Genomic DNA, 48,574 nt, shown 5'->3' with positions numbered 1-48,574 from the left:
AAGCTAGTAAGATCCCTGAAAGATGATCAGGTTGATAGGTTCGAGGTGGAAGCATGGTGACATGTGGAGCTGACGAATACTAATAGATCGAGGACTTAACCATATAATATGAAGCAATGTTATCTAGTTTTGAAGGAATATGCCTTCATAGTTTGGTGATGATGGCAGAGAGGTCACACCCGTTCCCATACCGAACACGGAAGTTAAGCTCTCTAGCGCCGATGGTAGTTGGGACCTTGTCCCTGTGAGAGTAGGACGTCGCCAAGCAACTAAAAACACAAGTCTTTTGACTTGTGTTTTTTTGTATTGTTAAAAAGAATGGGAAAGAAGTAATGGTAATACAAACACGTTGCCCAAGAGTTAATCATATTATATAAGAGATGGGTGTATATTTTTCTGGAAATTGTTAAGGATTAGAAGTATAAAATAGGTTCACTTAAATAGGGAGGGAAGGTTATGAAATTACAAAGTGAAGTTTGTATTGTTTGTGAGACAAAAAGAAAAGAAGGTATATATGTTTATAATAATTTAATATGTTATGAATGTGAAAAGGATATGGTGAATACAGAGACAGATGATCCGAAATATATACATTATTTAAAGCAACTTCGAAAATTAGAAGTATCATATTTTTAAATAGGCATATGCCTATTATTTTTTTTGTTCTGTATAATAGATGGAGAATGAATAATAAGGAAGAGATGTAGATGAATCAAAATCATATGCCTTTATATGAGGCGTTAATCGAGTTTAAAGAAAGAGGGCCGTTATCCTTTCATGTCCCAGGTCATAAGAATGGTTTAAACTTCCCTCAGAAGGCAATAAGAGAGTTTAAAGATATTCTATCTATTGATGTAACTGAGTTAGCAGGACTAGATGATTTGCATAGTCCGTTTGAATGTATAGATGAGGCACAACAATTATTGGCTGAAGTGTATGATACAAAGAAAAGTTATTTTTTAATTAATGGTTCAACAGTCGGGAACTTAGCGATGATTTTGTCTTGTTGTGGGGAACATGATATTGTTCTTGTACAAAGAAATTGTCATAAATCAATTATTAATGGTTTAAAACTAGCGGGAGCAAATCCCATTTTTTTAGATCCATGGATTGATGAAACTTATAATGTACCAGTGGGAGTTCGTAATGAAATTATTAAGAAAGCAATTGGAAAATATCCAAATGCGAAAGCACTCATTCTAACGCATCCTAATTATTATGGTATGGGGATGGATTTAAAGGCAAGCATCGCTTTTGCACATGCACATGAAATCCCTGTTTTGATAGATGAGGCACATGGGGCACATCTTTGTTTAGGAGAACCATTCCCGAAATCAGCGTTAACATATGGTGCAGATATTGTAGTTCATTCTGCACATAAGACATTACCCGCAATGACAATGGGTTCCTATTTACATATAAATAGTCACTTAGTAGACGAAGAGAAGGTTACTACTTATTTAAGTATGCTACAATCTAGTAGTCCATCGTATCCAATTATGGCTTCCTTGGATATAGCACGCTTTACAATGGCGCGTATAAAAGAAGAAGGTCATGGTGAAATTGTTGAGTTTTTACGGAGATTTAAGGAACGGTTACGTTCTATTCCCCAAATCGCCATTTTAGAATATCCGTTGCAAGACGAGTTAAAGGTTACCGTACAAACTCGTTGTCAGTTATCAGGGTACGAATTACAGTCCGTATTTGAAAAGGTCGGTATATATACAGAGATGGCTGATCCGTACAATGTCCTATTTATTTTACCCCTGCAAGCAAATGAGGGGTATATGAAGGTTATAGAGATGATCCGAGTAGCATTGCAACATTATGACGTGAAAGACAAGAGGGAATCTATTCGTTATACTTATAAAGGTAAATTCTCTCCGTTGCCGTATACGTATAAACAACTAGAAAGATATGGAACAAGGATAGTATCTATAGAAGAGGCTGTTGGAATGATAGCGGCGGAAATGGTGATTCCGTATCCACCTGGGATTCCATTGGTTATGTATGGAGAGAGAATTACTTCAGAGCATAAAGAGCAAATTATGTATTTAGAGAGAGCAGGAGCTCGTTTTCAAGGTAATACGAAATATATGAAAGTGTATGACATAGAAAGTAGGTTTTAGGATGAAGGGATTATTTGTAACAATTGAAGGCCCAGAAGGTTCAGGTAAAACAACGTTAATTAAAAGCTTATTGCCATATTTTGAACAAAAAGCACAAAAGGTAATGGCGACAAGGGAACCAGGTGGTATTGCAATTTCTGAGGACATTAGGACGATTTTACATAAACAAGAATATACGATGATGGAAGCACGTACAGAAGCGCTTCTTTATGCTGCTGCGCGCAGACAACATTTAGTAGAAAAAGTTATGCCAGCACTTAATGAGAACTATCTCGTGTTATGTGATCGTTTTATAGATAGTTCTTTAGCATATCAAGGCTATGCAAGAGGATTGGGTATGGATAAGGTATTTGAAATAAATCGTTTCGCAACAGAGGACTGTATGCCTAGTTTAACAATTTATCTAGACATTGAGCCTGAGGTTGGCTTGGCTCGGATTGAAAAAGATGCAGGACGTGAAGTAAATCGACTAGATATGGAAGATATCTCTTTCCATAAACGTGTGCGCGAAGGGTATTTACAAGTTGTAGAACGTTTCTCGGAGCGTATTGTATTGGTAAATGCTGATCAGCCGATGGAAAAACTTATAGAAGAAGTTGTTCAGATTATAGAAGATAAATTGTTATAATAGAAGGAAAGAATGAAATAAGTGAGGTATGCATTATGATGAAGACGTGGGAGCAGCTTTCTGCTATACAACCCATCGGTGTAAAAATGTTGATGAATAGCATTGCAAAAGAGCGTATATCCCACGCTTACTTGTTAGAGGGAGGGAAAGGTACGGGAAAGTTTGCGACAGCAATTCAAATGGCAAAGAGTTTCCTCTGTTCTCAGCGGAATGGAGTAGAGCCCTGTCATGTATGCACAAATTGTAAGCGAATTGATTCAGGTAACCACCCTAACTTACATATTGTAAAACCAGACGGATTATCTATTAAGAAGCAGCAAATTCATGATTTACAAGAAGAGTTTTCAAAAACAGGATTAGAGGCAAATAAAAAATTATATATTATTGAGCACGCAGATCGTATGACGGCAAATGCGGCAAATACACTTTTGAAATTTTTAGAAGAACCAAGTAGTGATACAACCGCTATTTTACTTACTGAACAAAGTCATCAAATTTTAAATACGATTTTATCTCGTTGCCAAGTTGTTACGTTTAGACCGTTACCTACAGAATCTTTAATTAGAAGATTACAGGAAGAAGGTATTACAGCATCTTTATCGACACTTGCTGCTCAACTCACAAATAGTTTTGATGAAGCTTTAGCTTTATGTAGTGATGAATGGTTTGCACAAGCACGAGCTTTAGTGATAAAATTATGTGAAGCGCTCGAAAAAGATAAAACCTCTATTTTTTTTGTACAAGAAAAATGGGGAAAACACTTTGGAGAGAAAGAACAATTACAGCAAGGGTTAGATATGTTACTCCTTATTTATAAGGATTTACTATATGTTCAACTTGGAGAAGAAGATCGTCTTGTTTTTCATGAGCAGAAAGAGATGTTTGAATCGTTTTCCTATGCTCAGAAGCGCATTGTATCAGCTCTCTTTAATATATTAGAGGCAAAAAATAGAATCAACGCTAATGTAAATGCGCAGCTTGTGTTCGAACAGTTAGTGTTGCGGTTGCAGGAGGGATGACCGTTTTGTATGATGTAGTAGGTGTTCGCTTTAAGAAGGCCGGAAAGGTATATTACTTTGATCCAAATCAGTTCGATATCTCTGAAAATGAGTTTGTTATTGTAGAAACGGTAAGAGGTATTGAATACGGAAAAGTAGTTATTACCAAAAAGCAAGTTGATGAAAACGACGTTGTATTACCGCTAAAAAAGGTTATTCGTATTGCAAATGAAAATGATCGTACCATTGTTGAAGAGAACAAACATGCTGCAAAAGAAGCATATCAAGTCTGTCAGCAAAAGGTAGTAGAGCATAATCTTGATATGAAACTTGTAGATGTAGAGTATACATTCGATCGTAATAAGATTATTTTCTATTTTACTGCGGATGGTCGGATTGATTTCCGCGAACTAGTGAAGGACTTAGCGGCAATTTTTAGAACAAGAATTGAACTAAGACAAATTGGTGTTCGTGATGAAGCGAAGATGCTAGGTGGTATTGGTCCATGTGGTCGTATGCTTTGTTGTTCTACTTTTTTAGGAGATTTTGAACCTGTATCCATTAAAATGGCAAAGGATCAAAATTTATCATTAAATCCTGCAAAAATCTCTGGTTTATGTGGTCGCTTAATGTGTTGCTTAAAATATGAGAATGATGAATATGAGGCAGCAAAGGAACAACTTCCTGATTTAGATCAACGTATACAAACCCCGCATGGTACTGGCCGTGTGATCGGATTAAATATTTTAGAAAGATTAATTCAAGTGGAACTAGTAGACAAGGAACGGATAGTAGAATATACGTTAGATGAGTTAGTGAATAAAGGGGTCGTTTCGAGTCAAACCACAGATTAATGAGGTGGGTGCTTGTGGAGAAAAAAGATATTTTTGAATCGGTTTCTAGTATGGAAGAGCAAATTGGACATTTATACAAACAGTTGGGAGAGTTAAAACAGCATCTTGCAGAGTTGTTGGAAGAAAACCAGCATATAAAAATGGAAAATAACAATTTGCGACACCGTTTTGAAGAAGTGCAGAATAAAGAAAAACAAAAAACTCAAAAGCGTAAAGAAGTGAAGCCCAAGACAGATATTGGTGAAGGCTATGACAATTTAGCGAGACTGTATCAAGAAGGTTTTCATATTTGCAATCTACATTATGGAAGTGTACGTAAAGAGGGAGATTGTTTGTTCTGTCTGTCATTCTTAAATAAAAAGTGAAATTACCTTTCCAATTATAATTGGAAAGGTAATTTTTTATACATGAAATAGGGTAGGTTAAGGGTAAGAAAAGGAGCAGTATATGAATTTATATGAAGATGAACGTTTAGATTACTTATTAGCGCAAGACATGAAGATTATACAAAGCCCATCAGTATTTAATTTTTCTTTAGATGCTGTTTTACTAGCAGATTTTGCATGGGTACCAATTCAAAAGGGAAATTTACTTGATTTGTGTACAGGTAACGCAGTTGTCCCCCTTCTATTAAGTACAAGAACAAAAGGAAAGATTACTGGTGTGGAAATTCAAGAACGCTTATATGATATGGGAGTAAGAAGTGTTCAATATAATGGGCTGGAAGAAAGAATTCACCTCATACATGGAGATTTGAAAGATATGCCAGAGAAACTCGGACGTCATCAATATGATGTTGTTACATGTAATCCACCATATTTTCAAACACCTCAAACTTCAGAGAAAAATATGAATGAACATTTAGCGATAGCTCGTCATGAAATTATGTGTACATTAGAAGATGTTGTATCTGCAAGTAGTCAGTTAGTAAAACAAGGTGGGAAAGTGGCGTTTGTACATCGTCCAGGGCGATTACTCGACATTGTCACATTAATGCGTAAATATAAAATTGAACCAAAGCGTGTGCGATTTGTTTATCCTAAGGTTGGAAAAGAAGCAAATACATTGTTAATTGAAGGAATTAAGGATGGAAATGCAGATTTAAAAATTTTACCACCTCTCGTTGTATATGAGAACAATAACGAATATACAAAGGAGATACGTTCAATTTTATATGGAGAAGAATAAGCATTTTTTTTATGTGGTAGAGTGCTCTGATGGAAGTTATTATGCTGGATATACAAACCATATAGAAAAACGAATACAGACTCATAATAGCGGCAAAGGAGCTAAGTATACACGCGTCAGGCTTCCTGTCGTTTTAAAATATGTAGAGACCCATGATGATAAACGTACAGCTATGCAAGCGGAGTATTACTTTAAGCAATTAACGAGAAAACAAAAAGAGGCATATATGCAAAAAGGAGAACGCTATGTGGCAACAAAAAAGCTTTCAACAAAATGAAAAGGGAGTTTTATATTTAGTACCAACTCCTATTGGAAATTTAGAAGATATGACATTTCGTGCAATCCGAATTTTAAAAGAAGTTGATTTAATTGCTGCTGAAGATACGAGACAAACGAAAAAACTTTGTAATTATTTTGAAATTGAAACACCTGTCACGAGTTATCATGAGCATAATAAAGAAGTAAGTGGAAAGAGAATATTAGAGAAGTTAGAGAATGGAAAGAATGTAGCACTTGTTAGTGACGCTGGTATGCCGTGTATTTCTGATCCGGGTTACGATATTGTTGTTGAGGCAGTAGCTGAGCAATATCATGTAATTCCGCTTCCTGGAGCAAATGCAGCCCTTACAGCATTAATTGCATCCGGTCTTGAAACAAAGCAGTTTTATTTCTATGGTTTCTTGCAGAGAAACAAAAAGGAACGGAAGATGGAGTTAGAAAAGCTTCGTTATGTACAAACTACAATGATGTTTTATGAAGCGCCTCATCGTTTAGATGATACTTTAATTTCGATGCAGGAAGTGTTGGGAAATAGAGAGATTGTATTGTGTCGAGAGTTAACGAAAAAATTTGAGGAATTTATTCGAGGGACAATTCAAGAAGCAATTGAGTGGACGAAGCAAAATGAAGTACGTGGTGAGTTTTGTATTTTAGTAGCTGGTTCAACAGAAGAACCTGCTCCAGAAGAACAATGGTGGGAATCTCTTTCAGTATATGATCATATTGAACACTATATAAATGAAAAAGGTATGAATTCAAAAGAAGCGATTAAAACAGTCGCTAAAGATCGAGATTTGTCGAAAAGAGATGTATATCAAATCTATCATGTCGATAAAAAATAAGCTTCTCATAATTGAGAAGCTTATTTTGCTGTTTCGATATAATCTTGAAGTTCGTTTAAGATTTGCTCAGCGCCTTCTTTGCTTAAGATGATTTTACCTTCAGCTAAAGAAAGGTTACCGTCAGATACTTCACCAGTTACTTGGCAAGTCATGTTTGGTTTATATTTCTTTAAGATGATTTTTTCGTCATCAACATAGATTTCAAGAGCGTCCTTTTCTGCAATACCTAAAGTACGGCGTAATTCGATTGGAATTACTACACGACCTAATTCATCAACTTTACGAACAATACCAGTAGATTTCATAATTTTTTTCCTCCTAAATAAATAGTTTATAAGTTTCGAGTCTATTTTTAGATTCGTCATTTTTCGATAAAATACCCTATGGACATATGATACCAATCATTTACATTTCCGTCAATTCTTAAATTCTATATTTTTTAAAAAGATTTATAGATTTCTTATTTCTTATATATAATAGATTGAGAGGAAATTCCACAATTATTTACAATATTTTCAGAAAAAAATAACAAATTCCAAGTGGAGATTGTATATTTTTTTGAAATATGAGCAATAGATGATAAAGATATCGAGCATTAAGACCCAGAATTCAAAATTAGGTTGGCTTAAAGAAGATAAGTGAGATTCGGGCTGCTCGTAAAAGCCCGATTGATGTGGGCTAATAATCAGTGGGGATGAAGAAAAACCCCACTGATTAAAGTTTCACTTTATATATGAGTTTTTGATATACTGTTTATAAATACATATGAGGTTATTCGGGAGGTCCAAAACAATGACAGAGGAAAATAAGTCCTTTTATATTACTACCCCAATTTATTATCCAAGTGGAAAATTACACATTGGACATGCTTATACGACAGTAGCAGGAGATGCAATGGCACGATATAAGCGTATGCAAGGATATAATGTGCATTATTTAACAGGAACTGATGAGCATGGACAGAAGATCCAAAAGAAAGCAGAAGAGTTAAATATTACGCCACAGGCATATGTTGATAATATTGTTGCAGGAATTAAAGAGCTTTGGGAGAAGATGGATATTTCTTATGATGATTTTATTCGTACAACTGAAGATCGTCATAAAGATGTTGTCGAAAAAATCTTTAAGCAATTAGTAGATCAAGGTGACATTTATCTTGATGAATATGAAGGTTGGTATTCTGTACAAGATGAGACGTTCTATACAGAGCACCAATTAGTAGATCCAATTATGGAAGGTGACAAAGTAGTTGGAGGAAAAAGTCCAGATAGTGGTCATGATGTAGAACTTGTTCGTGAAGAATCTTATTTCTTTAGAATGGGTAAATATGTCGACAGACTATTAAAGTTCTATGAAGATAATCCACATTTCATTCAGCCGGAGTCTCGTAAAAATGAAATGATTAATAATTTTATTAAACCAGGATTAGAAGATTTAGCAGTTTCTCGTACTTCATTTGACTGGGGAGTTCGTGTTCCTGGTAACCCAAAACACGTTATTTACGTATGGGTTGACGCATTATCTAACTATATTACGGCGTTAGGTTATGGAACAGCAAATGAAGAGAAATATAAAAAATTCTGGCCTGCAGATGTGCATTTAGTTGGGAAAGAAATCGTTCGTTTCCATACAATTTATTGGCCGATAATTTTAATGGCATTAGATTTACCTCTTCCAAAGAAAGTCTTTGCTCATGGCTGGATTTTAATGAAGGATGGAAAGATGAGTAAGTCAAAAGGAAACGTAGTAGATCCAGTTACATTAATCGATCGTTATGGATTGGATGCATTACGTTATTACTTACTTCGTGAAGTTCCATTTGGATCTGATGGCGTATTTACACCAGAAGGATTTGTGGAGCGTATTAATTTCGACTTAGCAAATGACTTAGGTAATTTATTAAATCGTACAGTAGCTATGATTGATAAGTACTTTAACGGAGAAATCCCTGCATTTAAAGCAAATGTAACAGAATTTGATGAAACGTTAGTAGCGTTTGCACAAGATACTTTGAAAAAAGTAGAAGAAGCAATGGAGAATATGGAGTTCTCTGTAGCGTTAGGATCTATTTGGCAATTGGTTAGTCGTACGAATAAATATATTGATGAAACACAACCATGGGTATTAGCAAAAGATGAGAATGATCGTGAAAAGTTAGCTTCCGTAATGGCTCATTTAGCAGAAGTACTTCGTCAAACAGGTATTATGCTTATGCCATTCTTAACAGTAGCACCAAGCAAGATGTTTGCTCAGCTTGGCCTTACTGATGAGGCTCATAAATCTTGGGAAAGTCTATCTACAATTGGCTGTATTCCAGCTGGAACAAAAGTAGAAAAAGGAAACCCAATTTTCCCTCGTTTAGAAATAGAAGTGGAAGTAGAGTACATTAAAGAACAAATGAAAAGCTCTGCCCCTAAAGTAGAAGAGAAAAAAGAAGAAGAGCCGAAGGCAGAAGAAATTACAATTGATGATTTCTTTAAAGTAGAATTACGCGTAGCTGAAGTACTATCTGCTGAACCTGTGAAAAAAGCAGACAAGTTGTTAAAAATTCAACTAGACTTAGGCACAGAAAAGCGTCAAGTTGTTTCTGGAATTGCAAAATTCTATTCGCCAGAAGACCTAAAAGGTAAAAAGGTTATTTGTGTAACAAACTTAAAACCTGTAAAATTACGCGGTGAATTATCGCAAGGTATGATTTTAGCGGGTGAAGAGAATGGTGTATTGTCATTAGCATCAATTGACCAAAATCTACCAAATGGTACAAAAATCAAGTAATTAAGACAAGAAAAGAGATGTTTCACGTGTAACATGTGTGAAGCGTCTTTTTTCTTTTTACATTCTCTATTTTTGCATTAAGATTGTAGTATTGTTATCGTTAAGTTATTAAAGAACTTATTTTTGTAGAATAAACTTGATTTCAATATAAAAGGAGTTATGTATTATGTTGTTTGATACACATTCGCATTTGAATGCAGAGCAATTTGAAGAAGATTTGCAAGAAGTTATTGCCCGAATGAAAGAAGCGGGAGTTACTTATACAGTTGTTGTTGGTTTTGATGAAGTAACGATAAAAAAGGCGATGGAATTAGCTGAAGCTTATGATTTTATTTACGCTGCGGTTGGATGGCATCCAGTTGATGCAATTGACATGACAGAAGAACATTTAGCTTGGTTAGAAGAACTTGCTTCTCATCCTAAAGTCGTTGCACTTGGAGAAATGGGTTTAGATTATCATTGGGATAAGTCTCCAAAAGAAATACAGAAAGAAGTATTTCGTAAACAAATTGCATTAGCGAAAAAAGTGAAATTGCCGATTATTATACATAATCGCGATGCAACTCAAGATATTGTTGATATTCTAGAAGAAGAGAATGCAGCTGAAGTAGGAGGCATTATGCATTGTTTTAGCGGCAGCGTAGAAGTAGCAGAGCGATGTGTTGATATGAACTTTCTAATTTCGTTAGGCGGACCAGTTACATTTAAAAACGCTAAAAAGCCGAAAGAGGTTGCTACGGAGATTCCATTAGAGAAATTGTTAATAGAGACGGATTGTCCATATCTAACGCCGCATCCATTTCGAGGGAAACGAAATGAACCGAGTTATGTAAAACTCGTAGCAGAAGAAATTGCGAATTTAAAAGGTGTTTCTTATGAGGAAGTAGCAGAAATGACAACCAAAAATGCAAAAGCTTTATTTGGTGTTGAATAAAAAAGAATGGGGAAACCTGTTCTTTTTTATTTTGAAAAAACACTAGTAGAAGTGATGAAGAAAATAAATGTGAATGATGAAGTGTTACAATAAGGACAGAGAACAAAGATTTTTCTATTCTATTTTTTAAAATATAAGAATGAGGAAAATAATAATGGAAAAGTCGTCATTTTTTTGTTTTACTAAGTAGAGACGAAACGAGTGTGGAGGCAAGCATGAAAATAAAAGAGATTATCGTTGTAGAAGGTAAAGATGATACAGTTGCGATTAAGCGTGCTGTTGATGCGGATACAATTGAAACGAACGGTTCAGCAATCGGTGATCATGTTATTGAGCAAGTTAAATTAGCGCAGCAAAAAAGGGGCGTTATTATTTTCACAGATCCAGATTATCCTGGAGAGCGTATTCGAAAAATTATTTCTGACAAGGTTCCCGGCTGTAAGCATGCCTTTTTACCGAAGGAAGAAGCGCTTGCTAAAAGGAAAAAGGGAGTTGGGATCGAACATGCTTCTAATGAGTCGATTCGCCGTGCTCTAGAGAATATACATGAAGAAATGGAAGCTTATACAAGTGAAATTAGTTGGAGTGATTTAGTCGATGCAGGCTTAGTGGGCGGAGAAATGGCAAAGAGCCGCAGAGAAAGAATGGGTAAGCTATTAAAGATTGGTTATACAAATGCAAAACAGTTACATAAACGATTACAGATGTTTCAAGTTTCAAAGGAATCATTTGGAGAAGCTTATAAGCAAGTAATACAGGAGGAAAAAAAATGAAGGATATCGCAACGCCAAATCGTACAAAAGACATTGTTGAAAAGTATGGATTTTCATTCAAAAAAAGTTTAGGACAAAACTTTTTAATTGATACAAATGTATTAAATCGTATTGTCGATCATGCAGAAATTGGTTCAGAAAGTGGTGCAATTGAAATTGGACCAGGTATCGGTGCATTAACAGAGCAATTAGCGAAGCGTGCTAAAAAAGTAGTGGCTTTTGAAATTGATCAAAGACTATTACCAATTTTAGATGAGACGTTAGCACCATATGGTAACGTTACAGTTATTAATAAAGACGTACTAAAAGCGGATGTACATGAAGTATTTAATGAGCAATTTGAAGAAGGGCAAGATGTAATGGTAGTAGCTAACTTGCCATACTATATTACAACGCCAATTTTATTTAAATTGCTTGAAGAAAAGTTACCAGTTCGTGGATTTGTTGTTATGATGCAAAAAGAAGTTGGAGATCGTTTAGCTGCTAAACCTGGAACGAAAGAGTATGGTTCTTTATCGATTGCTATTCAGTATTATACAGAAGTTGAAACAGTTATGACTGTACCGCGTACAGTGTTTGTACCACAGCCAAATGTTGATTCTGCAATTATTCGCCTTCTAAAGCGTCCGAAACCGGTTGTAGAGGTGACAGATGAAACATTCTTCTTTGAAGTAGTACGAGCAAGTTTCGCACAGCGCCGTAAAACTTTGATGAATAATTTATCAAATAATTTAAATGGTTTCCCGAAAGATAAGGAATTATTGGATCGAATTTTAACAGAAGTAGGAATTGATCCAAAGCGAAGAGGCGAAACGCTATCTATTGAAGAGTTTGCAACATTAAGTAATGCATTGGTTCTTCATAAATTATCATAAGAATATGAAAGGGACAGTTCAACTTGAACTGTCCCTTTTGTCACCTTTCTCCCTCTAAATTCATATTTTAAAAACAGGTAAGATGGCCTAATGAGTTTGGAGGTAGGAGAATGGCTTTACATGTTGGAGAATTAGTGGAACGATATTCTCATAAGAGGGATATTCTTTTTCGTATTATAGAAATAAAAGGCGAGATAGCTATATTGTTTGGAGAGGAAATTAGACTGGTGGCGGATGCGCCACTTGAAGATTTAATTAGTATAGATCAACGAGAACATAAAAAAAGGGTGAAGCGTGAGAAAGAAACAATGGAGCGCACGTATCGTTTGTTTCAACAAGATTATGTGTTAATGAAACAAAGGCATGAACATACTTCAACTGGTGGATACACAAGTGAGGTGAATTATTTTCAAATGCCGGGACGTGTATTGCATATAGATGGAGACCCTTTATATTTGCGCAAGTGCTTAGACTTATATAACAAAATTGGCGTTCCTGTACAAGGTATTCATTGTAAAGAAACGGAGATGCATGAAAAGGTAGTAGACTTAATAGATCACTTTCGCCCAGACATTCTCGTTATTACGGGGCATGATGCATATACAAAATCGAAAGGAGTGAAGGGAGATTTAGCGGCATATAGGCATTCAAGGCATTTTGTACAGGCTGTTCGAGAAGTGCGAAAAAAATATCCATCATTGGATCAACTTGTTATTTTTGCTGGGGCATGTCAATCGCACTTTGAGGCACTAATTCGTGCAGGGGCCAATTTCGCTAGTTCACCATCTAGAATTAATATTCATGCACTAGATCCTGTATATGTAGTTGGTAAAATTAGTTTTACTTCATTTATGGAGAGAGTCAATGTATGGGATGTCGTACGTAATACAATTACTGGTGAAAAGGGACTAGGTGGAATTGAAACGAGAGGGATTTTACGAACGGGATTACCTTTTCAACATTACGAAGAGTAAGCAGGGTACATATGTATCTTGCTTTTTTGTATGGAAGGATTTAAATGAATTTGGATAAAAAGAGACAAGAACGTACAGACTACGTAATGATACTTTTACAATATAGTATTTCTTCTATCTATTCAAACGCAAGATGATATTAGCTGTGAATCGAGGTTAATAATTAGGATAGATATATCGTGTTTTAAGTGTTCAATCTAAATTACAGCGAGGTGTAGCGAAGTATATGTCAAAACGTTTAGATGAAATTAAAAGCGAATTAGATCACCATCTTGGACAGCGACTTATGTTAAAAGCAAATAGTGGAAGAAGAAAAACTGTGGAGCAATCAGGTGTACTAGCAGAAACATACCGTTCTGTTTTTGTTGTACAATTGGATCAACAAGAAGATGCGTTGCAACGTGTATCTTATAGTTATGCAGATGTTTTAACAGAGACAGTAGAGTTAACATTTTATGGAGACCCTCATGATGAGGTCATTTTATAATCCGTATATCATTACATATATTTCCATAAATGAAAAGCTATATTATTTTGCATACTAACTATACCGTAGCAAAATAAGGAGGGACTCTGCATTGAGTAGACGAAGAGGTGTCATGTCAAACCAATTTAAAGAAGAGCTAGCAAAAGAGCTTGGCTTTTATGATGTTGTTCAGAAAGAAGGATGGGGCGGAATTCGTGCGAAAGATGCTGGTAACATGGTGAAACGTGCTATAGAAATTGCAGAACAGCAATTAATGAAACGAAACCAGTAGTTGTAAGATACTTTCTATGCTACGGTAGCCGAGGAGACATTCCTCGGCTTTTTGTACTCTAAAAGGTGCCATCATTTTACATAAGTAGTTTCATTCTGAATGCTTTTCGTTATAATTAGGGAAGTGTCATCGTCTTACTATAAATTTATGGTAAAATAAACGATAAAAGATTGAGTACATAGAGTGGGTGAATAGATTGAAGCTACTAGTGAAAGCACCAGCAAAGATTAATCTGTCGTTAGATGTACTGGGAAAAAGACAAGACGGATATCATGAAGTGAAAATGATTATGACAACCATTGATTTAGCAGATCGTCTAGAACTAACGGAATTAGCAGAAGACCGTATTGAAATTTTATCCCATAATCGGTATGTCCCAGACGACCAACGAAATTTAGCTTATCAGGCAGCGAAATTATTAAAAGAGAAGTTTAATGTAAAAAAAGGTGTATCTATTACTATTGAAAAAACGATTCCAGTAGCAGCTGGATTAGCAGGTGGAAGTAGTGATGCAGCAGCGACATTACGTGGTCTTAATAAATTATGGAATTTAGGGCTTACAATTGATGAGTTAGCAGAGCTTGGCGCAGAAATTGGATCAGATGTATCTTTCTGTGTATACGGCGGCACAGCAATTGCCACTGGAAGAGGAGAGAAAATTGAGCATATAAAGACTCCGCCTTCTTGTTGGGTTATTTTAGCGAAACCACATATAGGTGTATCTACTGCTGATGTGTATGGAAATTTAAAGTTAAATCGAGTTACACATCCAAATGTAGATAAAATGGTTGATGTCATAAATTCTGGAGATTATAAAGGGATTTGTGATACTGTTGGTAACGTTTTAGAAGATGTAACATTTGGAATGCATCCTGAAGTTGCACGTATTAAATCACAGATGAAGCGATTCGGAGCGGATGCTGTATTGATGAGTGGAAGTGGTCCAACTGTATTTGGACTTGTACACCATGATTCTCGAATGCATCGCATTTATAACGGATTAAAAGGATTTTGTGAACAGGTCTATGCGGTACGTTTATTAGGAGAGCGAGAAACGCTTGAATAAAGACGTATAATACGTTATGATTTGTTTAGAATATTCGTGATTTGAGGTGAGAGTATGAAAATTAGAAGAAGTACAAGATTAGTCGATATGACTTATTACTTGCTACAAAACCCTCGTCAGCTAGTATCTCTCACTTTTTTTGCTGAAAGGTATCAATCGGCTAAGTCTTCCATTAGTGAGGATTTAGTTATTATTAAGCAAACGTTTGAGCAACAAGGGGTCGGCACATTGCAAACGATACCAGGAGCAGCAGGAGGAGTGAAATATATACCGTATATAAGTGAAGAAGAGGCAGATCTAATTATTGATGAGCTTTGTGGCTTATTTGAAAACCCAGATCGTATTTTGCCTGGCGGTTACTTATACATGACAGATTTATTGAGTAATCCTCGCCATATTAATGGCGCAGGTCGTTTGTTTGCTTCTGTTTTTGCTAGGCAATCAATTGATGCGGTTATGACAGTGGCAACGAAAGGGATTCCACTTGCTTATGCAGTGGCAAATTACTTAGATGTACCAGTTGTAATTGCAAGGAAAGATAATAAGGTAACAGAAGGTCCGACTGTTAGTATTAACTATGTGTCGGGTTCTTCTAAACGAATTCAAACAATGACGTTAGCAAAACGCAGCCTTCCAGAAGGATCGAATGTTTTAATTATTGATGACTTCATGAAAGCTGGTGGAACGATTCAAGGTATGATGAGTATGTTAGAAGAGTTCAAGGCTAATGTTGTTGGTATTGGTGTATTAGTAGAATCCACAGATATTGAAGAACGACTAATTAATAATTTTGTATCATTAATTCGTCTATCGGAAGTTGATGTGAAAGAAAAAACGATTCAAGTGGAAAAAGGGAATTATTCTCTTGCACCATTTGATGAAGGGCTTGTAGAGGCTGAATAAAAGGTAGAGCAGATAGCTCTATCTTTTTTTATTTTATTTATAGATTATAAAATAGATGGACAAACTGCCTTTCGTACACTATTTTTAAAGAGTAAAATAAATAATAAAAGGGTGAAAAGTATGAAAGTTGTTCAAACAAGCAAGGCACCACAAGCGATTGGACCTTACTCACAAGGGATTATTGTAAATAATATGTTTTATAGCTCAGGACAAATTCCATTAACGAAAAATGGGGAGCTTGTAACAGGAGATGTAACAGTACAAACAGAACAAGTATTTCAAAATTTACAAGCGGTATTAGAGGAAGCGGGTGCTTCATTTGATACAGTCGTAAAAACAACAGTATTTTTAAAGGACATGGATGATTTTAATGCTGTGAATGAAGTATATAGCTCTTATTTCTCTACTCATAAACCAGCTCGATCTTGTGTGCAAGTAGCAAAATTACCGAAAGATGTTTCCGTTGAAATTGAAGTAATCGCCCTAGTTAAGTAACCTTTTGTAAGCGATAACCTCCACTAATCTCTATATTCAACTACATTAAAAATTTTTATCTTAAAAATTTTTAAAAAATTAAAGGGAAAATAGAAAATTTGTGGAATTTATACAAATATATCGCTTATTTAGAAAAGGGTGGTGAACACAAGATGGAAGTGACTGACGTAAGATTACGCCGCGTAAACACAGAAGGCCGCATGAGAGCAATTGCCTCTATTACTTTGGACCATGAATTTGTTGTTCATGATATTCGTGTAATTGATGGTAATAATGGATTATTTGTAGCAATGCCAAGTAAACGTACTCCAGATGGAGAGTTCCGTGACATTGCACATCCGATTAATTCTGGTACACGCTCTAAAATTCAAGATGCGGTTTTAACAGAGTATCATCGTTTAGGCGAGTTAGAAGAGGTTGAGTTTGAAGAAGCAGGTGCTTCGTAAAATTCGAATGAAAAGGGCTTTGACGAAAAGCCTTATAATTTTGTAGCAAACTCCTGTAAGCATTTACAGGAGTTTGTTTTTTTTTGCTTTATATTTGAAAATTTCATAATTCATTAACATAAAAAGAAGAAACTACTAATTTTTTCAAAATCATTTTAAATAGTATAGCTTATTTCTTAAAAAAGATACTAAAGAGTAAAACATCTTATAAGAATTATGGTAAAATTTAATAGTTAAAATGTGTTTCTTGAAATATATGATGATTTAGGATAATATCTTTAATGGATAAATAGGTTGCGATGGAGGGTCTATATGTCAAACAGATTTGCAGTGATTCTAGCTGCAGGTAAAGGCACACGTATGAAGTCTAAGCTATACAAAGTGCTGCATCCTGTATGTGGAAAACCTATGGTACAACACGTAGTCGATCAAGTATCTCAATTAGGATTGCAGAAACTTGTAACGGTTGTTGGGCATGGTGCTGAAATGGTACAAGAACAGCTAGGAAACGTAAGTGAGTTTGCATTACAAGCAGAACAACTTGGTACAGCACATGCTGTAGATCAAGCTGCAAGTGTACTTGCAAATGAAGAAGGAACAACTTTAGTTATTTGTGGGGATACGCCGCTAATAACTGCTGAAACGATGGAAGCATTACTTCAGCAACATAAAGAAGCGGGAGCAATGGCGACGGTGCTAACAGCGTACATAGAAGAACCTGCTGGATATGGCCGTATTGTTCGTAATGAGAATGGTCATGTTGAAAAGATTGTTGAGCATAAAGATGCAAATGAGAAAGAATTAGCTATTAAAGAAATCAATACAGGTACGTATTGTTTTGATAATAAGGCTTTATTTGCTTCACTTTCTAAAGTTTCAAATGATAACGTACAAGGTGAATATTACCTTCCAGATGTTATTGAGATTTTAAAAAATGAAGGTCATATCGTATCAGCTTATCAAACAGAGCAGTTCGATGAAACGTTAGGTGTTAACGACAGAGTCGCTCTATCGCAAGCGGAAATTATTATGAAAAACCGTATCAACCGAAAGAACATGGTAAATGGTGTTACAATTATTGATCCAAGTAACACTTATATTTCTGCTGATGCAATTATCGGTAGTGATACAGTTCTTCATCCAGGAACAATTATTGAGGGGAACACTGTAATTGGTTCTGATTGTGAAATTGGACCACATACAGTAATTCGTGATAGTGAAATTGGAGATCGTACGACAATTCGTCAATCTACTGTACATGATAGTAAACTTGGTACAGAAGTATCGGTTGGTCCATTTGCACACATCCGCCCAGATTCAGTTATTGGAGACGAAGTACGCGTTGGAAACTTCGTGGAAATCAAAAAAACTGTCTTTGGTAATAGAAGTAAAGCTTCACACTTGAGTTATATCGGGGATGCACAAGTTGGAGAAGACGTGAATCTTGGTTGTGGTTCAATTACGGTGAACTATGACGGTAAGAATAAATTCAAAACTGTGATTGGTAATGGGGTATTTATTGGATGTAATTCAAACCTTGTTGCTCCAGTAACAGTTGAAGATGGTGCTTATGTGGCAGCAGGCTCTACAATTACAGAGAATGTTCCATCAAAAGCATTATCGGTAGCACGTGCACGTCAAGTTAACAAAGAAGACTATGTTGATCAATTGCTGAATAAGAAAAAATCATAATGTGGAGGGTTAATCTAGATGTCGACTCAATATCTAAATTCTAATTTGAAAGTATTCTCTTTAAACTCTAATAAGGAACTTGCTGAGCAGATTGCAAAGCATATTGGAGTAGGACTAGGAAAATGTTCTGTTGATCGTTTTAGTGATGGAGAAGTTCAAATTAACATTGAAGAAAGTATCCGTGGTTGCGATGTATTCATTATTCAATCTACAAGCTTCCCAGTAAACGAACATATCATGGAATTACTTATTATGATCGATGCATTAAAACGTGCATCTGCGAAAACAATTAATATTGTTATTCCTTATTATGGTTATGCGCGTCAAGACCGTAAAGCGCGTTCTCGTGAACCAATTACATCGAAACTTGTAGCAAACTTGCTTGAAACAGCAGGTGCAACTCGTGTAATCACTCTAGATTTACATGCTCCACAAATTCAAGGGTTCTTTGATATCCCAATCGACCACTTAATGGGTGTACCGATTCTTTCTGATTACTTTGAAACAAAAGGTCTTAAAGATATCGTAATCGTGTCTCCTGATCATGGTGGTGTAACTCGTGCAAGAAAAATGGCAGATCGTCTAAAAGCGCCAATCGCTATTATTGATAAGCGTCGTCCTCGTCCGAACGTATCAGAGGTAATGAACATTATCGGTAATATTGAAGGCAAAACAGCGATTTTAATTGATGACATCATTGATACAGCTGGTACAATTACATTAGCAGCAAACGCTCTTGTTGAGAACGGTGCTTCTGAAGTATATGCTTGCTGTACACACCCAGTATTATCTGGCCCAGCAATTGAGCGTATTCAAAATTCAAATATTAAAGAGTTAGTTGTAACGAACTCTATCGTATTACCAGAAGAGAAGAAAATCGACAAAGTACATGAACTTTCAGTTGCTCCATTAATTGGAGAAGCAATCATTCGTGTATACGAAGAAGAATCTGTGAGTGTATTATTCAATTAATTGGATAGAATGAGACGTAACCAATTTTGGTTACGTCTTTTCGTATCGAAAAAAGAAAGTAGTGGTACAAGAATGAAATTGATAGTAGGACTTGGGAACCCAGGTAGAGAATATGAATTAACAAGGCATAATATTGGATTTATGGCCATTGATGAACTTGCGAAGCGTTGGAACATTTCTTTGAATGAACAAAAATTTAAAGGTGTATTTGGTGCAGGGTTTGTTAATGGAGAAAAGGTAATCTTATTAAAGCCGCTAACATATATGAATTTATCTGGGGAAAGTATTCGTCCACTCATGGATTATTATAAAATTGATGTTGAGGACTTCGTTGTTATGTACGACGATTTAGACATTCCTGTAGGTAAATTGCGTCTTCGCATGAAAGGTAGTGCTGGTGGACATAATGGTGTAAAGTCAACGATTTCGCACCTAGGAACACAAGAATTTCAACGTATCCGTATGGGAATCGATCGCCCGAAAAATGGAATGAAGGTAGTCGATTATGTATTAGGACGCTTTACATCTGAAGAGATTCCGGATGTTAACCATTCTATTGAAAAAGCAGCGGATGCATGTGAAGAGTGGCTAAATAAGCCTTTTCTCCAAATCATGAATACTTTCAATAGTTAAAAATGAGATTGGGAATATTTCTCTTTTGTTTTACCCATACTAGTAGTAATTGAATTTTTAGGAGGCTAGTATGGAAGGGTATTATTATTGCAGACACTGCGGAGGTAATGTAGGCTCCATTAACGCAGAAAAAGTATATAGCGACGTTTTATTTCAACTAACAGAGCAGGAAGTAGTAGAGATGATTCATTTTCATGAGAATGGAAATATATATATAAAAACAATTTGTGAATCGTGTCAAGAAACGCTCGCATCTTATCCTGAGTATTATGAGTATGAAAAATTTCTGCAATAAAATGTTGTCGCTTTGGCATGTCCAAAGCATTTTTCTGTTTTCCTTTTCCAAAATATTTGCATAAAATAGAATGACTTGCTCTTTATGTTGAGAGGAGTTTTAAAAATGATAGGCTTATTAGAGCAATTTTATAAAAATGAAGAGATACAATCGGTTATTAATGGATTAGAAGATGGGTTAAAAGAACAACTTATATCAGGGATGGCAACGTCTTCTCGTTCATTATTAATGGCGGCTTTATATAAAAAAACAAAAAAATCACAATTAATCGTTACACATAACTTATACCAAGCACAAAAAGTACATGAAGATTTAGTGGCGTTACTTGGTGAAAAAGATGTGTGGCTATATCCAGTGAATGAACTGATAGCATCGGAAATTGGGGTTGCAAGTCCAGAATTGAAGGCGCAACGTATAGAAGTGTTAAATCGCTTGGCTGCGGGAGAGAATGGAATCATTGTAGCGCCAGTGGCAGGATTGCGTAGATTTTTACCAATAAAAGAATTGTGGAAGCAAAAGCAAGTTGAAATCAATCTAGGGCAAGAGATTGATTTAGATGCGCTCTTGCATACTTTACATCATATTGGCTATGAACGTAAGTCGATGGTAGAAGCTCCAGGGGAGTTCAGTTTGCGCGGGGGAATATTAGATATTTATCCTTTAACTGAAGAACTACCATTTCGTATTGAATTTTTTGATACAGAAGTCGATTCTATTCGATTATTTGATGTGGATGAACAGCGTTCTCAAGGTAAAAAAGAAAGCGTTAGGTTTGGTCCGGCAACAGAGTTTTTATTTTCACAGGAAGAATTAAAATCAGGAATTCAGCATCTTGAAGAAGGTTTGACTAAGACGATGCAAAAACTTTCTGATGATAAACTAAAGACTACAGTGCTTGAGACGGTAAGTCATGAAATTGAGATGTTGAAAAACGGGCAAAGTATAGAACAGATGTTTAAATACTTATCTATTTTCTATAAAGAACCTGCTAGTCTGATAGATTATTTACCAGAAGATGGTGTTGTAATTTTAGATGAGATTTCCCGTATTCAAGAAACAGCATCACATCTTGAAACAGAAGAGGCGGAATGGTATATATCACTTCTTGGTGAAGGAACAATTATTCAAGATTTATCTTTCTCTCACGCATTTGAGGGGTTTCTTCATCATAAAAAAAGAAGTTTTGTATATTTAACGTTATTCTTGCGTCATATCGCACACACACATCCGCAAAATATTGTAAATGTAACATGTAAAACAATGCAAGATTTCCATGGACAGATGAATTTGTTAAAAACAGAAATTGATAGATGGAATGAAGGGCATTTTACGACTGTTGTACTTGGAACAGATGATGAACGTGTGAAGAAATTACAACATATTTTAAGTGATTATGATATTGAGGCAGATATTGTAGAAGGCACAGATATCTTATTGCCTGGAAGGCTACAAATTGCTGTAGGTGATTTACATGCAGGGTTTGAAATGCCGATGCAAAAGCTTGTTGTCATTACTGAAAAGGAGCTTTTTCATAAGAAAGTTAAAAAATCACAACGTAAACAAAAGTTATCGAATGCTGAACGTATTAAAAGTTATTCGGAATTAAAAGTTGGAGATTATGTAGTTCACGTAAATCATGGTATAGGTAAATTTTTAGGTATTGAGACATTAGAGATTAATGGTGTTCATAAAGATTATTTAAATATTAAATATCAAGGTAATGATAAGTTATACGTTCCAATTGAACAAATTGATCAAGTCCAAAAATATGTAGGGTCTGAAGGTAAGGATCCGAAAGTTTACAAATTAGGTGGAAATGATTGGAAAAAGGTTAAAACGAAAGTTGAAAAATCTGTACAAGACATTGCGGATGACCTAATTAAACTATATGCTGAGCGCGAAGCTTCAAAAGGCTATGCATATACGCCAGATACGGCAGAACAACAAGAGTTCGAATCATCTTTCCCATATCAAGAGACAGAGGATCAGTTACGTTCTATTGACGAGATTAAAAAAGATATGGAACGCGGACGCCCGATGGATAGGCTCCTTTGTGGTGATGTAGGGTATGGAAAGACGGAAGTGGCTATTCGTGCGGCATTTAAAGCAATTATGGATGAAAAACAAGTTGCAATTTTAGTACCGACAACGATTCTTGCGCAGCAACACTATGAAACAATTCGAGAGCGTTTTCAAGATTATCCAATCAATATAGGATTATTAAGTAGATTCCGTACGAGAAAACAACAAAATGAAACGATTAAGGGCTTAAAGGATGGCACAATAGATATTGTAATCGGAACACATCGTATTTTATCTAAAGATGTCACTTATAAAGATTTAGGGCTTCTTATTATTGATGAAGAACAAAGATTTGGTGTAACGCATAAAGAAAAAATTAAACAATTGAAGGCGAATGTTGACGTATTAACATTAACGGCAACTCCGATTCCGCGGACGCTTCATATGTCTATGCTTGGTGTGCGCGACTTATCTGTTATTGAGACACCGCCAGAAAATCGTTTCCCAGTCCAAACGTATGTAGTAGAGTATAATCCAGCATTAATGCGAGAGGCGATAGAGCGAGAGCTTGCAAGAGGCGGTCAAATTTACTTCCTATATAACCGTGTAGAGGATATTGAAAGAAAAGCAGATGAAATTTCGATGTTAGTTCCAGATGCTCGCGTAACGTACGCACATGGGAAAATGAACGAAAGTGAATTAGAGTCTGTTATGCTATCATTTTTAGAAGGACAGCATGATGTTCTTGTAAGTACAACAATTATTGAGACGGGTGTAGATATTCCGAACGTAAATACGTTAATTGTATTTGATGCAGATCGTATGGGGTTATCACAGTTGTACCAGCTTCGTGGGCGTGTTGGACGTTCTAATCGTGTTGCATATGCATACTTTGCCTATAAACGTGACAAAGTGCTGTCAGAAGTTGCAGAGAAGCGTCTGCAAGCAATTAAAGAGTTCACAGAACTTGGATCTGGTTTCAAAATTGCGATGAGAGATTTATCTATTCGTGGAGCAGGTAATTTGTTAGGAGCAGAACAGCATGGGTTTATTGATTCTGTCGGATTTGATCTATATTCTCAAATGTTAAAAGATGCAATTGAACAGCGAAGAGGAACAGATGGAGCTGAAAATACAGTTAATGTTGAAATTGACTTAGAGGTAGATGCATACTTACCAGATGCTTATATTTCAGATAGTAAGCAAAAAATTATGATGTATAAACAATTTAGAGGTGTTTCTGCAATTGAGGATATTGAAGAATTGCAGGAAGAAATGATCGATAGATTCGGTGATTACCCACAAGAAGTTGGTTATTTATTACAAATTGCAAATATTAAAGTGTTGGCAATGAAAGAACAAATTGAGTTAATTAAGCAAAATAAATTTGAAGTAACATTCCTGTTTTCTGAACAAGCAAGTCAAAATATTGATGGTGGAAAATTATTCATGCTCGGAAATAGTTTTGGACGTATGATCGGTCTAGGAATGGAAGGATCACAATTGAAAATTGTTATGAAAACAAATGGCTTAGAGACATCGAAGTGGTTAACAATTGCTGAAAATTTATTAAAAGGCTTACCAGATGTGAAAAAAGAAGTAATAAATGCCTAAAATAAGATAAAAAAATACAATTCGACGTGCATAGAAGAACTAATGTGTAAAATACTATGTCTAACAGTTGGTGATTTTTACATGAACAGGTAAATTCACCACTTTGATCATCAGTAGAAAGTGAGGCAGCATTAGAATGAAAGCAACTGGAATCGTACGTCGAATTGATGATTTAGGCAGGGTAGTAATCCCAAAGGAAATTCGTAGAACTTTACGTATTCGAGAAGGAGACCCACTAGAAATATTTGTTGATCGCGATGGAGAAGTAATTTTAAAGAAGTATTCTCCAATTAGTGAACTAGGTGATTTTGCAAAGGAATATGCTGAGGCTTTATATGACAGCTTAGGACATAATGTGCTTGTCTGTGACCGAGATTCTATCATCGCAGTATCAGGCGTATCGAAAAAAGAATACTTAAATAAAAGTGTTGGCGATCTAATCGAAAAAACGATGGAAGAAAGAAAGTCTGTTATTATGACGGACGAAAGTGATATTTCCATTATCGATGGTGTAACAGAAAAGGTTCATTCTTATACAGTTGGACCGATTGTTGCAAACGGAGACCCAATTGGAGCCGTCATTATTTTTTCAAAAGAAGCTATTATAAGCGAAATCGAGCATAAAGCGGTTAATACTGCTGCCAGTTTCTTAGCGAAACAAATGGAACAGTAAGGGTATATTGATTTTAGAAGTAGCAATCTTTCCTAATTATGATCTTTCTTTTTGAGAAATCAATTATTTGGAGATATATGTATATTGAATGAAGGTAGCGCTTTGCTACCTTTTTTCGTTGAATATTTTTAACGTGTAGGGACCTAGTATTACCCGTGGTGGTAAGGGATTTTGTACTTTTCTTTATGATATAATATGAGAGGTGAGAATAGAAAAAGGAGTTTTCTTGTATGGAAGCGAAGAAGTATCAAGCCTTTTGGCGTGGGGCTATTATATTAACGATTGCAAGTTTTGTTACAAAAGTATTAAGCGCTTTTTACCGTATTCCATATCAAAATATAGCAGGGGATATTGGTTTTTATATTTACCAACAAATTTACCCGTTTTATGGATTTTGTTTAATTTTAGCTACTTATGGGTTTCCTGTTATCATTTCAAAAATGGTTGCAGAACGACTAGAGTGGGGAAAACAGAGAGAAGCAGAAGAAATTATTTGTGTATCTTTTTGGTTTTTATTAGGAATTGGTTTTATAGGTTTCTTTACATTGTTTTTTGGGGCCGAAACAATCGCGATAGCTATGGGCGATATGCACTTAGATAAGTTGCTACGTGTTATTTCATTTTCGTTCTTATTGATGCCGTTTTTGTCTGTAGCAAGAGGGTATTTTCAAGGGTTCAATAATATGATGCCAACGGCTGTTTCGCAAGTAATAGAACAAACAATTCGAGTTTCTATTATTGTATTTTTATCGCTATTCCTAATTGCTCACAGATTTGATTTATATACAGTTGGTGCAGGGGCTATGTTAGGCTCAATTGCGGGTGGACTTATTGGGATTATTGTACTTATGTTGTATATGCGTCGAGATTTTCGTTCCATATTTTTTAAACGTGTAGCGAGAATTAAGGGTAAAAGGAAGATAATTAAAATCCTTTTTTGGCAGGGGTTAGCGATTTGTGTTAGTAATTTAGTGCTTATTTTTATACAGATGGCTGATTCAATGTCCTTGTACACTTTACTTATTGGTGCGGGAGAACAGACTGAAAGTGCAAAAGTATTAAAGGGTGTTTATGATAGAAGTATTCCGCTAATGCAATTAGGTACTGTTGTGACGACTTCTTTCTCGTTATCACTTATTCCAATTATTACAGCGGCGAAAGAAAGAGGAGATCTTTCCTTTATTCAAGAAAAGGTAAAGTTAGCAATGAAAATAACATTTGTTATTGGATTTGCAGCAGCTATTGGACTAACTTGTATTATTCAACCTACGAATATTATGTTGTTTGAAAATAGTGATGGATCAGATGTTTTATCTATTTTATCTTTATCTATTTTATTTAGTTCATTGTCAATTACGACGGCTTCTATTTTACAAGGGTTGGGACAAACATTTAAGCCAGCATTATTTGTTGTATTTGGAGGTTGCTTAAAGTTAGCGTTAAATTATATATTCATGCCTTATTTTGGTGTGAAAGGGGCAGCCTTAGCGACTTTATGTGCGTTAATCATAATTTCTGGACTAAATAGTTTGTTGCTTATGAGAGCTGTATCAGGGTCACTTATCAATAAGCGAAATATGTTAGGTGTAGTAATTAGTGGTATCTGTATGGGGTTTGTATTAATGATGTTCACGCGTGTGTTGCAGATGTCTGGATTAGTAATTGATACGGAACATAGAGCGAGCGCGACGCTTGAAGCGTTGTTAGGTGTAGCCATCGGCGGATTGACATATATGTTTTTTATTTTAAAATTACGTGTATTTACAAAAAAAGAATTAGGAACTGTTATGAAACAAGAGAAAAAAGAAGGTTCATTGAAGAAGAGTGGATAGAGGTGACAGGTTGTGAGTGGAATCATTACTGTTTTAGGTTTAGGTGCTGGTGAATTAGATCAGCTAACGATGGGTGTATATCGAAAAATAAAAGAAGCAGATCATCTGTTTGTTAGAACGAAGGAACATCCAGTTATAGAAGAATTGGAGAAAGAAGGCATACAATATACGGCTTTTGATGCTGTATATGAAGCACATGATACGTTTGAAATTGTATATGAAACAATTGCGAATAAATTGCTAGAACAAGCTGAAGGTACAGAAATTATCTATGCGGTTCCGGGGCATCCACTTGTAGCAGAAAGAACAGTTCAGCTATTGTTGGAAAAAGGAGACGTTTCAAATGTTGAAGTGCGAATTGAGGGTGGACAAAGTTTCCTTGATCCTATGTTTGCAAGCCTAAAAATTGATCCGATTGAAGGATTTCAATTACTTGATGCTACATCATTTGAAAGAGGGCAATTAGAATTACGTCAACATTTAATCTTTTGCCAAGTATATGATGCATTCGTTGCATCTGATGTGAAATTAACATTAATGGAGATGTTGCCAGATGATTATGAAGTGTATATCGTAACAGCTGCAGGAACTTCATTTGAACAAGTAAAGAAGGTACCGTTGTACATGTTAGATCATGAAACGGAATTGAATAATTTAACAAGTGTGTACGTGCCACCTGTTCAGGAGCGTGCGTCCTTGTATCAACAGTTTGATGTTCTTAGAGAAATTATTGCAGACCTGCGTGGTCCAAATGGTTGTCCGTGGGATAAAAAGCAAACGCATCAATCATTAAAGAAATATTTAATTGAGGAAGCTTATGAGGTGTTGGAAGCAATTGATGAAGAGGATGATGATCACTTAGTAGAAGAATTAGGTGATATATTATTACAAGTTATGCTTCATGCTCAAATCGGAGAAGATGAAGGTTGGTTCTCTATAGATGATATCATTCGAACTCTATCTGAAAAAATGGTTCGTCGTCATCCACATGTATTTGGAAATACGGATGTAAACAATGCTGATGAAGTGATTGCCAATTGGGAAGAAATTAAAAAACAAGAAAAAGGATTCGTGAAAGAATCTGTTTTAAATGGCGTTCCTAAAAGTTTGCCGCAGTTACTACGCGCCTTTGAAATTCAGAAGAAAGCTGGTAAGGTTGGATTTGATTGGGTTGATGTGCAGCCGATGATAGAGAAAGCTTTGGAAGAATGGCAAGAGTTCCAACAAGAAGTTACAAACATGGATGAGGAAAAGATGCTAGGTGAGTTTGGTGATTTACTATTTGCATTTGTTAATATAGCCCGTCATTACAAAATAGATCCAGAAGAGGCGTTACGTTCAACTAATGAGAAATTTACTGGTCGTTTTTTATACATGGAGGCAAAAGTAGCTGAAATGAATAAAGAGATGGAAGATTTATCATTAGAACAGTTAGATGTTTTATGGGAAGAAGCGAAACAAACAGAGCGTTAATAGGGGGATTTGATATGCGTCTAGATAAGTTTTTAAAAGTGTCACGTTTAATTAAAAGAAGAACATTAGCGAAAGAAGTAGCTGATCAAGGAAGAATATCTATTAATGGTCAAGTGGCAAAAGCGAGTTCTGATGTGAAAGTAGCTGATGAATTAACAATTCGTTTTGGTCAAAAAATAGTGACTGTAAAAATAAATGAATTGAAAGAAACAACTAAAAAAGAAGATGCAGCAAATATGTATAGCTTAGTTCGTGAAGAAAAAGTAAAAGCGGAAGAAGGCTTGTTCTAAAATCATGTATCCCCTCATACATTACTATTAGCTAGTAAAAACCTATGGGGGGATTTACGTGAATAATGGTTACTCACCTACGTCTTCTAATCAACAAAATGTTTCTGTAGAACATGACATTATTATGCGTGGCAGGCGTATAATTGATATTACCGGTGTGAAGCAGGTAGAGAGTTTTGATAGCGAAGAGTTTTTGCTAGAGACCGTAATGGGTTTTTTAACGATTCGTGGTCAAAATTTACAAATGAAAAATTTAGATGTAGAAAAAGGTATTGTGTCGATTAAAGGGAAAGTTAATGAGATGCTGTATATTGATGAAAATCAAGGGGAAAAAACTAAAGGTTTCTTTAGTAAGTTGTTTAAATGAGTCTAACAATTCAGTTGTATACAATGCTTTCAATGATTGGAATGGGTGCTTGGATTGGAGCGTCTTTAGATACATATCAACGTTTTTTAAAGCGCCAAGAACGTAAACGTTGGCTTGTATTTATACAAGATATATTATTTTGGATTGTCCAAGCATTATTCGTCTTTTATGTATTGCTTCTCGTAAATGAAGCTGAACTACGTATATATGTGTTTTTGGCATTGTTATGTGGTTTTGCGGCATATCAAAGCTTACTGAAAGCACTATACATGAAGCTGTTAAATTTTCTCATCTATATTTTTATGCAAACAACATATTTTTTTGTTCGAATTATACAGCTACTCATGATAAAACCTGTTATTATTATAGCGCAGCTATTTATTGCATTTATATTATTCTTATTTCGTATACTGCTTTCAATTGGACATGTGTTATGGAAAATTGTGATTTGGATATTACTTTTCATATGGAAAGTTTTTTTCTGGCCTGTTCGATTTATTGCTTCGCTCATATGGAAACTTCTCCCTAATCGTGTTAAACTTTTTATAGTGAAACATATAGGGTTCCTGCAATATATAGCAAAATTGAAGGGACATATCTTCCAAATATGGGAGCGTATAAAAAAGAAGTTAGGGGGACCTCGGAAATGAGGGAACTGAGACAAAGAACAATCGAAAAACAGAGTCCAAATCCTGTTAAAGAGCATATAATACAAACGGATGAGAACAGGAAGCGACTTTATCGCCGTTTAGCGGTTTTTCTTGTCTTTACTTTTACAATTATTGCGAGTATTAGTGTAACGTTTTATCAACAAAACAGTTCCATTAAAGCAAAAGAAGCAAAAGTTAAGGACATGAAAAAAGAACTGGATTCATTAACGAATAAAGAAAAAAGTCTAAAAGACGAAGTTCAAAAGTTAAATGATGAAGAGTACGTATTAAAGATTGCTAGAAGGGATTATTTCTTCTCTGGTAAAGGGGAGATAATTTTTCCTGTTTCGAAGTAGAGTATGTCTTATTGACACTATATTTTAGGATTATATATAATAAAGTAAAATTTGACTTTTTAACCACTAAGGAGGAGCATTTTTTTTATGTCAATCGAGGTAGGCAGCAAGTTACAGGGTAAAGTAACAGGTATTACAAATTTTGGGGCTTTTGTGGAGCTGCCAGAAGGCTTAACTGGTCTTGTTCATATTAGTGAAGTTGCTGATAACTATGTAAAAGATATTAACGATCACTTAAAAGTGGGCGACCAAGTAGAAGTAAAAGTTATTAATGTTGAAAAAGATGGAAAGATTGGTTTATCTATCAAAAAAGCGAAAGAACGTGAAAAAACAGAAGGAGATCGTCCACGTGGTGAATACCAACGCGGTGGTGATCAACAACGTTCTGGACGTCCACAACGTAATAATCGCTCTTTCAACAGAGATAATCGTGGTGGCGGTAACGACCGAGCTCCAAAAGAAACATTTGAGCAAAAGATGGCGCGCTTCTTAAAGGATAGCGAAGATCGTTTAACTTCTTTAAAGCGTAACACAGAGTCTAAACGTGGTGGCCGTGGCGCACGTCGCGGATAATAAGGCCGTTTAGTTTTTAACATATAGAGAGGTACCCAGAGTGATGGCTCAGGGTGCTTTTTTATATGTGAAAATATATTTTAAAAAAGTTTTCAAGATGTGTTGACTTTAAATAATATCTGATGTAAGATACTAATTGTCCGTTAAATACGACGACATGGCGGTGTAGCTCAGCTGGCTAGAGCGTACGGTTCATACCCGTGAGGTCGGGGGTTCGATCCCCTCCGCCGCTATATTTATTTTAACGGCCCGTTGGTCAAGTGGTTAAGACACCGCCCTTTCACGGCGGTAACACGGGTTCGAATCCCGTACGGGTCATCTAAAAAGATCATGCAAATTTGCATGATCTTTTTTTGTTAAATGGATTAAGACATACAACACTTCTACAAAATCACCCTATATTTTCTGAATATTTAATTAAAAAATCAAGGATAACTTACATACCGTGTATATCTGTAGAGTTATTTCGAATAAAAAGTCGAACGATTATAAAAGTGAAAACTGTTGTTTTGACAAAAATCCCAACAATCATCTTTTATAATGACAGTAATTAAACTATGCAGGTGGTGTTAAAAATATGCCTAAAGCAGGAAGGAATACTATGAATACAAGTGCATTGGCAATGAATGAGAGTCAGCTTGGAGGAATAAAGTGGACGAGTAAGTTGCGAATGAAATTCGAACAAGTTTTCTTTAGATGGGGATTTATTATTGTTGTTATTGGTTTTCTTTTGGGAAGAGCATATATATTAACAAATATTTTACCGTTTGCACTACCGTTTTTTGCTGCTGTTTATGTTATGAAGCGGGATAAGATGCCGCTAGCATTTTTAGCTCTAATGGGAGGAGCTCTTTCAGTCTCGATAGATAATTTGTTTTTTACTTTTGCATCTATCTTTACTTTCTTCATTTATAATATCTTCTTTAGTAGATTTACACGTAAAACCGTTGGACTTGTTCCATTTCAAGTATTTATCTCCGCATTAACCGCACACTTAGTTGTTGTATATTTTGCGCAACAAACTGTCACCATGTACGATTTACTCGTTAGTACCATTGAGGCTGGGCTTAGTTTCGTATTAACTATGATATTTTTACAAAGTGTCCCGCTTTTAGTGGAAAGGAAAGGAAAGCAACAGGCGTTAGAGACGGAAGAAATTGTTTGTTTGATTATATTACTAGCATCTGTTTTAACGGGTACAACAGATTGGTTTGTATATGATGCTTCTATTCAACATATTTTTACAAGGTATTTAGTACTAGTATTTGCATTTATTGCGGGTGCTGCTACAGGATCTACAGTGGGGGTCGTAACAGGATTGATATTAAGTTTAGCAAATGTGTCTAGTTTGTCTCAGCTTAGCCTTCTCGCTTTTTCTGGATTACTTGGTGGGTTGTTAAAAGAAGGGAAGCGTTTAGGTGTTAGTTTAGGTTTATTAATAGGGACAAGCTTAATTACATTATATGTAGACAAGCAGACAAATATTGTAACAACTTTAATTGAGTCAGGTGTAGCGATTGCTATCTTCTTATTAACGCCAAAGCTTGTTTTGGATCGTATTGCTAAATTTATGCCAGGTACACAAGAGCATTCGCAAGATCAACAACAATATTTAAGAAGGATGCGTGATGTTACAGCGAACAAAATCAACCAATTCGCAAATGTATTTGCTGCTTTATCTAATAGTTTTTCTGTATATGGGTATGTAGAGGAAGAAGATAAAGAGACAGAAGCAGATTTGTTTTTGAGTACAATTACTGCGAAAACATGTCAAACGTGCTTTAAAAAGGATCAATGCTGGGTAGTGAATTTCGATAAAACGTACGATTATATGAAACAAATAATGAATGAAACGGAAGAAGGAACCCTGCAACATAATCGTAAATTAGTTCGTGAGTGGGATAAGCATTGTGTGAGAGGGAAAAAAGTGACGGATTTAGTAGCGGGTGAATTAGATCACTTCTATGAGGGGCAAAAATTGCGAAAACAAATGAAGGAAAATCGTAGAATAGTAGCGGAGCAACTATTAGGTGTATCAAAGGTTATGGAAGATTTTGCTAAGGAGATACAACGAGAGCGTGAAAATCATCAAGTGCAGGAAGAGCAGATTATGCAAGCGTTCCGTGATTTTGGTGTCGAAGTAGAGCATGTTGATATTTATTGTTTAGATAGAGGAAGTATTGATATTGAAATGTTGATTCCAGTTGCATCTAATGAACATGGTGAATGTGAAAAGTTAGTTGCACCGATGCTTTCGGATATCCTTAAAGAAAATATTGTCGTTAAACATGAAGAAAAGTCTTCTTATCCGAATGGCCACAGTTTAATATCATTTGGTTCGGCGAAGACGTATTCTCTTGATACAGGATTGGCTACAGCCGCAAAAGGCGGTGGGTTTGTTTCGGGTGACTCTTATGCGATGATGGATTTAAGTGTTGGTAAATACGCACTTGCGATTAGTGATGGTATGGGTAATGGGCAAAGAGCTCATATGGAAAGTAAGGAAACGGTGAAATTATTACAAAAAATACTCCAATCGGGTATTGATGAAGAAATAGCTATTAAGTCTATCAATTCAATTCTTTCTTTGAGAACGACAGAAGAGATGTTTACAACATTAGATTTAGCTATGGTAGATTTGCGGGATGCGAGTGCTAGGTTTTTAAAGATTGGATCAACCCCGAGTTTTGTTAAACGCGCGAATAATATTTTGAAAATTGAAGCAAGTAATTTGCCGATGGGAATCATCGAAGATGTTGAAGTTGATGTGGTGGGTGAACAATTAAAAACGGGCGATATCCTTATTATGATGAGCGATGGGATTTTTGAGGGCGCGCAGCATGTAGAGAATCATGAATTATGGATGAAGCGGAAAATTAAAGAATTGCAAACCGAAGACCCGCAAGAAATTGCTGATATCATTATGGAAGAAGTGATTCGCTCTTGTGATGGTTATATAAATGATGATATGACTATTGTGGTGGCAAAAGTGAAGAAAAATATGCCGAAGTGGGCTACGATTCCGATTGTAGGAATGCAGGCGCAGTAAAATATAAGTGGAATGTTTATCTATAATTTGATTTTAAAAACCTAGGTGAATACCTAGGTTTTTTTGTGGGAAAAGGTAATGTTATTGATTTTATGAATATACACGGAGGATGTAAGATAAAAATGTAATTTTTGTATATCTTTTTTTTGCACAATGTTTGTAAAAGTTGTACCATTATAGACAAGGTAACTAACGTTGCTGTTCTTGTTTAATGAAAGGTGATTGCGAAGTTGAAAGATACATTTGTTGAAAAAGTAGATGACTTTGTAAAGCAGCATGATGTATTAAAGAATGATTCAACAATTGTTGTGGGAGTTTCTGGTGGTCCTGACTCGTTAGCCCTTTTATATTATTTATTAGAAAAAAGAGCGGAAAAACAGTTGGAAATTGTAGTAGCTCATGTAGATCATATGTTTAGAGGTGATGAATCTCATGAGGATTTACAGTTTGTGCAGGACCTTTGTGAAGAACTAGGAATTATTTGTGAAACGATAAGGATTAATGTATCACAATATCAACAGCAATACGGAATGAATGCACAGGTTGCTGCTAGAGAATGCAGATATGCATTTTTGGAAAGAATAATGAAGAAATATGATGCAAGATATGTTGCTCTTGGACATCATGGAGATGATCAAGTCGAGACAATTTTAATGCGTCTTGTAAGAGGGAGTACTCCGAAAGGATATGCAGGAATTGCAGTGAAGCGTCCTTTTCATAATGGATATTTAATTAGGCCGTTACTTGGGGTAACGAAGGAAGAAATTGTTGATTACTGTAATAAGCTAAATTTAATTCCACGTATAGATCCGAGTAATAAAAAGGAAGTATATACAAGGAATCGATTACGTAAATATGTCCTTCCTCACTTAAAAGAAGAAAATCCACAAATGCATGAGAAATTCCAAAAATTTAGCGTGCAGATGCAAGAGGATGAGGCTTATTTGCAGGAATTAGCTTTTGAGAAAATGAATAAAGTAATTACAAAAAAAAGTGATAAACAAATTAGCTTATCAATTCCTGCCTTTGAATCCATGTCTATGCCTTTACAAAGAAGAGGGATTCAACTAATATTAAACTATCTTTATGAATATAAGATTCCATCTTCTCTTTCTTCTATACATATTGACAAGGTGATTGAGTTTTTTAAGCGGACACAACCTTCAGGTTCACTTGATTTTCCAGGTGATTTGAAAATTGTTCGCACATACGAGGAGTGTAGCTTTAGATTTAAACAAGAAATTGTCTCTCCTTTTTTGCAAGATTTATCAGTACCCGGGACCATTACACTATTGAACGGGGATGAATTTGTAACAGAGGTGAGCGAAGATATACCAAGTAACATGAATGAAACAGTATTTGTTGCTAAGTATAATGATATATCATATCCACTTCGTATTCGTTCTAGGGAAAATGGAGATCGCATGTCAATACAAGGTATGGATGGCACGAAAAAGATAAAAGCTATTTTTATCGAAGCGAAAGTACCAAAAGAAAAAAGAGAAGAATGGCCGGTCGTTTGTGATGCAAGTGGGAACATTATTTGGGTACCCTTGTTGAAGCGATCTGCATTTGCAATTTCGAAAGAGATGGCAAAGAAGGGTAAATATATGATTATTCACTACAAAAGCAAGGAGTCTTCCGGGAGGATAATGAAATGATGAATCAAGATATCGAAAAAGTATTAATTTCTGAAGAACAAATACAAGAAAAGGTGCGCGAACTAGGTGCAGTTATTGCAGAGGATTATAAAAACACAGTACCTCTTGCAATTGGTGTATTAAAAGGCGCAATGCCATTTATGGCAGATTTATTAAAGAGAACAGATACATATCTTGAAATGGATTTTATGGCTGTATCTAGTTATGGTCACTCTACAGTTTCAACAGGCGAAGTGAAAATTTTAAAAGATCTTGATACTTCTGTAGAAGGTCGCGATATTTTAATCGTCGAAGATATTATTGATAGTGGTCTTACACTAAGCTACTTAGTAGACTTATTCAAATATCGTAAAGCGAAGTCTGTAAAAATTGTTACATTATTAGATAAGCCAACAGGCCGTAAGGTTGATCTGAAAGCGGATTATGTTGGATTTACTGTTCCACATGAATTTGTAGTAGGATATGGATTAGATTATAAAGAGCAGTACCGTAATCTTCCTTATGTAGGCGTATTAAAACCAAGCGTTTACTCAAATTAATTAAATACAGGCTTTACAATTGTATAGGAAAGTTTTTCTATGTTACGATTTACTATAGTGTTTATGCCGTGAGAGGAGGTTAGGAATGAATCGTATCTTCCGTAATACCATCTTTTATTTACTGATATTCTTAGTAGTAATTGGAATCGTGAGCTATTTTAATGGTTCGACACAAAAAACGACATCAGTTAGCTACGACAAATTCATTACTAAACTAGAAAGCGGTGAAGTGCGTAATGTGCAACTTCAACCGAAAAATGGTGTATTTGAGGTAAAAGGACAATTCAATAACTCTAGCCAAGGAGAACAATTTGTTACTTATGCACCAAATACTGAGGAATTACAAAAGAAAATCAATGATAAAGCGAAAGGTGCCGAAGTTAAGTATCAACCAGCAGAAGAAACAAGTGCTTGGGTAACATTCTTTACTTCAATCATTCCGTTTGTCATCATCTTCATTTTATTCTTCTTCTTATTAAACCAGGCTCAAGGCGGCGGTAGCCGTGTTATGAACTTCGGGAAAAGTAAGGCGAAGTTATATAATGATGAAAAGAAAAAAGTTCGTTTCAGAGATGTTGCTGGGGCGGATGAAGAGAAACAAGAACTTGTCGAGGTAGTTGAATTCTTAAAAGACCCTCGTAAGTTTTCTGAAGTTGGTGCCCGTATTCCGAAGGGTGTCCTATTAGTTGGACCTCCAGGTACAGGTAAAACTTTATTAGCACGTGCTGTTGCAGGTGAGGCTGGCGTTCCATTCTTCTCTATCAGTGGTTCTGACTTTGTAGAGATGTTTGTCGGTGTCGGTGCATCACGTGTACGTGATTTATTTGAAAATGCAAAGAAAAATGCTCCTTGTATCATTTTCATTGATGAAATTGATGCAGTAGGTCGTCAACGTGGCGCAGGTCTTGGTGGTGGTCATGATGAGCGTGAGCAAACATTGAACCAGTTACTTGTTGAAATGGATGGATTCGGTGCAAACGAAGGTATTATTATCATTGCTGCGACAAACCGTCCAGACATTCTTGACCCAGCGTTATTACGTCCAGGTCGTTTTGACCGTCAAATTACAGTAGATCGTCCAGATGTAAATGGCCGTGAAGCTGTACTGAAAGTACATGCGCGTAATAAACCGCTTGATGAGCATATTAATTTAAGAGCAATTGCGACTCGTACACCAGGATTCTCTGGTGCGGATCTTGAAAACTTATTAAACGAAGCTGCTTTAGTAGCTGCACGTCGAGATAAGAAGAAGATTGATATGAGTGATATCGATGAAGCAACGGATCGTGTTATTGCAGGTCCAGCTAAGAAAAGTCGTGTTATCTCTGAAAAAGAACGTAATATCGTTGCTTTCCATGAAGCAGGCCATACTGTAATTGGTGTTGTTCTTGATGAAGCTGATGTCGTTCATAAAGTAACAATTGTCCCTCGTGGTCAGGCTGGTGGATATGCGGTAATGCTTCCGAAGGAAGATCGTTACTTCATGACAAAGCCAGAGTTACTTGATAAAATCACTGGTTTACTTGGTGGTCGAGTAGCTGAGGAGATTGTATTTGGTGAAGCAAGTACAGGTGCTCACAACGATTTCCAACGTGCAACTGGTATTGCAAGACGTATGGTTACGGAATTCGGTATGAGTGATAAGCTTGGACCGATGCAATTTGGTAGCTCACAAGGTGGTCAGGTATTCTTAGGAAGAGACTTCCATTCAGAACAAAACTACAGTGATGCAATCGCACATGAAATTGATGTGGAAATGCAAACAATTATTAAAGAATGTTATGCTCGTGCGAAACATATTCTTACTGAAAAACGAGATAAGCTTGATATTATCGCGAAAACGTTACTTGAAGTAGAAACATTAGACGCAGAGCAAATTAATCATTTATATGATTATGGCAGATTACCTGAGCGTCCAACATCTTCAGATGATGTGAAAGTAAACATCAATATGAAGAAAGACGATGAAGATAAAGAAGATAAGTAAGAAATGAAGGAGTGACTATCGTCACTCCTTTTTTGTTTGTTAAGATTTTTGTTAATTACTATTAAGGGCTTAGTGGATAAAGTAATTTAAGTAAAACTAGTATTAAAAATTGAAATAGAGAGCAATCTTTTTGTAAAATGATGAGGATAGGAAAGCTGATTATATAAGTATGTGTGATATGATGTTTTTATAAGTTTTATACATACTACACAAATATAGATTAAATAAGATAAGTGGTGAGAATATGATTTTTGTATTGGATGTAGGGAACACAAATGCTGTACTAGGCGTGTTTGAAGAGGGGGAACTTCGTCAGCATTGGCGCATGGAAACAGATCGTCATAAGACAGAAGATGAATATGGAATGCTTGTAAAACAGTTACTTGATCATGAGGGTCTTTCGTTTGAAGATGTGAAAGGTATTATTGTGTCTTCAGTCGTACCACCAATTATGTTCGCTTTAGAACGTATGTGTGAAAAATATTTTAAAATTAAACCGCTTGTAGTAGGGCCTGGAATAAAAACGGGGCTAAATATTAAATATGAAAATCCACGTGAAGTAGGCGCAGATCGAATTGTAAATGCAGTAGCGGGAATCCAATTGTATGGAAGTCCACTTATTATTGTTGATTTTGGTACGGCTACTACATATTGTTATATTAATGAAGAAAAGCATTATATGGGTGGAGTTATTACGCCAGGAATTATGATTTCAGCAGAGGCTTTATATAGTAGGGCAGCAAAACTTCCTCGTATTGAAATTACAAAACCGAGCAGTGTTGTTGGGAAGAATACAGTAAGTGCGATGCAATCAGGTATTCTTTATGGTTATGTAGGACAAGTGGAAGGTATTGTTAAGCGTATGAAAGAAGAAGCTAAACAAGAACCGAAAGTTATTGCAACAGGTGGATTGGCGAAATTAATTTCAGAAGAATCGAATGTAATTGATATTGTAGATCCATTTTTAACGTTAAAAGGCTTGTATATGTTATATGAGCGTAATGCAAATTTACAGCATGAGAAAGGTGAATAAATAAGTATGAAAGATTATTTAGTAAAAGCGTTAGCGTTTGATGGAGAAGTACGTGCGTATAGTGTACGTACAACGAATACAGTAAGTGAGGCACAAAGACGTCATGATACATGGAGGACAGCTTCGGCGGCACTTGGTCGTTCTTTAACTGCAGGTACAATGATGGGTGCGATGTTAAAAGGTGATCAAAAGTTAACGATTAAGGTAGAAGGTAATGGTCCGATTGGCCCTATCTTAGTAGATGCTCATGCAAATGGGGATGTACGTGGCTACGTAACGAATCCACATGTTGATTTTGAAGGAACGGAACAAGGGAAATTACGTGTATATCAAGCTGTAGGTACAGAAGGGTTTGTAACAGTAATTAAAGATATTGGTATGCGTGAGCCGTTTATCGGTCAATCTCCAATCGTTTCGGGAGAACTAGGGGAAGATTTCACGTATTATTTCGCAGTTTCTGAGCAGACGCCTTCTTCTGTTGGTGTGGGTGTACTTGTAAATGGAGATGACAGCGTATTAGCGGCGGGTGGATTTATCCTTCAAATTATGCCGGGCGCACAGGAAGAAACAATTTCATTCATTGAAGATCGTTTGCAAAAAATCCCGCCTGTATCAACATTGATCGAACAAGGTCTTTCTCCAGAAGAGCTACTATATGCAGTCCTTGGAGAAGATAAAGTAAAAGTATTAGAAACAATGGATGTTCAATTTAATTGTACGTGCTCACGTGAACGTATTGAGAGTGTGTTAATTAGTTTAGGTAAAACAGAGTTAGAGCAAATTCGTGAAGAAGAAGAAGAAACAGAAGTTCATTGTCATTTCTGTAATGAACGATACAAGTTCTCTAAAGAAGATATTACAAATTTAATTGAGAATTTGTAATAAGGGGATTAACCCTCCGAATAGATTGACAAACAGGGAATTTTCTGACAAAATCTAAATATAGATAAAACCAATAAAAATACTCGGTGTTAGGAGTGACAGGAATGCGAGTGGCACAATCAGTTTCAGAATTAATCGGGAAAACGCCGATCGTTAAGTTGAACCGCATCGTAGAATCAGACAGCGCAGATATATACTTAAAACTAGAATTTATGAATCCAGGGAGTAGCGTTAAAGATCGTATTGCACTAGCTATGATTGAAGATGCTGAAAAAAAGGGATTGTTAAAAGAGGGCGATACAATCATTGAGCCAACAAGTGGTAACACAGGGATTGGTTTAGCGATGGTAGCGGCTGCTAAAGGATATAATGCAATTTTAGTAATGCCAGAAACAATGAGTATTGAGCGTCGTAATTTATTACGTGCTTACGGTGCTGAATTAGTATTGACTCCAGGTCCTGAAGGGATGGGTGGAGCAATTCGTAAAGCGACTGAATTAGCGAAAGAGCATGGCTACTTTATACCACAACAGTTCAAAAACCAATCAAATCCAGAAATTCACCGTTTAACAACAGGTCCAGAAATTATTGAACAAATGGGCGACCAATTAGATGCGTTTATTGCAGGTATTGGTACAGGTGGAACGATTACTGGTGCTGGTGAAGTGCTGAAGGAAGCGTATAAAGATATTAAAATTTATGCAGTAGAACCTGCAGATTCACCAGTATTATCTGGTGGGAAACCAGGTCCACATAAAATCCAAGGAATTGGGGCGGGATTTGTTCCGGAGACGTTGGATGTAGAAGTATATGATGAAATTATTCAAGTGAAAACAGAGCAAGCATTTGAATATGCGAGAAGAGTGGCTAAAGAGGAAGGTATTTTAGTTGGTATCTCTTCAGGCGCAGTTATTTATGCAGCAACAGAAGTTGCGAAAAAGTTAGGTAAAGGGAAAAAGGTACTTGTTATTATCCCGAGTAACGGTGAACGTTATTTAAGTACACCACTTTATCAATTTGAATCATAATTAAATGCGATTGAAAAAGCATCCTTGAAAAAGGATGCTTTTTCTTTTTGGATTGGAAATAGGAAAAGAGTGAATGACTAGAAAACTTCATGTAAAATAAGAGGTAGTATAATTAAATTATTTTCACTAGCCTTCGAGTATAATCAATCTCTATATAAATAACTTATGTAGTTGGAGCTGGTTCATCTAAGAGGGTGGGATAAAAGAAGACGGGGTGTTGATATGCAACGAAGAAAATCTTTAGCGCTTTCTATTCCATATCAGTTAGATTTCTTTAAGCAATATAAATTTCTTTCTCAGGATAAGCCGCAACATATTTTGCTGGAAAGTGGACGTGGCGGTCGTTATAACATAGTGGGTTTAAACCCGGTATCGGTAATCCAAGGGAAGGGTGAAAAGTTACATATAAGTGAAAGCGGTAAGGAAACAATAAAAAGAGGGAATCCATTAGATTTAATGCAAGAATATATGGAGAAATGGAAAACAGACTACAATCCAGAGTACCCGCCTTTTCAAGGTGGTGCAATTGGCTACTTTAGTTATGATTGTATCCGTTATATCGAAAAACTCCCTTCTCTTGCAGAGGATGATCTGAATATACCCGATATATACTTTTTATTATTTGACGATGTGTTTGTCTATGATCAAAAAGAAAAGCTATTGTGGATTATTACACATTATGTAGATAAGCATGCAGAAGCAGAAGAACGTTTAAATGAATGGAAGGATCTTTGGGTGGCAGAAGTGCCTGAAGTGACTATGCCGTTTGAACGTCCTAAAAAGAAAAACGAAGCGGTTGCCTTTACAGAAACAGGCTTTATGAAGGCAGTTGAATGTATTCAAGAATATATTGGGGCGGGTGATGTGTTCCAAGTAAACTTGTCGACGAGACAAGAAAGAACTTTACAAACGCATCCACTAGAAATTTATACAAGTCTTCGTGAAATTAATCCATCTCCATATATGGGTTACCTGGAGCTTGGGGATTTTCAAATTGTTAGTGGATCGCCAGAGTTGTTAATTAAGAAACAAGGAACTGAAGTAAGTACAAGACCAATTGCTGGAACGAGATCTAGAGGCGCGGATGAGCAAGAGGATGAAGAATTAGCAAGAGAATTAATTGAGAACGAAAAAGAAAGAGCAGAGCATGTAATGCTTGTGGATTTAGAAAGAAATGATTTAGGGCGTGTTTGTAAATATGGCACTGTAGAAGTAGATGAATTTATGGTAATTGAGAAATACTCACATGTTATGCATATTGTTTCTAATGTGCGTGGTGAGGTGGAAGAAGATAAAGATGCTTTTGATTTAGTGAAGGCTGTATTCCCTGGTGGAACAATTACTGGTGCCCCGAAAATACGTACAATGGAAATTATTGAGGAATTAGAACCTGTTCGCCGAGGGATTTATACAGGTTCAATCGGTTGGATTGGTTATTCTGGAGATACAGAATTGAATATTGTAATTAGAACACTTCTTGCTAAAGATGGAAAAGCTCATGTACAAGCGGGGGCGGGAATTGTAATTGATTCAAATCCGGAAAATGAATATAAAGAGTCGTTAAAAAAGGCGATTGCTTTATGGCGTGCAAAAGAACGTAGCGAAGAAACGGTTAGGTGAGAGAAATGATATTAATGATTGATAATTATGATTCTTTTACATTTAATTTAGTGCAGTTTCTTGGAGAACTTGGACAAGAGCTCGTTGTTAAACGTAACGATGAAGTGACGATTTCAGATATCGAGAATATGAAACCAGATTTTCTAATGATTTCTCCAGGTCCATGTAGTCCTAATGAAGCGGGGATTAGTATGGAAGTTATTAAATACTTCGCGGGGAAGGTTCCGATTTTTGGAGTTTGTTTAGGGCATCAATCTATTGCACAAGTGTTTGGTGGAGAGGTTGTTCGTGCAGAGCGATTAATGCATGGGAAAACTTCGCTTATGCATCATGATGGAAAGACGATTTTTTCGGATATTCCTAATCCGTTTACTGCGACGCGCTATCATTCCCTTATTGTTAAGAAAGAGACGTTACCAGATTGCTTAGAGGTAACATCTTGGACGGAGGAAGGGGAAATTATGGCACTTCGTCATAAGACATTGCCGATAGAGGGTGTGCAATTCCATCCGGAATCTATTATGACTTCTCATGGGAAAGAGTTATTGCAGAATTTCATTCGTAAATACAGTCCAAGTGCGACATTATGTTAATTTACGTAAATGGTCAGTATGTAGAAGCAAGTGAAGCGAGAATTTCTCCTTATGATCATGGTTATTTATATGGTCTTGGAGTTTTTGAAACGTTTCGTATTTATAATGGTCATCCTTTCTTATTGGATGATCATTATGACCGTTTAATAGAGGCGCTGGATACATTGCAAATTAAATGGACAATGACAAAAAATGATGTGATGCTTATTTTGAAAGATTTACTCGCTAAGAATGAATTGAAGCATGCATATGTACGTTTTAATGTATCGGCAGGTATAGATGAAATAGGATTACAAACGGAAATATACGAAGAGCCTTCGGTTATTGTTTTTATAAAACCTTTAACAGCTCCAGGAGATGTAGTAGAAAAAGAAGGTGTTATTTTAAAACAAGTGCGAAATACACCGGAAGGGACATTTCGCCTGAAGTCTCATCACTATTTAAATAATATTTTAGGTAAGCGTGAAATTGGAAATGTTGTGAGCAAGGAAGGTATTTTCCTTACTGAAGCAGGTTATGTTGCAGAGGGTATTGTTTCGAATCTATTTTTTGTGAAAGGTGATGTTTTATATACACCTTCGTTAGAGACAGGTATTTTAAATGGTATCACTCGTGCGTTTATTATAAAGAGTGCTGAAGAATTAAATATAGAAGTAAAGGAAGGTTTCTTTACAAAAGATGAGCTACTTTCAGCGGATGAAGTCTTCGTAACAAACTCCATTCAAGAAATTGTTCCGCTTTATCGTATAGAAGCGCAGGATTTCCCGGGTAAAGTAGGAGTGGTTACAAAAAGTTTAATGTACCTTTATGGAATGCAAAGAGAGAAATTATGGAGCAGAAATGAATTACGAAGAGGAGATGTGTAGTTTGAAGTGGGATTATGATTTACGCTGCGGCGAATATACATTGAATTTAAATGAAAAGACATTAATTATGGGGATTTTAAATGTAACACCAGATTCGTTTTCTGATGGTGGGAGTTACAACGAGGTAGATGCTGCGGTACGTCACGCAAAAGAAATGCAAGGTGAAGGTGCTCATATTATTGATATTGGTGGCGAATCTACTCGCCCAGGTTTTGCTAAAGTATCAGTAGAAGAAGAAATAAAGCGAGTCGTCCCGATGATTCAAGCAGTTTCAAAAGAAGTAAAATTACCTATATCTATCGATACATATAAAGCTGAAGTTGCAAAGCAAGCAATTGAGGCTGGTGCTCATATTATTAATGATATTTGGGGGGCGAAGGCGGAGCCGAAAATTGCTGAAGTCGCAGCCCATTATGATGTACCCATCATTTTAATGCATAACCGTGATAATATGAATTATCGTAATTTAATGGCGGATATGATTGCTGATTTGTATGACAGTATTAAAATTGCTAAAAATGCTGGTGTGCGAGATGAGAATATTATTTTAGATCCAGGTATCGGTTTTGCTAAAACACCGGAGCAGAACTTAGAGGCGATGCGTAATTTAGAACAGTTAAATGTGCTAGGTTATCCGGTTCTCTTAGGTACTTCGAGAAAGTCCTTTATTGGGCACGTATTAGATTTGCCAGTAGAGGAACGCCTTGAGGGAACGGGAGCTACTGTTTGTCTTGGTATTGAAAAGGGCTGTGAGTTTGTTCGTGTCCATGATGTGAAAGAAATGGCGCGTATGGCTAAAATGATGGATGCGATGATTGGTAAGGGGGTAAGGTAATTGGATAAAATTTATATCCACGATATGGAATTTTATGGTTATCATGGTGTGTTTCCAGAGGAGAATAGATTAGGTCAGAGATTTAAAGTTGACTTAACGGTGGAGTTGGATTTAAAGCGTGCAGGGGAAAGTGATGACTTAGAGCATTCGGTCAATTATGGAGAGCTTTTCGAATTATGTAGAAAAGTTGTTGAGGATAGAAAGTATAAGCTTGTGGAGAGTATCGCTGAAAATATTGCTGCAGATATATTAAAGCAATATAAAAGTATTTCACGGTGTACAATTAAGGTGATTAAACCAGATCCGCCGATACCGGGCCATTATCGCGCTGTAGCAGTAGAAATTACGAGAGAACGTCCATGAATAATATAGCGTACATTGCATTAGGGTCAAATATTGGAGAGCGTTATACGTATTTAACTGAAGCCATTCAGTTTTTAAATAAAAGTCCGTATATTCAAGTTGATGATGTTTCGTCAGTGTATGAAACTGATCCAGTTGGCTATACTGACCAAAGTTGTTTTTTAAATTTAGTTATAAAAATTTCTACCAATTTATCACCGCAAGAATTATTGAAAGTAACACAAAAAGTAGAAAATGACCTAGGAAGAAAAAGGGAAATTAGGTGGGGGCCGAGGACTATCGACCTTGACATTTTACTTTATAATCAAGAGAATATTGAAGCAGAGAATCTTATTGTTCCGCATCCGCGGATGTTCGAAAGAGCTTTTGTTATCGTTCCGTTGTTAGAGATTAATCAAGATATAAAACAAAACATTTCACGTTCACAAGTAGAAGAAATGAAAAGGCGAGAGGGAGTAACGGTATGGAAGCAGAAAAATGGGGAAGACGCATTCGTGCTTTTCGAAAGCTAAAAGGCTACACGCAAGAAGGTTTTGCTAAAGAATTAGGGGTATCAGTATCTGTTTTAGGTGAAGTTGAGAGAGGGAATCGATCGCCTTCTCAAGATTTTGTAGTAGAAGTTGCTAAGGCGTTAAATGTTTCGATAGATGAATTAATGCCAAAGTGACTGTGCAGGAAGGAGTAGGTTGATTGTTAAAGATTGCAAATATTGAGATGAAAAATCCGGTTGTATTAGCACCGATGGCGGGAGTGTGTAACTCTGCATTCCGTTTAACAGTTAAAGAATTTGGTGCAGGTTTAGTTTGTGCTGAAATGGTAAGTGACAAGGCAATATTACTGAATAACAAAAGAACATTAGATATGTTATATATTGATGAGAGAGAAAAACCATTAAGTTTACAAATTTTCGGTGGAGAGAAAGAAACGCTTGTAGATGCTGCGAAATACGTAGATAAATATACGACAGCAGACATTATTGATATTAATATGGGTTGCCCAGTACCGAAAATCGTTAAATGTGATGCGGGGGCAAGGTGGCTTCTAGATCCAAATAAAATATACGAAATGGTAGCAGCGGTTGTAGATGCTGTTGAAAAGCCGGTTACGGTTAAAATGCGTATCGGTTGGGATGAAGAACATATTTTCGCAATAGAAAATGCTAGAGCTGTTGAGCGTGCTGGCGGACAAGCTGTGGCGGTTCACGGACGTACGCGAGTGCAAATGTATGAAGGGAAAGCAGATTGGGATATCATTAAACAAGTAAAGCAAGCTGTGAATATCCCGGTTATCGGAAATGGTGATGTCGAAACACCGCAAGATGCGAAGCGTATGCTTGATGAGATTGGTGTAGATGGTGTTATGATTGGTCGTGCAGCTCTTGGGGATCCATGGATGATTTATCGTACGGTAAAGTATTTAGAGACAGGTGAATTAATGCCGGAACCAACAGTCCGTGAGAAAATTGATGTATGTATGTTGCATCTAGATCGTCTTATCGATTTAAAGAACGAAAATGTTGCTGTAAGAGAGATGAGAAAGCATGCGGCTTGGTATTTAAAAGGTGTTCGTGGTAATGCGAGTGTGCGTAATGGTATCAATACTTGCAACACGCGTGAAGACCTTGCGAATGTATTAGGTGCATTTGTAGAAGAAGTAGAGGCGAAACAACAAACGATTTACGTTGGTTAATAAGGAGGACGGAGAAGATTGACATTCTTCTACACACTTCCTATAATTACGTGAAAGAAAGAAGAACTGCCAGTTAGTTGCTGGCAGTTTTTCTAGTTGAGTAGAAAATGCTATACTGTATATATTGTAAAAATTAATAGAGCTGGAGTGATATCAATATCATGGATAACATGAACCACGAAGAATTAAACGACCAATTGCTTGTTCGTCGTGAAAAGCTACATAATTTACGTGAGCAAGGAATCGATCCGTTCGGTAAACGATTTGAACGCACAAATTCAACAACCGACTTAGTAAGTCTATATGGAGAATTCTCTAAAGAAGAATTAGAAGAGAAGGAAATCACGGTTTCTATCGCTGGTCGTATTATGACAAAACGCGGTAAAGGAAAAGCTGGATTCGCACACATTCAAGATTTACACGGACAAGTTCAAATTTACGTTCGTAAAGATACTGTTGGAGATGAAGAGTACGAGTTATTTACGACAGCAGATTTAGGTGACTTAGTAGGTATTGAAGGTAAAGTGTTCAAAACAAACGTTGGAGAACTTTCAGTAAAAGCAACAGGATTTACGCTTTTAACGAAATCTCTTCGTCCATTACCGGATAAATACCATGGATTAAAAGATGTTGAACAACGATACCGTCAACGTTACTTAGACTTAATTACAAGTATGGAAAGTCGTGAAACATTTGTTACTCGTAGTAAAATCATTCGTGAAATGAGAAGATATTTAGATGACAACGGTTATCTTGAAGTAGAAACGCCTATGATGCACGCGATTGCGGGTGGAGCATCTGCTCGTCCTTTCACTACGCATCATAATGCGTTAGATATGGAATTATATATGCGTATCGCAATTGAACTTCATTTAAAACGTCTTATTGTGGGCGGATTAGAAAAAGTTTATGAGATCGGCCGTGTATTCCGTAATGAGGGTGTATCAACTCGTCATAATCCTGAGTTTACGATGATTGAATTATATGAAGCGTACGCTGATTATAATGATATTATGAAACTAACAGAAAATATGGTTGCTCATATTGCGAAAAAAGTATTGGGTACAACAACGATCCAATATGGTGATTATGAAATTAATCTAGAACCAGAATGGACACGTCTTCATATGGTAGATGCAATTAAGCAACACTCTGGAGCGGATTTCTGGACTCCGATGAGTGTAGAAGAAGCGCGTGAGCTTGCAAAAGAACATAATGTAGAAATTAAGGATACAATGGAAGTTGGTCATATCATTAATGAGTTCTTCGAGCAAAAAGTAGAAGATAAATTAATTCAACCAACATTTATTTACGGTCATCCGGTAGAAATTTCGCCACTTGCGAAAAAGAATGACGAAGATCCACGATTCACAGATCGTTTCGAGTTATTTATCGTTGCACGTGAACATGCAAATGCATTCACTGAGTTAAACGATCCAATTGATCAAAAAGAACGTTTTGAAGCTCAATTAAAAGAGCGTGAGCAAGGTAATGACGAAGCTCACATGATGGATGATGATTATATCGAAGCTCTTGAGTACGGTATGCCTCCTACGGGTGGATTAGGAATCGGTATTGATCGTCTAGTTATGTTATTAACAAATGCACCATCTATTCGTGATGTATTATTATTCCCTGCTATGCGTCATAAACAAGACTAAGCTTTGGAGATTTCTCCAAAGCTTTTTTTATTTGAGTATGAGTTGCGTGGGTATAATAGATCTTGATGGTGCGAGAAATTATATTTATATAGAAGAAATGTGCTGTTTTTATACTTTTTTACTAAGTTAAAAATTTTATTAGAAAAACTATTGCATTTTAATGATTAAACTGGTATATTTATATCCGTTGCCACGAAAGGTAACAAGCAAAACAAACGAAAAACAACTTATTGAAAAAAAGTTGTTGACGAAAATATAACAAAATGTTATATTGATAAAGTCGCTTGTGAGCGACAACGTAGTTCTTTGAAAACTGAACGAAACAAACAACGTGAAACGTCAATTTTTATTTTTAGATGCTAGACAAACTAACTTTATTGGAGAGTTTGATCCTGGCTCAGGATGAACG

The 48,574-nt window shown here is 36.1% G+C and carries 50 protein-coding genes, 2 tRNA genes and 2 rRNA genes; 53 read left to right on the top strand and 1 reads right to left on the bottom strand.

Going from position 1 to position 48,574, the window contains the following annotated elements:
- The 11 genes from ACS2FK_RS28595 to rsmI all read left to right on the top strand — a co-directional run.
- Positions 1-103 (top strand): 23S ribosomal RNA (locus ACS2FK_RS28595); the annotation flags it as partial.
- A 48-nt stretch (positions 104-151) separates the two neighbouring features.
- Positions 152-267 (top strand): 5S ribosomal RNA (gene rrf, locus ACS2FK_RS28590).
- Positions 268-456: 189 nt separating this feature from the next.
- On the top strand, positions 457-636 hold the full coding sequence (locus ACS2FK_RS28585) for a sigma factor G inhibitor Gin (protein WP_000776279.1): 180 nt from the start codon (positions 457-459) through the stop codon (positions 634-636).
- A gap of 71 nt (positions 637-707) precedes the next feature.
- The gene (locus tag ACS2FK_RS28580) at positions 708-2,129 is read left to right on the top strand and encodes an aminotransferase class I/II-fold pyridoxal phosphate-dependent enzyme (protein WP_063546179.1); all 1,422 of its coding nucleotides are present in this window, start codon (positions 708-710) and stop codon (positions 2,127-2,129) included.
- Between the two features lies 1 nt (position 2,130).
- Complete coding sequence (gene tmk / locus ACS2FK_RS28575) at positions 2,131-2,757, top strand: dTMP kinase (RefSeq protein WP_000677220.1); 627 nt, start codon at positions 2,131-2,133, stop codon at positions 2,755-2,757.
- 35 nt (positions 2,758-2,792) lie between these two features.
- Positions 2,793-3,776, top strand: a complete 984-nt coding sequence (gene holB / locus ACS2FK_RS28570; protein ID WP_000978578.1) for a DNA polymerase III subunit delta' — start codon at positions 2,793-2,795, stop codon at positions 3,774-3,776.
- A gap of 5 nt (positions 3,777-3,781) precedes the next feature.
- Positions 3,782-4,609 carry a PSP1 domain-containing protein gene (locus ACS2FK_RS28565; RefSeq protein WP_000272429.1) on the top strand — a complete coding sequence of 276 codons (828 nt, stop codon included), beginning with the start codon at positions 3,782-3,784 and terminating at the stop codon, positions 4,607-4,609.
- Positions 4,610-4,623: 14 nt separating this feature from the next.
- On the top strand, positions 4,624-4,974 hold the full coding sequence (gene yabA, locus ACS2FK_RS28560; RefSeq protein ID WP_000412063.1) for a DNA replication initiation control protein YabA: 351 nt from the start codon (positions 4,624-4,626) through the stop codon (positions 4,972-4,974).
- An 82-nt stretch (positions 4,975-5,056) separates the two neighbouring features.
- Positions 5,057-5,797, top strand: a complete 741-nt coding sequence (locus tag ACS2FK_RS28555; RefSeq protein ID WP_001055355.1) for a tRNA1(Val) (adenine(37)-N6)-methyltransferase — start codon at positions 5,057-5,059, stop codon at positions 5,795-5,797.
- Positions 5,784-6,074, top strand: a complete 291-nt coding sequence (locus ACS2FK_RS28550; RefSeq protein ID WP_000414350.1) for a GIY-YIG nuclease family protein — start codon at positions 5,784-5,786, stop codon at positions 6,072-6,074. Before ACS2FK_RS28555 ends, ACS2FK_RS28550 begins: the two co-directional genes overlap by 14 nt.
- Positions 6,043-6,918 (top strand): 16S rRNA (cytidine(1402)-2'-O)-methyltransferase, encoded by an 876-nt coding sequence (gene rsmI / locus ACS2FK_RS28545; protein WP_063546183.1) that lies wholly within the window; start codon positions 6,043-6,045, stop codon positions 6,916-6,918. Before ACS2FK_RS28550 ends, rsmI begins: the two co-directional genes overlap by 32 nt.
- A gap of 20 nt (positions 6,919-6,938) precedes the next feature.
- Here rsmI and ACS2FK_RS28540 read toward each other — a convergent pair whose 3' ends face one another.
- Positions 6,939-7,223 carry an AbrB/MazE/SpoVT family DNA-binding domain-containing protein gene (locus tag ACS2FK_RS28540; protein ID WP_000843036.1) on the bottom strand — a complete coding sequence of 95 codons (285 nt, stop codon included), beginning with the start codon at positions 7,221-7,223 and terminating at the stop codon, positions 6,939-6,941.
- A 487-nt stretch (positions 7,224-7,710) separates the two neighbouring features.
- Between ACS2FK_RS28540 and metG the strand changes: the two genes are divergently transcribed.
- From metG to lysS, 42 genes are all read left to right on the top strand, one after another.
- A complete protein-coding gene (gene metG / locus ACS2FK_RS28535) occupies positions 7,711-9,693 on the top strand; it encodes a methionine--tRNA ligase (protein WP_000134131.1) in 1,983 nt (660 codons plus the stop codon).
- 166 nt (positions 9,694-9,859) lie between these two features.
- Positions 9,860-10,627: a TatD family hydrolase gene (locus ACS2FK_RS28530; RefSeq protein ID WP_000895840.1), complete on the top strand. Its 768-nt coding sequence runs from the start codon at positions 9,860-9,862 to the stop codon at positions 10,625-10,627.
- A 215-nt stretch (positions 10,628-10,842) separates the two neighbouring features.
- Positions 10,843-11,400: a ribonuclease M5 gene (rnmV, locus tag ACS2FK_RS28525; RefSeq protein WP_000692837.1), complete on the top strand. Its 558-nt coding sequence runs from the start codon at positions 10,843-10,845 to the stop codon at positions 11,398-11,400.
- A complete protein-coding gene (rsmA, locus tag ACS2FK_RS28520) occupies positions 11,397-12,275 on the top strand; it encodes a 16S rRNA (adenine(1518)-N(6)/adenine(1519)-N(6))-dimethyltransferase RsmA (RefSeq protein WP_000651548.1) in 879 nt (292 codons plus the stop codon). Before rnmV ends, rsmA begins: the two co-directional genes overlap by 4 nt.
- Positions 12,276-12,385: 110 nt before the next feature.
- Positions 12,386-13,249, top strand: coding sequence for a sporulation peptidase YabG (gene yabG, locus ACS2FK_RS28515; protein ID WP_001173734.1), 864 nt, complete (start codon positions 12,386-12,388; stop codon positions 13,247-13,249).
- Positions 13,250-13,475: 226 nt separating this feature from the next.
- Positions 13,476-13,736: a biofilm formation stimulator Veg gene (veg, locus tag ACS2FK_RS28510; protein WP_000044346.1), complete on the top strand. Its 261-nt coding sequence runs from the start codon at positions 13,476-13,478 to the stop codon at positions 13,734-13,736.
- Positions 13,737-13,827: 91 nt separating this feature from the next.
- Positions 13,828-14,007, top strand: a complete 180-nt coding sequence (gene sspF, locus ACS2FK_RS28505) for an acid-soluble spore protein SspF (RefSeq protein ID WP_002094215.1) — start codon at positions 13,828-13,830, stop codon at positions 14,005-14,007.
- 196 nt (positions 14,008-14,203) lie between these two features.
- Positions 14,204-15,073, top strand: a complete 870-nt coding sequence (gene ispE, locus ACS2FK_RS28500; RefSeq protein WP_000772104.1) for a 4-(cytidine 5'-diphospho)-2-C-methyl-D-erythritol kinase — start codon at positions 14,204-14,206, stop codon at positions 15,071-15,073.
- Between the two features lie 54 nt (positions 15,074-15,127).
- Complete coding sequence (purR, locus tag ACS2FK_RS28495; protein WP_000702467.1) at positions 15,128-15,976, top strand: pur operon repressor; 849 nt, start codon at positions 15,128-15,130, stop codon at positions 15,974-15,976.
- 120 nt (positions 15,977-16,096) lie between these two features.
- Entirely contained in the window at positions 16,097-16,471 is a 375-nt protein-coding gene (locus tag ACS2FK_RS28490) for a RidA family protein (protein ID WP_000869824.1), read from the top strand.
- 152 nt (positions 16,472-16,623) lie between these two features.
- Positions 16,624-16,917: a septation regulator SpoVG gene (gene spoVG / locus ACS2FK_RS28485; protein ID WP_000454041.1), complete on the top strand. Its 294-nt coding sequence runs from the start codon at positions 16,624-16,626 to the stop codon at positions 16,915-16,917.
- Positions 16,918-17,229: 312 nt separating this feature from the next.
- Entirely contained in the window at positions 17,230-18,609 is a 1,380-nt protein-coding gene (glmU, locus tag ACS2FK_RS28480) for a bifunctional UDP-N-acetylglucosamine diphosphorylase/glucosamine-1-phosphate N-acetyltransferase GlmU (protein ID WP_000071039.1), read from the top strand.
- 18 nt (positions 18,610-18,627) lie between these two features.
- Positions 18,628-19,581, top strand: coding sequence for a ribose-phosphate diphosphokinase (locus ACS2FK_RS28475; protein WP_000107420.1), 954 nt, complete (start codon positions 18,628-18,630; stop codon positions 19,579-19,581).
- Between the two features lie 72 nt (positions 19,582-19,653).
- Positions 19,654-20,214, top strand: coding sequence for an aminoacyl-tRNA hydrolase (gene pth / locus ACS2FK_RS28470; RefSeq protein WP_000767702.1), 561 nt, complete (start codon positions 19,654-19,656; stop codon positions 20,212-20,214).
- A gap of 70 nt (positions 20,215-20,284) precedes the next feature.
- Complete coding sequence (locus tag ACS2FK_RS28465; protein ID WP_000399438.1) at positions 20,285-20,509, top strand: anti-sigma-F factor Fin family protein; 225 nt, start codon at positions 20,285-20,287, stop codon at positions 20,507-20,509.
- Between the two features lie 105 nt (positions 20,510-20,614).
- Entirely contained in the window at positions 20,615-24,145 is a 3,531-nt protein-coding gene (gene mfd / locus ACS2FK_RS28460) for a transcription-repair coupling factor (RefSeq protein WP_000579684.1), read from the top strand.
- 136 nt (positions 24,146-24,281) lie between these two features.
- On the top strand, positions 24,282-24,818 hold the full coding sequence (gene spoVT / locus ACS2FK_RS28455) for a stage V sporulation protein T (protein WP_000648306.1): 537 nt from the start codon (positions 24,282-24,284) through the stop codon (positions 24,816-24,818).
- 230 nt (positions 24,819-25,048) lie between these two features.
- Positions 25,049-26,650 carry a putative polysaccharide biosynthesis protein gene (locus ACS2FK_RS28450; protein WP_063546185.1) on the top strand — a complete coding sequence of 534 codons (1,602 nt, stop codon included), beginning with the start codon at positions 25,049-25,051 and terminating at the stop codon, positions 26,648-26,650.
- A 12-nt stretch (positions 26,651-26,662) separates the two neighbouring features.
- Positions 26,663-28,123, top strand: a complete 1,461-nt coding sequence (gene mazG / locus ACS2FK_RS28445; RefSeq protein WP_000014278.1) for a nucleoside triphosphate pyrophosphohydrolase — start codon at positions 26,663-26,665, stop codon at positions 28,121-28,123.
- Between the two features lie 14 nt (positions 28,124-28,137).
- A complete protein-coding gene (locus tag ACS2FK_RS28440) occupies positions 28,138-28,413 on the top strand; it encodes an RNA-binding S4 domain-containing protein (RefSeq protein WP_001234876.1) in 276 nt (91 codons plus the stop codon).
- Positions 28,414-28,471: 58 nt separating this feature from the next.
- Positions 28,472-28,780, top strand: a complete 309-nt coding sequence (gene yabP, locus ACS2FK_RS28435; RefSeq protein WP_001059104.1) for a sporulation protein YabP — start codon at positions 28,472-28,474, stop codon at positions 28,778-28,780.
- Positions 28,777-29,430, top strand: coding sequence for a spore cortex biosynthesis protein YabQ (gene yabQ / locus ACS2FK_RS28430; RefSeq protein WP_000059781.1), 654 nt, complete (start codon positions 28,777-28,779; stop codon positions 29,428-29,430). Before yabP ends, yabQ begins: the two co-directional genes overlap by 4 nt.
- The gene (gene divIC / locus ACS2FK_RS28425) at positions 29,427-29,786 is read left to right on the top strand and encodes a cell division protein DivIC (RefSeq protein WP_001208739.1); all 360 of its coding nucleotides are present in this window, start codon (positions 29,427-29,429) and stop codon (positions 29,784-29,786) included. The genes yabQ and divIC overlap by 4 nt, the downstream gene beginning before the upstream one ends.
- Before the next feature lie 87 nt (positions 29,787-29,873).
- Entirely contained in the window at positions 29,874-30,359 is a 486-nt protein-coding gene (locus tag ACS2FK_RS28420) for a S1 domain-containing RNA-binding protein (RefSeq protein WP_000021451.1), read from the top strand.
- A 159-nt stretch (positions 30,360-30,518) separates the two neighbouring features.
- Positions 30,519-30,592: transfer RNA gene (locus tag ACS2FK_RS28415), tRNA-Met, on the top strand.
- Between the two features lie 13 nt (positions 30,593-30,605).
- Positions 30,606-30,677, top strand: a tRNA-Glu gene (locus tag ACS2FK_RS28410).
- Between the two features lie 259 nt (positions 30,678-30,936).
- Positions 30,937-33,408, top strand: a complete 2,472-nt coding sequence (gene spoIIE, locus ACS2FK_RS28405) for a stage II sporulation protein E (protein WP_001123550.1) — start codon at positions 30,937-30,939, stop codon at positions 33,406-33,408.
- Between the two features lie 230 nt (positions 33,409-33,638).
- Complete coding sequence (gene tilS / locus ACS2FK_RS28400; RefSeq protein WP_000655457.1) at positions 33,639-35,069, top strand: tRNA lysidine(34) synthetase TilS; 1,431 nt, start codon at positions 33,639-33,641, stop codon at positions 35,067-35,069.
- Positions 35,066-35,608, top strand: coding sequence for a hypoxanthine phosphoribosyltransferase (hpt, locus tag ACS2FK_RS28395; RefSeq protein ID WP_000981846.1), 543 nt, complete (start codon positions 35,066-35,068; stop codon positions 35,606-35,608). Before tilS ends, hpt begins: the two co-directional genes overlap by 4 nt.
- A gap of 85 nt (positions 35,609-35,693) precedes the next feature.
- Positions 35,694-37,595 (top strand): ATP-dependent zinc metalloprotease FtsH, encoded by a 1,902-nt coding sequence (gene ftsH, locus ACS2FK_RS28390; protein ID WP_001079669.1) that lies wholly within the window; start codon positions 35,694-35,696, stop codon positions 37,593-37,595.
- 244 nt (positions 37,596-37,839) lie between these two features.
- Positions 37,840-38,628, top strand: coding sequence for a type III pantothenate kinase (locus ACS2FK_RS28385; RefSeq protein WP_000578365.1), 789 nt, complete (start codon positions 37,840-37,842; stop codon positions 38,626-38,628).
- Positions 38,629-38,634: 6 nt separating this feature from the next.
- Positions 38,635-39,510 carry a redox-regulated molecular chaperone HslO gene (hslO, locus tag ACS2FK_RS28380; RefSeq protein ID WP_000656367.1) on the top strand — a complete coding sequence of 292 codons (876 nt, stop codon included), beginning with the start codon at positions 38,635-38,637 and terminating at the stop codon, positions 39,508-39,510.
- A gap of 104 nt (positions 39,511-39,614) precedes the next feature.
- Positions 39,615-40,538 carry a cysteine synthase A gene (cysK, locus tag ACS2FK_RS28375; RefSeq protein WP_001261712.1) on the top strand — a complete coding sequence of 308 codons (924 nt, stop codon included), beginning with the start codon at positions 39,615-39,617 and terminating at the stop codon, positions 40,536-40,538.
- A gap of 222 nt (positions 40,539-40,760) precedes the next feature.
- Positions 40,761-42,158 (top strand): aminodeoxychorismate synthase component I, encoded by a 1,398-nt coding sequence (gene pabB, locus ACS2FK_RS28370; protein WP_001189713.1) that lies wholly within the window; start codon positions 40,761-40,763, stop codon positions 42,156-42,158.
- A 5-nt stretch (positions 42,159-42,163) separates the two neighbouring features.
- A complete protein-coding gene (pabA, locus tag ACS2FK_RS28365) occupies positions 42,164-42,751 on the top strand; it encodes an aminodeoxychorismate/anthranilate synthase component II (RefSeq protein ID WP_063546187.1) in 588 nt (195 codons plus the stop codon).
- Positions 42,745-43,617 carry an aminodeoxychorismate lyase gene (gene pabC, locus ACS2FK_RS28360; RefSeq protein ID WP_016513295.1) on the top strand — a complete coding sequence of 291 codons (873 nt, stop codon included), beginning with the start codon at positions 42,745-42,747 and terminating at the stop codon, positions 43,615-43,617. Before pabA ends, pabC begins: the two co-directional genes overlap by 7 nt.
- Positions 43,592-44,452, top strand: a complete 861-nt coding sequence (gene folP, locus ACS2FK_RS28355; RefSeq protein WP_002103948.1) for a dihydropteroate synthase — start codon at positions 43,592-43,594, stop codon at positions 44,450-44,452. The genes pabC and folP overlap by 26 nt, the downstream gene beginning before the upstream one ends.
- Entirely contained in the window at positions 44,453-44,815 is a 363-nt protein-coding gene (gene folB, locus ACS2FK_RS28350) for a dihydroneopterin aldolase (protein ID WP_000358070.1), read from the top strand.
- Positions 44,812-45,327 (top strand): 2-amino-4-hydroxy-6-hydroxymethyldihydropteridine diphosphokinase, encoded by a 516-nt coding sequence (gene folK, locus ACS2FK_RS28345; protein ID WP_001059456.1) that lies wholly within the window; start codon positions 44,812-44,814, stop codon positions 45,325-45,327. Before folB ends, folK begins: the two co-directional genes overlap by 4 nt.
- Positions 45,279-45,482, top strand: a complete 204-nt coding sequence (locus tag ACS2FK_RS28340) for a helix-turn-helix domain-containing protein (protein ID WP_000387030.1) — start codon at positions 45,279-45,281, stop codon at positions 45,480-45,482. Before folK ends, ACS2FK_RS28340 begins: the two co-directional genes overlap by 49 nt.
- A 23-nt stretch (positions 45,483-45,505) precedes the next feature.
- Complete coding sequence (gene dusB, locus ACS2FK_RS28335; RefSeq protein WP_000912249.1) at positions 45,506-46,504, top strand: tRNA dihydrouridine synthase DusB; 999 nt, start codon at positions 45,506-45,508, stop codon at positions 46,502-46,504.
- Between the two features lie 161 nt (positions 46,505-46,665).
- Positions 46,666-48,165 carry a lysine--tRNA ligase gene (gene lysS / locus ACS2FK_RS28330; RefSeq protein WP_000369686.1) on the top strand — a complete coding sequence of 500 codons (1,500 nt, stop codon included), beginning with the start codon at positions 46,666-46,668 and terminating at the stop codon, positions 48,163-48,165.
- The last annotated feature ends 409 nt before the right edge of the window (positions 48,166-48,574 follow it).

This window comes from Bacillus cereus group sp. BceL220, from assembly GCF_051776965.1.
GTDB lineage: Bacteria > Bacillota > Bacilli > Bacillales > Bacillaceae_G > Bacillus_A > Bacillus_A cereus.
The sequence above is the reverse complement of the archived record's forward strand: the minus strand, read 5'-3'. Positions and strand labels throughout refer to the sequence as shown.

Coding starts and splice junctions, on each gene's coding strand:
- ACS2FK_RS28585 (WP_000776279.1), top strand. CDS start 457: ATGAAATTACAAAGTGAAGTTTGTATTGTTTGTGAGACAAAAAGAAAA.
- ACS2FK_RS28580 (WP_063546179.1), top strand. CDS start 708: ATGAATCAAAATCATATGCCTTTATATGAGGCGTTAATCGAGTTTAAA.
- tmk (WP_000677220.1), top strand. CDS start 2,131: ATGAAGGGATTATTTGTAACAATTGAAGGCCCAGAAGGTTCAGGTAAA.
- holB (WP_000978578.1), top strand. CDS start 2,793: ATGATGAAGACGTGGGAGCAGCTTTCTGCTATACAACCCATCGGTGTA.
- ACS2FK_RS28555 (WP_001055355.1), top strand. CDS start 5,057: ATGAATTTATATGAAGATGAACGTTTAGATTACTTATTAGCGCAAGAC.
- ACS2FK_RS28550 (WP_000414350.1), top strand. CDS start 5,784: ATGGAGAAGAATAAGCATTTTTTTTATGTGGTAGAGTGCTCTGATGGA.
- rsmI (WP_063546183.1), top strand. CDS start 6,043: ATGTGGCAACAAAAAAGCTTTCAACAAAATGAAAAGGGAGTTTTATAT.
- ACS2FK_RS28540 (WP_000843036.1), bottom strand. CDS start 7,223: ATGAAATCTACTGGTATTGTTCGTAAAGTTGATGAATTAGGTCGTGTA.
- metG (WP_000134131.1), top strand. CDS start 7,711: ATGACAGAGGAAAATAAGTCCTTTTATATTACTACCCCAATTTATTAT.
- ACS2FK_RS28530 (WP_000895840.1), top strand. CDS start 9,860: ATGTTGTTTGATACACATTCGCATTTGAATGCAGAGCAATTTGAAGAA.
- rnmV (WP_000692837.1), top strand. CDS start 10,843: ATGAAAATAAAAGAGATTATCGTTGTAGAAGGTAAAGATGATACAGTT.
- rsmA (WP_000651548.1), top strand. CDS start 11,397: ATGAAGGATATCGCAACGCCAAATCGTACAAAAGACATTGTTGAAAAG.
- yabG (WP_001173734.1), top strand. CDS start 12,386: ATGGCTTTACATGTTGGAGAATTAGTGGAACGATATTCTCATAAGAGG.
- veg (WP_000044346.1), top strand. CDS start 13,476: ATGTCAAAACGTTTAGATGAAATTAAAAGCGAATTAGATCACCATCTT.
- purR (WP_000702467.1), top strand. CDS start 15,128: ATGAAAATTAGAAGAAGTACAAGATTAGTCGATATGACTTATTACTTG.
- ACS2FK_RS28490 (WP_000869824.1), top strand. CDS start 16,097: ATGAAAGTTGTTCAAACAAGCAAGGCACCACAAGCGATTGGACCTTAC.
- spoVG (WP_000454041.1), top strand. CDS start 16,624: ATGGAAGTGACTGACGTAAGATTACGCCGCGTAAACACAGAAGGCCGC.
- glmU (WP_000071039.1), top strand. CDS start 17,230: ATGTCAAACAGATTTGCAGTGATTCTAGCTGCAGGTAAAGGCACACGT.
- ACS2FK_RS28475 (WP_000107420.1), top strand. CDS start 18,628: ATGTCGACTCAATATCTAAATTCTAATTTGAAAGTATTCTCTTTAAAC.
- pth (WP_000767702.1), top strand. CDS start 19,654: ATGAAATTGATAGTAGGACTTGGGAACCCAGGTAGAGAATATGAATTA.
- ACS2FK_RS28465 (WP_000399438.1), top strand. CDS start 20,285: ATGGAAGGGTATTATTATTGCAGACACTGCGGAGGTAATGTAGGCTCC.
- mfd (WP_000579684.1), top strand. CDS start 20,615: ATGATAGGCTTATTAGAGCAATTTTATAAAAATGAAGAGATACAATCG.
- spoVT (WP_000648306.1), top strand. CDS start 24,282: ATGAAAGCAACTGGAATCGTACGTCGAATTGATGATTTAGGCAGGGTA.
- ACS2FK_RS28450 (WP_063546185.1), top strand. CDS start 25,049: ATGGAAGCGAAGAAGTATCAAGCCTTTTGGCGTGGGGCTATTATATTA.
- ACS2FK_RS28440 (WP_001234876.1), top strand. CDS start 28,138: ATGCGTCTAGATAAGTTTTTAAAAGTGTCACGTTTAATTAAAAGAAGA.
- yabQ (WP_000059781.1), top strand. CDS start 28,777: ATGAGTCTAACAATTCAGTTGTATACAATGCTTTCAATGATTGGAATG.
- divIC (WP_001208739.1), top strand. CDS start 29,427: ATGAGGGAACTGAGACAAAGAACAATCGAAAAACAGAGTCCAAATCCT.
- ACS2FK_RS28420 (WP_000021451.1), top strand. CDS start 29,874: ATGTCAATCGAGGTAGGCAGCAAGTTACAGGGTAAAGTAACAGGTATT.
- spoIIE (WP_001123550.1), top strand. CDS start 30,937: ATGCCTAAAGCAGGAAGGAATACTATGAATACAAGTGCATTGGCAATG.
- hpt (WP_000981846.1), top strand. CDS start 35,066: ATGATGAATCAAGATATCGAAAAAGTATTAATTTCTGAAGAACAAATA.
- ftsH (WP_001079669.1), top strand. CDS start 35,694: ATGAATCGTATCTTCCGTAATACCATCTTTTATTTACTGATATTCTTA.
- ACS2FK_RS28385 (WP_000578365.1), top strand. CDS start 37,840: ATGATTTTTGTATTGGATGTAGGGAACACAAATGCTGTACTAGGCGTG.
- hslO (WP_000656367.1), top strand. CDS start 38,635: ATGAAAGATTATTTAGTAAAAGCGTTAGCGTTTGATGGAGAAGTACGT.
- cysK (WP_001261712.1), top strand. CDS start 39,615: ATGCGAGTGGCACAATCAGTTTCAGAATTAATCGGGAAAACGCCGATC.
- pabB (WP_001189713.1), top strand. CDS start 40,761: ATGCAACGAAGAAAATCTTTAGCGCTTTCTATTCCATATCAGTTAGAT.
- pabA (WP_063546187.1), top strand. CDS start 42,164: ATGATATTAATGATTGATAATTATGATTCTTTTACATTTAATTTAGTG.
- pabC (WP_016513295.1), top strand. CDS start 42,745: ATGTTAATTTACGTAAATGGTCAGTATGTAGAAGCAAGTGAAGCGAGA.
- folP (WP_002103948.1), top strand. CDS start 43,592: ATGAATTACGAAGAGGAGATGTGTAGTTTGAAGTGGGATTATGATTTA.
- folK (WP_001059456.1), top strand. CDS start 44,812: ATGAATAATATAGCGTACATTGCATTAGGGTCAAATATTGGAGAGCGT.
- ACS2FK_RS28340 (WP_000387030.1), top strand. CDS start 45,279: ATGGAAGCAGAAAAATGGGGAAGACGCATTCGTGCTTTTCGAAAGCTA.
- lysS (WP_000369686.1), top strand. CDS start 46,666: ATGGATAACATGAACCACGAAGAATTAAACGACCAATTGCTTGTTCGT.